The 56,280-nt window shown below is 62.6% G+C and carries 53 protein-coding genes and 1 pseudogene (2 of these 54 running past the window's edge); 14 read left to right on the forward strand and 40 right to left on the reverse strand.

Annotated elements, in window-relative coordinates; translation table 11 throughout:
• Nucleotides 1-59: the final stretch of a zinc metallochaperone GTPase ZigA gene (gene zigA / locus ASD52_RS29910; protein ID WP_025427322.1), read on the forward strand. Its footprint begins 1,144 nt before the window's first position; only the last 59 of its 1,203 coding nucleotides appear in the window; its start codon lies beyond the left edge, outside the window; its stop codon occupies nt 57-59.
• 525 nt (nt 60-584) lie between these two features.
• Here zigA and ASD52_RS29915 read toward each other — a convergent pair.
• Nucleotides 585-965 carry an RcnB family protein gene (locus ASD52_RS29915; protein WP_025427323.1) on the reverse strand — a complete coding sequence of 127 codons (381 nt, stop codon included), beginning with the start codon at nt 963-965 and terminating at the stop codon, nt 585-587.
• 127 nt (nt 966-1,092) lie between these two features.
• A complete protein-coding gene (locus ASD52_RS29920) occupies nt 1,093-2,709 on the reverse strand; it encodes a glycoside hydrolase family 43 protein (protein ID WP_025427324.1) in 1,617 nt (538 codons plus the stop codon).
• Between the two features lie 345 nt (nt 2,710-3,054).
• On the opposite strand from ASD52_RS29920, the gene ASD52_RS29925 reads away from it, so the two are divergent.
• Nucleotides 3,055-3,630 carry a TRAP transporter small permease subunit gene (locus ASD52_RS29925; RefSeq protein ID WP_025427325.1) on the forward strand — a complete coding sequence of 192 codons (576 nt, stop codon included), beginning with the start codon at nt 3,055-3,057 and terminating at the stop codon, nt 3,628-3,630.
• On the forward strand, nt 3,627-5,420 hold the full coding sequence (locus tag ASD52_RS29930) for a TRAP transporter large permease subunit (protein ID WP_025427326.1): 1,794 nt from the start codon (nt 3,627-3,629) through the stop codon (nt 5,418-5,420). Before ASD52_RS29925 ends, ASD52_RS29930 begins: the two co-directional genes overlap by 4 nt.
• Nucleotides 5,421-5,774: 354 nt before the next feature.
• Here ASD52_RS29930 and ASD52_RS29935 read toward each other — a convergent pair whose 3' ends face one another.
• The 11 genes from ASD52_RS29935 to ASD52_RS29985 all read right to left on the reverse strand — a co-directional run bounded on the left by ASD52_RS29935 (nt 5,775) and on the right by ASD52_RS29985 (nt 18,771).
• Nucleotides 5,775-6,188: a cupin domain-containing protein gene (locus ASD52_RS29935; protein ID WP_057214282.1), complete on the reverse strand. Its 414-nt coding sequence runs from the start codon at nt 6,186-6,188 to the stop codon at nt 5,775-5,777.
• A gap of 173 nt (nt 6,189-6,361) precedes the next feature.
• On the reverse strand, nt 6,362-7,468 hold the full coding sequence (locus ASD52_RS29940) for a TRAP transporter substrate-binding protein (protein ID WP_025427328.1): 1,107 nt from the start codon (nt 7,466-7,468) through the stop codon (nt 6,362-6,364).
• A gap of 455 nt (nt 7,469-7,923) precedes the next feature.
• On the reverse strand, nt 7,924-8,952 hold the full coding sequence (mgrA, locus tag ASD52_RS29945) for an L-glyceraldehyde 3-phosphate reductase (protein ID WP_025427329.1): 1,029 nt from the start codon (nt 8,950-8,952) through the stop codon (nt 7,924-7,926).
• A gap of 119 nt (nt 8,953-9,071) precedes the next feature.
• On the reverse strand, nt 9,072-10,250 hold the full coding sequence (locus ASD52_RS29950; protein ID WP_025427330.1) for a Gfo/Idh/MocA family oxidoreductase: 1,179 nt from the start codon (nt 10,248-10,250) through the stop codon (nt 9,072-9,074).
• A gap of 15 nt (nt 10,251-10,265) precedes the next feature.
• The gene (locus ASD52_RS29955; RefSeq protein ID WP_025427331.1) at nt 10,266-11,027 is read right to left on the reverse strand and encodes a sugar phosphate isomerase/epimerase; all 762 of its coding nucleotides are present in this window, start codon (nt 11,025-11,027) and stop codon (nt 10,266-10,268) included.
• 76 nt (nt 11,028-11,103) lie between these two features.
• On the reverse strand, nt 11,104-11,799 hold the full coding sequence (locus ASD52_RS29960) for a D-lyxose/D-mannose family sugar isomerase (protein WP_057226410.1): 696 nt from the start codon (nt 11,797-11,799) through the stop codon (nt 11,104-11,106).
• Nucleotides 11,800-11,805: 6 nt separating this feature from the next.
• The gene (locus ASD52_RS29965) at nt 11,806-14,280 is read right to left on the reverse strand and encodes a glycoside hydrolase family 2 protein (RefSeq protein ID WP_025427333.1); all 2,475 of its coding nucleotides are present in this window, start codon (nt 14,278-14,280) and stop codon (nt 11,806-11,808) included.
• Nucleotides 14,281-14,371: 91 nt separating this feature from the next.
• A complete protein-coding gene (locus tag ASD52_RS29970) occupies nt 14,372-15,463 on the reverse strand; it encodes an ABC transporter ATP-binding protein (protein WP_057208724.1) in 1,092 nt (363 codons plus the stop codon).
• Nucleotides 15,464-15,467: 4 nt separating this feature from the next.
• Entirely contained in the window at nt 15,468-16,295 is an 828-nt protein-coding gene (locus ASD52_RS29975) for a carbohydrate ABC transporter permease (RefSeq protein WP_225906378.1), read from the reverse strand.
• A 118-nt stretch (nt 16,296-16,413) separates the two neighbouring features.
• Nucleotides 16,414-17,319 (reverse strand): sugar ABC transporter permease, encoded by a 906-nt coding sequence (locus tag ASD52_RS29980; RefSeq protein WP_025427336.1) that lies wholly within the window; start codon nt 17,317-17,319, stop codon nt 16,414-16,416.
• Nucleotides 17,320-17,535: 216 nt separating this feature from the next.
• Nucleotides 17,536-18,771 (reverse strand): ABC transporter substrate-binding protein, encoded by a 1,236-nt coding sequence (locus ASD52_RS29985; RefSeq protein ID WP_025427337.1) that lies wholly within the window; start codon nt 18,769-18,771, stop codon nt 17,536-17,538.
• A gap of 471 nt (nt 18,772-19,242) precedes the next feature.
• Between ASD52_RS29985 and ASD52_RS29990 the strand changes: the two genes are divergently transcribed.
• Entirely contained in the window at nt 19,243-20,301 is a 1,059-nt protein-coding gene (locus ASD52_RS29990) for a LacI family transcriptional regulator (protein WP_025427338.1), read from the forward strand.
• On the opposite strand, the gene ASD52_RS29995 is transcribed toward ASD52_RS29990, so the two are convergent.
• From ASD52_RS29995 to ccoG, 6 genes are all read right to left on the reverse strand, one after another.
• Nucleotides 20,291-20,692: a lysozyme inhibitor LprI family protein gene (locus tag ASD52_RS29995; protein WP_057208726.1), complete on the reverse strand. Its 402-nt coding sequence runs from the start codon at nt 20,690-20,692 to the stop codon at nt 20,291-20,293. The genes ASD52_RS29990 and ASD52_RS29995 overlap by 11 nt on opposite strands.
• Nucleotides 20,693-21,107: 415 nt before the next feature.
• Entirely contained in the window at nt 21,108-22,538 is a 1,431-nt protein-coding gene (gndA, locus tag ASD52_RS30000) for an NADP-dependent phosphogluconate dehydrogenase (RefSeq protein ID WP_025427339.1), read from the reverse strand.
• A gap of 180 nt (nt 22,539-22,718) precedes the next feature.
• Nucleotides 22,719-22,877, reverse strand: coding sequence for a cbb3-type cytochrome oxidase assembly protein CcoS (gene ccoS, locus ASD52_RS30005; RefSeq protein WP_025427340.1), 159 nt, complete (start codon nt 22,875-22,877; stop codon nt 22,719-22,721).
• Nucleotides 22,874-25,162 (reverse strand): cation-translocating P-type ATPase, encoded by a 2,289-nt coding sequence (locus tag ASD52_RS30010; protein ID WP_025427341.1) that lies wholly within the window; start codon nt 25,160-25,162, stop codon nt 22,874-22,876. The genes ccoS and ASD52_RS30010 overlap by 4 nt, the downstream gene beginning before the upstream one ends.
• Complete coding sequence (locus tag ASD52_RS30015) at nt 25,159-25,656, reverse strand: FixH family protein (RefSeq protein ID WP_025427342.1); 498 nt, start codon at nt 25,654-25,656, stop codon at nt 25,159-25,161. Before ASD52_RS30015 ends, ASD52_RS30010 begins: the two co-directional genes overlap by 4 nt.
• Nucleotides 25,653-27,227, reverse strand: a complete 1,575-nt coding sequence (ccoG, locus tag ASD52_RS30020) for a cytochrome c oxidase accessory protein CcoG (protein WP_025427343.1) — start codon at nt 27,225-27,227, stop codon at nt 25,653-25,655. Before ccoG ends, ASD52_RS30015 begins: the two co-directional genes overlap by 4 nt.
• Before the next feature lie 187 nt (nt 27,228-27,414).
• Between ccoG and ASD52_RS30025 the strand changes: the two genes are divergently transcribed.
• The 5 genes from ASD52_RS30025 (at nt 27,415) to ASD52_RS30045 (ending at nt 31,633) form a co-directional block, all read left to right on the forward strand.
• A complete protein-coding gene (locus ASD52_RS30025) occupies nt 27,415-28,833 on the forward strand; it encodes a sodium:alanine symporter family protein (protein ID WP_057208728.1) in 1,419 nt (472 codons plus the stop codon).
• A gap of 49 nt (nt 28,834-28,882) precedes the next feature.
• Nucleotides 28,883-29,668 carry a helix-turn-helix domain-containing protein gene (locus tag ASD52_RS30030; protein WP_057226412.1) on the forward strand — a complete coding sequence of 262 codons (786 nt, stop codon included), beginning with the start codon at nt 28,883-28,885 and terminating at the stop codon, nt 29,666-29,668.
• Between the two features lie 79 nt (nt 29,669-29,747).
• Entirely contained in the window at nt 29,748-30,170 is a 423-nt protein-coding gene (locus ASD52_RS30035; protein ID WP_025427346.1) for a polyketide cyclase, read from the forward strand.
• A complete protein-coding gene (locus ASD52_RS30040) occupies nt 30,163-30,516 on the forward strand; it encodes a VOC family protein (RefSeq protein ID WP_025427347.1) in 354 nt (117 codons plus the stop codon). Before ASD52_RS30035 ends, ASD52_RS30040 begins: the two co-directional genes overlap by 8 nt.
• Before the next feature lie 127 nt (nt 30,517-30,643).
• Nucleotides 30,644-31,633, forward strand: a complete 990-nt coding sequence (locus ASD52_RS30045) for a hypothetical protein (protein ID WP_057214279.1) — start codon at nt 30,644-30,646, stop codon at nt 31,631-31,633.
• A 139-nt stretch (nt 31,634-31,772) separates the two neighbouring features.
• On the opposite strand, the gene ccoP is transcribed toward ASD52_RS30045, so the two are convergent.
• From ccoP to ccoN, 4 genes and pseudogenes are all read right to left on the reverse strand, one after another.
• Entirely contained in the window at nt 31,773-32,636 is an 864-nt protein-coding gene (gene ccoP / locus ASD52_RS30050; protein ID WP_025427349.1) for a cytochrome-c oxidase, cbb3-type subunit III, read from the reverse strand.
• Nucleotides 32,637-32,723: 87 nt separating this feature from the next.
• Nucleotides 32,724-32,873, reverse strand: a pseudogene (locus ASD52_RS40460) (cbb3-type cytochrome c oxidase subunit 3); the annotation flags it as partial.
• Nucleotides 32,874-32,887: 14 nt separating this feature from the next.
• Nucleotides 32,888-33,619 (reverse strand): cytochrome-c oxidase, cbb3-type subunit II, encoded by a 732-nt coding sequence (gene ccoO / locus ASD52_RS30060; RefSeq protein ID WP_025427351.1) that lies wholly within the window; start codon nt 33,617-33,619, stop codon nt 32,888-32,890.
• Between the two features lie 13 nt (nt 33,620-33,632).
• A complete protein-coding gene (ccoN, locus tag ASD52_RS30065; RefSeq protein ID WP_025427352.1) occupies nt 33,633-35,255 on the reverse strand; it encodes a cytochrome-c oxidase, cbb3-type subunit I in 1,623 nt (540 codons plus the stop codon).
• A 215-nt stretch (nt 35,256-35,470) separates the two neighbouring features.
• Here ccoN and ASD52_RS30070 point away from each other — a divergent pair, with 215 nt between their 5' ends.
• Nucleotides 35,471-35,956: a hemerythrin domain-containing protein gene (locus tag ASD52_RS30070; RefSeq protein WP_025427353.1), complete on the forward strand. Its 486-nt coding sequence runs from the start codon at nt 35,471-35,473 to the stop codon at nt 35,954-35,956.
• Between the two features lie 155 nt (nt 35,957-36,111).
• Here ASD52_RS30070 and ASD52_RS30075 read toward each other — a convergent pair whose 3' ends face one another.
• From ASD52_RS30075 to hemN, 8 genes are all read right to left on the reverse strand, one after another.
• Entirely contained in the window at nt 36,112-36,822 is a 711-nt protein-coding gene (locus ASD52_RS30075; protein WP_025427354.1) for a PAS domain-containing protein, read from the reverse strand.
• Nucleotides 36,823-37,265: 443 nt separating this feature from the next.
• Nucleotides 37,266-38,189, reverse strand: a complete 924-nt coding sequence (locus tag ASD52_RS30080) for a lipid A biosynthesis lauroyl acyltransferase (protein WP_057226425.1) — start codon at nt 38,187-38,189, stop codon at nt 37,266-37,268.
• An 11-nt stretch (nt 38,190-38,200) separates the two neighbouring features.
• Nucleotides 38,201-39,229, reverse strand: coding sequence for a zinc-binding dehydrogenase (locus ASD52_RS30085; protein WP_025427356.1), 1,029 nt, complete (start codon nt 39,227-39,229; stop codon nt 38,201-38,203).
• Nucleotides 39,230-39,384: 155 nt separating this feature from the next.
• Complete coding sequence (locus ASD52_RS30090) at nt 39,385-40,668, reverse strand: beta-ketoacyl-ACP synthase (RefSeq protein ID WP_025427357.1); 1,284 nt, start codon at nt 40,666-40,668, stop codon at nt 39,385-39,387.
• Nucleotides 40,669-40,680: 12 nt separating this feature from the next.
• The gene (locus tag ASD52_RS30095; protein WP_025427358.1) at nt 40,681-41,883 is read right to left on the reverse strand and encodes a beta-ketoacyl-ACP synthase; all 1,203 of its coding nucleotides are present in this window, start codon (nt 41,881-41,883) and stop codon (nt 40,681-40,683) included.
• 2 nt (nt 41,884-41,885) lie between these two features.
• On the reverse strand, nt 41,886-42,371 hold the full coding sequence (locus tag ASD52_RS30100) for a 3-hydroxyacyl-ACP dehydratase FabZ family protein (protein WP_057208732.1): 486 nt from the start codon (nt 42,369-42,371) through the stop codon (nt 41,886-41,888).
• Between the two features lie 116 nt (nt 42,372-42,487).
• The gene (locus ASD52_RS30105) at nt 42,488-42,772 is read right to left on the reverse strand and encodes an acyl carrier protein (protein WP_107027602.1); all 285 of its coding nucleotides are present in this window, start codon (nt 42,770-42,772) and stop codon (nt 42,488-42,490) included.
• 104 nt (nt 42,773-42,876) lie between these two features.
• On the reverse strand, nt 42,877-44,226 hold the full coding sequence (hemN, locus tag ASD52_RS30110) for an oxygen-independent coproporphyrinogen III oxidase (RefSeq protein ID WP_025427361.1): 1,350 nt from the start codon (nt 44,224-44,226) through the stop codon (nt 42,877-42,879).
• A 215-nt stretch (nt 44,227-44,441) separates the two neighbouring features.
• Between hemN and ASD52_RS30115 the strand changes: the two genes are divergently transcribed.
• Nucleotides 44,442-45,179, forward strand: coding sequence for a Crp/Fnr family transcriptional regulator (locus tag ASD52_RS30115; protein WP_051509171.1), 738 nt, complete (start codon nt 44,442-44,444; stop codon nt 45,177-45,179).
• Nucleotides 45,180-45,320: 141 nt separating this feature from the next.
• Here ASD52_RS30115 and ASD52_RS30120 read toward each other — a convergent pair whose 3' ends face one another.
• The 6 genes from ASD52_RS30120 to ASD52_RS30145 form a co-directional block, all read right to left on the reverse strand.
• A complete protein-coding gene (locus ASD52_RS30120; protein WP_025427363.1) occupies nt 45,321-45,749 on the reverse strand; it encodes a L,D-transpeptidase in 429 nt (142 codons plus the stop codon).
• 241 nt (nt 45,750-45,990) lie between these two features.
• A complete protein-coding gene (cbiB, locus tag ASD52_RS30125) occupies nt 45,991-46,965 on the reverse strand; it encodes an adenosylcobinamide-phosphate synthase CbiB (RefSeq protein ID WP_025427364.1) in 975 nt (324 codons plus the stop codon).
• The gene (gene cobD / locus ASD52_RS30130) at nt 46,966-48,003 is read right to left on the reverse strand and encodes a threonine-phosphate decarboxylase CobD (protein ID WP_025427365.1); all 1,038 of its coding nucleotides are present in this window, start codon (nt 48,001-48,003) and stop codon (nt 46,966-46,968) included. It abuts the gene before it with no gap.
• The gene (locus tag ASD52_RS30135; RefSeq protein ID WP_057226414.1) at nt 48,000-49,301 is read right to left on the reverse strand and encodes a cobyrinate a,c-diamide synthase; all 1,302 of its coding nucleotides are present in this window, start codon (nt 49,299-49,301) and stop codon (nt 48,000-48,002) included. Before ASD52_RS30135 ends, cobD begins: the two co-directional genes overlap by 4 nt.
• Entirely contained in the window at nt 49,298-50,140 is an 843-nt protein-coding gene (gene cobA, locus ASD52_RS30140) for a uroporphyrinogen-III C-methyltransferase (RefSeq protein WP_057226415.1), read from the reverse strand. The genes ASD52_RS30135 and cobA overlap by 4 nt, the downstream gene beginning before the upstream one ends.
• Before the next feature lie 136 nt (nt 50,141-50,276).
• Entirely contained in the window at nt 50,277-50,735 is a 459-nt protein-coding gene (locus tag ASD52_RS30145) for a cobalamin biosynthesis protein (protein ID WP_025427368.1), read from the reverse strand.
• A 456-nt stretch (nt 50,736-51,191) separates the two neighbouring features.
• Here ASD52_RS30145 and ASD52_RS30150 point away from each other — a divergent pair, with 456 nt between their 5' ends.
• From ASD52_RS30150 to ASD52_RS30160, 3 genes are all read left to right on the forward strand, one after another.
• Nucleotides 51,192-51,977, forward strand: a complete 786-nt coding sequence (locus ASD52_RS30150) for a TSUP family transporter (RefSeq protein ID WP_025427369.1) — start codon at nt 51,192-51,194, stop codon at nt 51,975-51,977.
• A 547-nt stretch (nt 51,978-52,524) separates the two neighbouring features.
• The gene (locus ASD52_RS30155) at nt 52,525-52,719 is read left to right on the forward strand and encodes a hypothetical protein (RefSeq protein WP_025427370.1); all 195 of its coding nucleotides are present in this window, start codon (nt 52,525-52,527) and stop codon (nt 52,717-52,719) included.
• A 286-nt stretch (nt 52,720-53,005) separates the two neighbouring features.
• Nucleotides 53,006-53,599 (forward strand): isoprenylcysteine carboxylmethyltransferase family protein, encoded by a 594-nt coding sequence (locus tag ASD52_RS30160; protein WP_025427371.1) that lies wholly within the window; start codon nt 53,006-53,008, stop codon nt 53,597-53,599.
• Between the two features lie 55 nt (nt 53,600-53,654).
• Here ASD52_RS30160 and ASD52_RS30165 read toward each other — a convergent pair whose 3' ends face one another.
• From ASD52_RS30165 to cobN, 3 genes are all read right to left on the reverse strand, one after another.
• The gene (locus ASD52_RS30165; RefSeq protein WP_025427372.1) at nt 53,655-54,080 is read right to left on the reverse strand and encodes an EamA family transporter; all 426 of its coding nucleotides are present in this window, start codon (nt 54,078-54,080) and stop codon (nt 53,655-53,657) included.
• Nucleotides 54,080-54,724, reverse strand: a complete 645-nt coding sequence (cobO, locus tag ASD52_RS30170) for a cob(I)yrinic acid a,c-diamide adenosyltransferase (protein WP_025427373.1) — start codon at nt 54,722-54,724, stop codon at nt 54,080-54,082. Before cobO ends, ASD52_RS30165 begins: the two co-directional genes overlap by 1 nt.
• Nucleotides 54,725-54,846: 122 nt before the next feature.
• Nucleotides 54,847-56,280, reverse strand: partial view of a cobaltochelatase subunit CobN gene (gene cobN, locus ASD52_RS30175; protein ID WP_057208739.1) — the 3' end only. Its footprint extends 2,343 nt past the window's final position; only the last 1,434 of its 3,777 coding nucleotides appear in the window; the start codon falls outside the window, past its right edge; its stop codon occupies nt 54,847-54,849.

The raw sequence follows: 56,280 nt of genomic DNA on the forward strand, positions 1-56,280 counted from the left end.
CGGACCGTTGGCGGGATCTGCCCGATCCCTTCGCGAACTGGTCGCAGCGGGCGGCCTGATGCAGGCGGCCGGTCCAAGACCACGTCGACCGCGCTCCACCTGCATGGGCGTCAATGCCGCCGGCAGGCCCGTGCCGATGTTCGATCCGTTCTTTGATGGACAGGATAATGGGGAGGAGGCACTCGCCCCGCCCGGCCCGCTGGAGCGACTGCTTTTCGGAGAGCGGGGTCGGACTGAAGCCGCGGACATTCCGTCGCTGCGTCGAACGACGGTGTAGGGAAAATCGAAGGGGTAGCCATAAAGCGCCCCCGGACTGCTGACAAAGTTGCCGCTGGTTATCTGCCGACCATTGGCAAGCTCAAGGCGATCGGAAACTTCCTTCATTCCTGTGCCTGTCACAGGAATCCAGTCAGCCCAAGTCCTTGGGCTAAAGGGTCTTTTGGCCCGACAGACGTCGGGCCACTGGATCCCCGCCACAAGGGCGAGGATGAGGAGAGCGGGTTTCGCCCTTCGTCAATAGATTCTTTCAGAGGCTGTAATAAGTTTGAAGGGGCAGCCCGAAAGGCTGCCCTCGATCAAATCGTTCAACGCGCAGACGTCAGGCCGACGATGACGCCGGTCGCAAGGCTGATCAGCAGGAAGTCGTTGTCGACACGCACCCACTGCTGGCCGCGCGGCGGCTGGCGCAGCTTGTAGCGGCGATAATCGCGCACCTGCGCCATGTGGCGGCGCTCGGCGGGGCTCAACCGATGGCCGCGCGACCAGCGTTCCTTCTTCTTGACGATGACACGCTTTTCGATTGTCACGTGCTTGTCGACATGCCGGTCCACGTGGCGGTCGACAGGTCGACGCTGATAGCGGTCGTAGTTCTGTGCGACCTCGAAGGAACCTGCCGGCTGGGCAAAGGCTGCTACCGGTGTGATCAGGAAGGAGCTGGCGACCAGAGCGGTCAGGAGACGTTTCATCGGGGTATCCTTTCGTTATTTGCACCCCGAAAATAGGTCCGGCTTCCTGAACCGAATATGAAACGCTACATTACAAATACGTAATGATATCGAGTACTTATAAGCGTTACCTTACAGACTGATATTCTCACTCTGAGAGGCTGACGTAACGGAACAGATCGAAATCCGCCGCCAGTCCCGCACCCGACGTGTCGAAGGCGAACATGCCGGCGAAAGCGCCGGTAAACGATCCATGTTCGCCGCGGCCGCCCTCGTCCGACACCACGCCAGCGTCGAGCACCGGGCCGAGGGCCTGCCAATCGACCGCCCCGTCTGCGCGCCAGAAGAACTGCAGGTCATTGTCGCGGATCTCCATGGCAAGCCCGATCGGCCCTCCGGGCACGGCGATGCCGCTTCCGACAGGAAACTGCAGCCGGCCAAGCGGGAAGTCGCCCGGGCAGGACAGGATCGTCAGCGTCCGCCCAAGAGTCTCGTGCCAGGTGAGGCCGAGCGCATGAAACTTGTGGCGGTTGTAGTAGTGCGTCAGCCCGGCGACCTGCTGATAGGTCTCCGGCGCGAAGTCGACCAAGGTTTCAGCGCGGAAAGAATGATGCTCCTGCCGGCGGGCGACCAAAGCCTGCTCGAACCAGCTGCCGATGCTTTCGCGGGCAAAGAGCCTCAAGTGCCCTGCCCGCCTTTCCAGCGAAAAGATCCGCTCCGGCAGCGGCGTGCGCAGCCACTGGAACTCGGCCGGAAGCGCGGCCCCATCGAAATCGGTTTCGACCACGCGCGGCTCCACCAAGGCCCCGACCGGGCCTGGAGCTGCGACCAGGACTTCGGGAACCGGCCCGCCGTTTTCGAGATAGAGCCAGCCGTCATCGCGCCAGACGCATTTCTGCAGTGCCGTCTCGCGGCCAAGCGTGCAGCGACGCTCCGGCGGCAGCGGCCGGCCGCAGAGATGGGTGTGATAGGCTTGCCCGTCCGGCGTCTCGACATATTGCCCGTGCCCTGCGCGCTGCAGCGGCGCATCAGGGTGATCCTTTGACGTGATTAGGTAGGTATCGGGATGGATTTCGTAGGGACCGTCGATCGTGCGCGACCGCGCCATGGTCACGGCATGGTCGTATCCCGTGCCGCCTTCCGCCGTCGTCAGATAGTACCAGCCATTGCGCTTGAAGAGATGCGGCCCTTCGACCAGACCGAGCGGCGAGCCGGCAAAGATGTTCTTCACCGGCCCGGCCAGCCTGCGCGCGCGCTCGTCCCATTCCTGCAAGAGGATACCGTCGAAGGCCGGATGTTTCGGCGAGCCGCCTCTGCGATGGTTCCACTGCATGTTGAGGAACCATTTTCGCCCATCGTCGTCATGGAACAGCGACGGGTCGAAGCCGGAGGAATTGACGTAGACAGGATCGGACCAGACGGCTTCGATCGCCTCTGCCGTGACGATGTAGTTGTGTGCGTCCTTGAAGTTGCCGTCGAAGCGCTTGACGTCGGTATAAACAAGGAAGAACAGGCCGTCGTTATAGGAAAGGCACGGCGCCCAGACGCCGCAGCTATCCGGGTTGCCACGCATGTCCAGCTGGCTTGCCCGCTCCAGCGGCCGGCGCACCAGACGCCAGTTCACCAGATCGCGCGAATGGTGGATCTGCACGCCCGGATACCACTCGAAGGTGGACGTGGCGATGTAATAGTCATCGCCCACCCGGCAGATGGACGGGTCCGGGTTGAAGCCGGGCAGGATCGGATTGCGAATCAGGGCAGTCATTCCTCGGGCATCCTCCAATTGTCGGCCGCATCCAGCCCCAAACCGCCGTGATTTTCAAGACTGCAACGTTACAGTTGGTGACGTAGCCCACGACGCGGCACGAGTGGTTCACGCAGTATTGCCATTTGCGCCCTTCACATCTGCAGTGAAACCCACTGGCGATACTGGTTGGCACCCTGTTGTGCACAATGATTGGGCAATCGCCTGACAGCTCCATTCGACTTTAGTCTGGGGTGGCGGAACTAACCGGGAAAATCGAGCCTCGGACTTGAACGCTGGCTTGAAATCGGCACTCTGGTTGTGCTTGGCACAAAAACCAAAACAGCCACTGCGGGGAGGAAATCGATGAAAGCGTTACTCGGCTTCAGCCGACTCATAGACACGACGACCGAGTTCATCGGCAAATCGGTGTCCTGGCTCATTCTGGTCGCTGTGCTCGTCAGCGCCGGCAATGCCATCATCCGGAAAATGTTCAACATGTCGTCGAACGCCTGGCTCGAGGCGCAGTGGTATCTCTTCGGGGCGGCCTTCATGTTCGCCGCCGCCTATACACTGAGCCAGAACGAACACATCCGCATCGACGTCGTCTACGGCCAGTTCTCGCGCCGCGTGCAGCACTGGATCGACCTGTTCGGTCACGTCTTCTTCCTGATGCCGTTCGTGCTGCTGATGCTCTATTACTTCGTGCCCTACGTGAAGATGTCCTACATCTCGGGCGAGGGCTCCTCCAGCGCCGGTGGCCTGATCATCTGGCCGGCCAAGGCCATCCTGCTCTTCGGCTTCCTGCTGCTCGCCTTCCAGGGCGTATCCGAAATCATCAAGAAGGTCGCGATCATGACCGGCAACATGGACGACCCGACACCCTATGTGCCGACCCATGCACCGCTTGACGACGTCGTCGCTCCGGAGGCCCGTCCATGATCGAATTCATTGCTGAAAACCTGGCACCGATCATGTTCGTCTCGCTGATCGTGTTCCTGCTGCTGGGCTATCCCGTCGCCTTCTCGCTCGCCGCCAACGGCCTCCTGTTCTTCATCATCGGCGTGGAGCTCGCTCCGCTGTCGGATTCGATCAACCTGTCCTGGCCATTGCTCAACGCGCTTCCCGACCGGTTCTGGGGGGTGATGTCGAACGACACATTGCTTGCCATCCCCTTCTTCACCTTCATGGGGATCGTGCTCGAGAAATCGGGCATGGCGGAAGACCTGCTCGACACAATCGGCCAGCTCTTCGGCCCGATCCGCGGTGGTCTCGCCTATGCGGTCATCTTCGTCGGCGCGCTGCTTGCAGCCACCACCGGCGTGGTTGCAGCCTCGGTCATCGCCATGGGCCTGATCTCGCTGCCGATCATGCTGCGCTACGGCTACGACCGCAGGGTCGCATCGGGCGTCATCGCTGCCTCCGGCACGCTCGCCCAGATCATCCCGCCATCGCTCGTTCTGATCGTTCTCGCCGACCAGCTCGGCCGCTCAGTCGGCGACATGTATGCCGGCGCGCTTATCCCGGGCCTGGTCCTGACCGGCCTCTACATGATCTATATCCTGATCATGACCTTCGTCCGGCGTGACTCGATGCCGGCCCTGCCGCTGGCCGCCCGCACACTCGGCTCCGGCGTCACCTCACTGATCGTCGCGCTCATCGTCGCCGGCGCCTTTGCCTACGCGGCGCATATCTATCTCTATCCGACCCATGGCGAGAACGCCGACATCCTCGGCGCCACCGTTGGCGTCGGCTTCATCTACGTCGTCGCTCTTCTGGATCGCGGCTTGAAGATCAATGCGATGTCGCGGCTTGCCCAGCAGGTCATCATCGTGCTGATCCCACCGCTGGCGCTGATCTTCCTCGTGCTCGGCACCATCTTCCTCGGTATCGCCACGCCGACAGAAGGCGGCGCCATGGGTGCGGTCGGTGCACTGATCATGGCGGCGGCCAAGGGCCGCCTGAGCATGGACGTCGTTCGCTCGGCCCTGGCGGCAACCACCCGGCTTTCCGCTTTCGTGCTGTTCATCCTCATCGGCGCCCGCGTGTTTTCGCTGACCTTCTACGGCGTCAACGGCCACATCTGGGTCGAACACCTGCTGACGGCGATGCCGGGCGGCGAGACCGGCTTCCTGATCACGGTCAACCTGCTCGTCTTCTTCCTGGCGTTCTTCCTCGACTTCTTCGAGCTTGCCTTCATCATCGTGCCGCTCTTGGCTCCGGCCGCCGACAAGCTCGGCATCGACCTGATCTGGTTCGGCGTGCTGCTCGGCATCAACATGCAGACCAGCTTCATGCATCCGCCGTTCGGCTTCGCGCTCTTCTATCTGCGCTCGGTCGCGGCCAAGGTGCCCTATCTCGACAGGGTCACCGGAAAGATGACACAACCGGTGACGACAGGGCAGATTTACTGGGGGGCTGTGCCCTTCGTCGGCATCCAGATCATCATGGTGGCGCTGACGATCATGTTCCCGCAGATGGTCATGCACTACAAGGGAAGCGGCGAAGTCATCGATCCGAACACCATCAAGATCGAGGTGCCCGGATTCGGGACCGGTGGCGGCGGGCTTACGCTCCCCGACAACGGCGGCGGCCTCGGCCTTCCCGGCGGTCTCCAGCTTCCGGGCGGCAGCCCGCTCGACCAGAAGCCGGCGGACCAGAACGGCGGGGCTGGCGCACAACCGCAGACGGCGCCGTCAAACGACCTGAGCCAGCCGCCTTCGTTCAAGTAACGTTCGGCTTATGCAGACAGAGGGCGGCCCCGTAAAGGGCCGCCCTCTCAGCTTGCTGCCCCCCGAAGATCGCTTTCTGGCAAACGGGCATCCCATTTTCCCTCATCCTCGCCGTTGTGGCGGGGATCCAGCGACCTGACGTCCGTCGGGCCAAAAGACTCTTTTCAGCCCAAGGACGTGGGCTGACTGGATTCCTGTGACAAGCACAGGAATGATGGAGGTTTTGGATGGCGTTCGGGCTTTCCCCCGCAAACTTGCGATGATCGAACATGCCCTTGTCGGCAGTCAGGGCTGGCCCCACAAGGGCCGCCCTCTTCATGTGGCAACAAGCCTGCTCCAGCCACCGATGTCCGCTCAATCCAGCCGCTTGGCCGGATTGTCGCGATACCAGTCGACGATCATCGGCATCATCTCCTCGAACGGGCCGCCGACGAAAACATTGAGCAGGCCCATGCGCGACGTGCTCTCGTTGCGGAAGTCGTGCATCGTTCCGCGCGGGATGACACAGATCGATCCCTTCTCCATTTGGTGCCAGGTGTCGCCGACCAGGATGCTGGCGGTCCCCTCGATCACGTAGAAGATTTCGTCATTGTCGTCGTGCGTATGCGCCCCCGGCCCTTCGTGCCGCGCCTCCACCCACCATTCGGAAATCGAGAACCGACCTTGGGTCTCCGGGCCGTCGGCTTTGAACACGGCCTGTATCGCGCCCATGTCGTAGCGCCGGCCGCCGTCCGGCCCGTGCACGATCGATTGGCTTTCGCTCGGCATGGCATCCTCCTCATCGAGCGTTAAGACAGCAACCTTACCACGAAATCTGGAGACCGCGTCCACCCGCAAGCCGGAACGAAAAAGCCGCCCGCAACCGAAGTTGCAAGCGGCTTTCATTCCGGTTCGATGCCGCTTCCCATCAGCGATGGAAAGCGCTGTAGCCAGTCGCAGGCTTAGAGCTTGCCGCCCCGCTGCAGGATCATCATGAAGGTGTCGTAGTTGTATTCGGCGATCTGGGCGTTGAGGTAGTACTCGCCGCGGAATGCCTTGATCGAGTCCCAGATCTTCTTGAAGGTCGGGTTCGAAGCTTCCATTTCGGCATAGACTTCGTTCGCCTTTTCGAAGCACGCCGACAGGATTTCCGGGCTGAACGGGCTGAGCTTGGCGCCCGAAGCCACCAGGCGCTTGATCGCCGACGGGTTCAGGTAGTCGTACTTCTGCAGCATGTTTGCGTCGGTTGCGTGGCAGGCGGTGCGCAGCAGCGACTGGTAGTTCTTCGGCAGGCCGTCGAACGCCGCTTTGTTGAACATGGCGTGGACCGTCGGGCCACCTTCCCACCAGCCGGGATAGTAGTAGTAGGGCGCGACCTTGTAGAAGCCGAGTTTCTCGTCGTCATAGGGGCCGACCCATTCGGCAGCGTCGATGGTGCCCTTTTCGAGCGCCGGGTAGATGTCGCCGCCGGCGATCTGCTGCGGCACGACGCCGAGCTTTTCGACCACCTTGCCGGCGAAGCCGCCGATGCGCATCTTCAGGCCCTGCATGTCGGCAACGGTCTTGATTTCCTTGCGGAACCAGCCGCCCATCTGCACGCCGGTGTTGCCGCCGGGGTAGCCGACGAGACCCTGGGTCGCCAGGAACTCGTTGAATAGTTCGATGCCGCCGCCATGGTAGTGCCAGGCGTTCATGCCGCGCGCGTTGAGCGCGAAAGGAACGGCAGCGCCAAGCGCCCAGGTCGGGTCCTTGCCCCAGTAATAGTAGGCGACCGTGTGGCAGGCCTCGACCGTACCGGCAGCGGCAGCATCCGCAGCCTGCAGGCCGGGCACGATTTCACCGGCTGCAAAGACCTGGATCTGGAAATTGCCGTCGGTTGCTTCAGAGACATATTTCGAAAGGACTTCGCCGCCGCCATAGATCGTGTCCAGCGACTTGGGGAACGACGAGGCAAGGCGCCAGTTGATCTTGGGATTTGCCTGCGCGATCGCAGGCGATGCGAGCGCCGATGCGCCAGCCGCAGCCAGGCCACCGAGGCTTGCGTTTTTAATGAATGAACGGCGATCCATGGTTCCTCCCTATTTCCGCCGAGGCAGAATCCGGCGCAACCGTGGTCGCGCCTCCGCCCAATGGAACCTCACCGCCTTTGCGGCACGTGCGAGGCCCCGCTCCTCCTCCCAAAGCGTCGCGATCTCCAGGATTCGCTCGCTGCGCTTTAAGCTCTACTGCAGTTTCCTTAAATCCTATTCGATTTAAGAATAAAAACATGCAGCAATTCAAAGTGCTACAGCGACCTTTGCGTGTCTCATAAGACGCGCGGCGCTGTAGTTTCTGCAAAGCCGCTGCGCACGGCATGCTTTGGAGCCATCCGTGTCGCAGCGCGAACCGGTGGCATCGACGCACCTTACACGCTCACTTATGCATGTCCAGCGGACGCTTTCCGGCGCATATTCGACTTTTGTCTAATGCGCCGGAAAGTAATCGGAATTGCTCAAAATCGAGGCAAATCAATGTATTCGCAGGATCAGAGCTCGGCCGAAGAGGCCCAGAGATTGACGTCGGCTTCGCGCGCGTAAAGGTCGATCTCGGCCAGCTCTTCCGCCGTGAACGTGTCGTTTTCAAGCGCCTTGACGCAATCGACGATCTGCTCGGAACGGCTGGCACCGATCAGCGCCGAGGTGATGCGCCCGCCGCGCAGCACCCAGGCGAGCGCCATCTGCGCCAACGTCTGGCCGCGCTTTTCGGCAATGCCGTTGAGCTTGCGGATGTTGTCGATGATCGCCGGACGGATGAAGTCCTTCTTGAGGAAGTGGTTCTGTGCGGCGCGGCTGTCCTGCGGAATGCCGCCGAGATACTTCGTCGTCAGCATGCCCTGGGCGAGCGGCGAGAAGACGATCGAGCCGATGCCGAGATCTTCGAGCGTGTGCACGAGGCCGTCGTCCTCGATCCAGCGGTTGAGCATGGAATAGCTCGGCTGATGGATCACGCAGGGTGTGCCGAGTTCCTTCAGGATCGCGGCCGCCTCGCGGGTGCGCTGCGAGTTGTAGGAGGAAATCCCGACATAAAGCGCCCGGCCCGACCGCACGATATGGTCGAGGGCGCCGCAGGTCTCTTCCAGCGGCGTGTCCGGATCGAAGCGGTGCGAATAGAAGATATCGACATAGTCGAGCCCCATGCGCTTCAGGCTCTGGTCGCAGGACGCGATCAGATACTTGCGGCTGCCCCACTCGCCATAGGGACCCGGCCACATGTCGTAGCCGGCCTTGGATGAGATGATCAACTCGTCGCGCAGATGCGCGAAGTCCGTGCGCATGATCTCGCCAAAAGCGGTTTCGGCCGATCCCGGAGGCGGACCGTAATTGTTGGCGAGATCGAAATGGGTGATGCCCAGATCGAAGGCAGTACGGCACATGTCGACCTTGCGGTCGTGCGGGGTGTCGCCGCCGAAATTGTGCCAAAGCCCCAGCGAGATCGCCGGCAGCTTCAGGCCGGACCGTCCGACGCGGTTGTACTTCATGGTGTCGTAGCGGTTTTCCGCCGGTAGCCAGGTCATCGCAATTCCTCCGCGATCGGGTTTTGATGGCGAATAAGAGACCGCCATCCTGCAAATGAGAAAGGTTTCCGCGGCTGCGGAAACCTCTGTTCAGAAACGTCTAAACTGGTCCGATGCAGCTATGAAGCGGCAGCGGCACGATTTCCCGATATTTCTTCTTGAGGTTCGATGAGCAGCGCCCGCGCCTCCTCGATCCCGAGGGCTGCCGGCTGGGTGCAGGTGGTACTGAGTTCGATGAACCGCCCTTCCTCGCCCGACTTCAGGATCGATACCATCACGTCGACGCCGTGCAGCGCGCGGTCAAGCGAGCAGCGGGCATCGCGACCCTCGAGAATGGCGATCGCCATGTCGGCAAGGCCAGCCGTGCGGTAGTTCGCCATCGGGCCCTGCGGGTGCTCCTGGTTTTCGACGGCAAAGGGATGATCCCACATTTCCAGCGGCTGGATGTTCTTGTCCCGGCCGCTCGCTTCGACCTTGCCGCCGAAGAAGTTGGGATCAGGGACGAAAATCGAGCCCTCCGTGCCGTAGAGCTCCATATTGGCGTGGCGATGCGACCAGACATCCCAGCTCGCCGACAAGGTGATCGTTGCGCCGTTTGCGAACTCCAGCAGCGCATGGATGTTGGTCGGCGTCTTCACCGGGATGACCTCGCCGTTGCGCGGCTCGCTGGTAATGGTGCGTGTCGGATTGGCCATCGAAGACAGCGCTGCCACGCGCTTCACCGGACCGATGAGGTTGATCAGGTTGGCGATGTAGTAGGGCCCGAGATCGAGGATCGGACCGCCGCCGGGAAGAAAGAAGAAGTCCGGGTTCGGATGCCACATCTCCATGCCGGGGCTGAGCACGTGGCAGGTGCCCGACGTCACGCGGCCGATCTTGCCGGCGTCGATATAGCTGCGGGCAAGCTGGTGGGCGCCACCGAGGAAGGTGTCGGGGGCGCAACCGACCGTCAGGCCCTTGGCCTTGGCAAGGGCGCGGAGTTCCTCACCCTGCTCCAGCGAGAGCACCAGCGGCTTTTCCGAGTAGACGTGTTTTCCCGCTTCGAGAATACTCTTGGATACCGGGAAATGCGCATCAGGGATCGTCAGGTTGACGACGATATCGACATCCGGGTTGGCGAGAAGCGCTTCGATGCTCTGCGCTTTGACGCCATACTCAGTCGCCCGTGCTTCGGCTGCCGCCGGATTGATATCCGCGCAGGCGACGACTTTGATGCCCCTGAAAAGCGGGGCAAGCTTGAAATAGGTGGTGGAGATGTTGCCGCATCCGATGATGCCGACGCCAAGTTCCTTGGTCATGGATCTACCTGTTTTTCAGTAGGATTGGATGGAGGCGAGCGAGCGCTTGGCGAAGCGCTGGAAGTCACTCGGATTGTCGTGCTCGGCAATGAAATAGCGCGCCTTGGTGCCGGAGAGCGCCTGGAACAGGCCCTTCCAGTCGACCGTACCCTCGCCGACATCGGCCCAGCCGTCTTCGTCCTTTTTCTCGCCCGTCGGCGCGATGTCCTTCACATGCACGGCAGTGATCCGGTTGGCATATTTCTTGATCCAGGCGATCGGGTCGGCGCCGCCGCGGATGATCCAGGCGATGTCGGCCTCCCAGGAAAGATCCGGCCCACCCTCGAAGATCAGGTCCTGCGGAATGCTGCCATCCGGCAGGGCGAAGAATTCGAAGTCGTGGTTGTGCCAGCCGAAGATGAGGCCGGCATCGCGGTAGGGCTTGCCCGCCGCCTGCAGGCGCTCGCCGAAGGCGCGCCAGCCGGCCGCGTTCGTCGGGCGATGCTCGGGCAGGAGATAAGGGCAATAGATCGCCCGGATGCCGAGCGCCTTGGCGATTTCAAGCACCCGTGCCGGATCGCTTTCGAGCATATCCAGGCCGAAATGCGCCGTCGGCATGGCGAGGCCGTTCTCGTCGAGACCGTGCTTGAAGCTTGCGATCTCCGCATCGCTGAGCGCCGCATAGAGCGCGCCGTAACCTTCGACCTGGCTATATCCTGCCTCGCCGATCGCCTTCAGCACATCGGCGAAGGGCGGGAAGTTGCGGGCGCTATAGAGCTGAAAACTGACGTCTTTCATCGAAAATCCTCCTCGGGAAATCATCGTGATCGGTCTGATCGGCCAGGGGCGGGACGAGACCCGGCCGGGTTTTTCGTCATCCGGCCCTGAGCCAGGCGTCGTAATCCGACACCAGCAGATGGACGGGGGCTGTGTCCTCCTCGATCGCCGAGAAGCGACCAACGGGTTCGCGGAAGTAATTGTCGGTAAGGTCGTCGTTGACGGTCGAAACCTCGCCCATCAACACGTCTCCGTCTTCCGCCCAGAAGGCGTGCCAGTTGCCGGGCAAAAGCGTCACGCTTTCGCCGGGCATGAGTTTCAGGAGGTCGCCGGCCTTCAGCCGACGCAGGCGCGCATCGGTCGCTACCTCGACGTCGCTTTCGTCGTCGACAGAGCCGTCGGAGTGCGAATTGTACATCTGCAGCACCAGCGTGCCACCGCCACGGTTGATGATGTCCTCGGTCTTGGCGGCGTGGCGATGCAGCGGGTTGACCTGACCGTTGCGGGTGATCATCAGTTTCTCGGCATAGACCAAGCCCTGCCCCGTCGTCAGGTTCGAGGCATCGCCATTGCGCAGCGTGAAGAGCACGAGACCGACCTCATCGAAGCGGCCCTTGCCGTAATCGGTGATGTCCCATCCGAGCCGGGCATCGAAGATCGTCGGGCAATCCGAAGCGACGCGCGACTTCATTTCTTCCGGCGACCAATAGGCAAAGGGCGGAAGCACGAAGCCGAAGCTGCGCATGAAGGCATCGCTGCTGGCGATGATGTCATTGACGTGGCTGCGTTTCACGGTGGGTCACCCCTTTCCCTGGCAGGATTCAAGATCGAAGGCGGCAAAGCGCGGCACCGTGCCTTCGGCAAGTGATGTCTTCGGCGTGAAGCGGATGACCTTCGTTTCACCTGATGTGAGATCGAAGGCATTGTCGGCGTAGCGCCCGGCGACGTCGGCCTCGATCATCACATGCAGCGCCAGGCCACTCGCCTTGATCGAGACGTCGTAGGCGCCGTCGCCGATTGGCAAGACCTCAAGCGACAGCTTGGAGGGCTGAAGATCGAGAGCCTTATAGGTGCCCGGCACGTGATGGCCTTCGCCACGCATGCCGTTCGACGCCTCGAACGACCAGAACAACAGTGCGTTTTCGGGAATGTCGCGCGCCGCGATGCTCACCAAGGTCGCCGCGCGGTCCGGCGAGCAGGTGCCTGCTGCCGCCATCAGCGGCGTGCGCGCACCGTCAAGCGTAACGACGAAGGCCTGCAGTTCCACAGTCACCGGCGCGGCGGTGTCGTTGACCATCGAAAAGGTGATTTCCTTGCCGTCGGCGGACGGAATGGCGGCAACGGCCACCGGCTGGAAGAAGCGGCGCACCATGTAATGCATGGCCTTCCAGCTGCCGCCGTAGTCGAGGCTCGACCAGGAAGCGACCGGCCAGGTGTCGTTGAGCTGCCAGTAGAGCGTGCCCATGCAATGGGGCTTGAGCGAGCGCCAGTAATCGACGGCCGTGCGGATCGCCAGGCCCTGCTGGATCTGGCTGAGATAGACGAAGCTTGGGAAGTCCTTGGGGAAGCGGAAATAGCGGAACATCGTGCCGGCAATGCGCTCGTTGCCGCCGACGTTCTTCTGGTGGCTCTCGATCACCGGCGACGCGATGTTGAGGTCCTTCTCGGCAGCAAACTGCCGGATGACGGGCATGGAGGTATAGGACTGGAAACCGAACTCCGAGCAGAAGCGCGGGCGCACGGACCGGTAATTGTCGAAGGATTTGTTCTCGTGCCAGACCGACCAATAGTGCATGTCGCCGGAACCGTCGGAATGCCAGGCGTCGCCGAAATCGAGATAGCCGGAGGCCGGGCTTGAGGGCCACCACAGTGCGTCCGGCAGCGCCGCCTTCAGCGCAACTTCGACCGTACGGTTCAGGCGGTCATAGGAGACGAGATAACGGTCGCGATCCTTGCGCGGCTCGTCGAACCAGGTGAGCGCGCCCACCAGCTCGTTGTCGCCGCACCAGAGCGCGATCGACGGATGGGACGACAGGCGCTTGACCTGGTAGTCGACCTCGGCCGCGACGTTGTCGAGGAAATCGGGCGTCGAGGGATAGAGGTTGCAGGCGAACATGAAGTCCTGCCAGACCATCAGGCCCAGCCGGTCGCAGAGATCGTAGAACCAGTCCGGCTCGTAGAAGCCGCCGCCCCAGACGCGGATCATGTTCATGTTGGCGTCAAACGCTGAGCGCAGCAGGTCCTCGACACCATCAGGCGTCACCCGTGACATCAGCGCGTCGGCCGGGATCCAGTTGGCGCCCCGACAGAAGATCTCGCGGCCATTGACGCGAAAGGCAAAGCGGCTTCCCGCCTCGTCCTTGTCGGTCAGAAGCTCGATCGTGCGAAAGCCGATCTGACGCGTCACCTGCTCCTGTGGCACTTCCACGGTCAGCATCGAAAGGTTCTGCTCGCCGCTGCCGGCCGGCCACCAGCGTTTCGGCTCACTGACGGTAAAGACGTGGGTGATGCGGGTCTCGCCGGTGCCGACGGCGCAATCGAGCCGCTCCCTTTGGCCGTCGAGAGAGAAATGAACCGGGACGATGCCCGGACCATCGGCAAAGAGCGTGACCGTTACCTGCAGATCGACCGAGCCGTCGCCGAGCCAGATCTGCTTTGTCGTCACATGCTCGATGCGGGCGATCTCCAGCCGGCGCAGCGCCAGCGTACCGTAGACACCGAGCGGCGCAATCGCGATGTTCCAGTCCCAGCCGAAATGGCACTGGGGCTTCCTCAGCATGTTGCCGTTGGCGATCGGCGAATTTCCGGGGTGGTAGGGCACGTAGAAGGGCTGCGCCCTCTGCCGGCGTGCACCCTCTGATATCGAGGACGGCAGCACGATGCGGATACGGTTTTCACCGGCGACCAGCGTACGGGAGACATCGGGCCGATGACGGCGGAAGCAATTGTCGGCCTCGAGCACGAGCCGGTCGTTGACGAAGACCGAGGCGACCGTGTCGATGCATTCGAGGTCGAGATACCAGTAGCCGCCGAGATCATCCGCATCGATCGACACTGTGCGCTCGATCACCCAATCCTCGTGCGCCACCCATTGCACGTCATCCTCGTTGCGACCCACATAAGGGTCGTCGATGATGCCGGCCCTTTGCAAAGCCGTGTGCACGTCGCCCGGCAGCGCCATGGTCGTCGCGTGGCTTTTATCGCTGGAAGCGAGCTGCCATTCTCCCGCGAGGTCGAGATAGCAAGCGGTTCGATTCGGGTCCTGGGAGAGCATTTCCATATTCCGTTGATTGCCGGCGAAACTGCCGGCATGCCAGTGTGTCGAAACGCGCCGGATGATGAAAGCCGGCGCGTTTCCCCGTTGTTCAGAGACGATTTTCGCTGACCGCGTCGAAGATCGAGGCGACCGCCATGTCGAAGGAAAGCGTCACCGCCGTTCCCGGCTTGTAGCGGCGCTGGCCGCCGATGCGCACCGACATCGACTGGCCGGCAAGTTTCAGCCAGAGCAGGTTGTCGGCGCCCATCGGCTCCTCGATATCGACGACCGCCTGGTGCGACGGCTGGCCGTTCGGTGCCTCGTCGACACGCACATGCTCCGGCCTCAGGCCAAGGACGACCTTTTGGCCAGATTTGAACGGCCCGCGCGACGGATAGGCCGACACGTCGAAATCGACGCCATTGGCGCGCACGAAGGCCCGCCCATCCTTCAATTGCAGCTCGCCGCGGAAGAAGTTCATCGACGGCGAGCCGATGAAGCCGGCGACGAACAGGTTTTCCGGCGCGTTGTAGATCGTCATCGGATCGGCAAGCTGCTGGATGACACCGCTCTTCATCACCGCGATGCGGTCGGCTAGCGTCAGCGCCTCGATCTGGTCGTGGGTGACGTAGATCATCGTGTTCTTCAGGGACTGATGCAGCCGCTTGATCTCGACGCGCAGTTCCGAACGCAGCTTGGCGTCGAGGTTCGACAGTGGCTCGTCGAACAGGAACACGTCGACATCGCGCACCAGTGCCCGGCCGATCGCCACGCGCTGGCGCTGGCCGCCGGAAAGCTCGGCGGGCTTGCGCTTCAACAGCGGCTGGATCTGCAGGATCTCGGCGGCGCGGCTGACGCGCTTGTCGATCTCGGCCTTTTCGACCTTGGCCACCTTGAGCCCGAAGGAGAGGTTCTTCTCCACCGACATCTGCGGATAGAGCGCGTAGGACTGGAACACCATGCCGATACCACGGTCCTTCGGCTCCTCCCAGGTGACGTTCTTGTTCTTGATGAAGATCTGGCCGTCGCTGACGTCCAGGAGCCCGGCGATGCAGTTGAGCAAGGTCGACTTGCCGCAGCCGGATGAGCCGAGCAGCACCAGGAATTCGCCATCCTTGATGTCGAGGTTGAGCGTGTCGAGCACAGTGACGGCACCGAAGCTCAACGACAGATCCTTGACCGATACGCTGACGTTTTCCATGCCCTTACCCTTTCACTGCGCCGGCGGCGATGCCGCGGACAAAAAGCCGCCCGGAGACGAAGTAGACGAAAAGCGGCACGGCACCGGTGAGGATGGTTGCCGCCATGTTGACGTTGTATTCCTTCACGCCCTGTACCGAATTGACGATGTTGTTGAGCTGGACGGTCATCGGGTAATATTCCGGCCGGGTGAACACCACGCCGAACAGGAAGTCGTTCCAGATGCCGGTCACCTGCAGGATCATCGCCACCACGAAGATCGGCATCGACATCGGCAGCATGATGCGGAAATAGATGGTCCAGAACCCAGCGCCGTCGACGCGCGCCGCCTTGAACAATTCTTCCGGCAGCCCGGCGAAATAGTTGCGGAACAGAAGCGTCAGGATCGGCATGCCGAAGATGGTGTGAACGATGATCAGGCCGGTCAGCGAGCCATAGACGCCGAGCTCGCGCAGCACGATGACGATCGGATAGATCATCACCTGATAGGGGATGAAGGCGCCGACGATCAGGATAGTGAAGAACAGGTCGGCGCCCTTGAAGCGCCAGTTGGCCAGCGCATAGCCGTTGATCGAGGCAATCGCGATCGAGACGATGGTCGAGGGAACGGTGATGCGCACCGAGTTCCAGAAGCCGCGCGAAAGGCCATCGCAGTTGAGGCCGGTGCAGGCGCTCGACCAGGCCTTCACCCAGGGCTCGAAGGTGATTTCGAGCGGCGGCGCGAAGATGTTGCCGAGTCGGATTTCCGGCATGCCCTTCAGCGAGGTCATGACCATGACGTAGAGTGGCAGCAGGTAGTAGAGTGCCACGACAATCAGGGTGCCGTAGACCATGATGTTGCGGCCCGAAAGCGCCCGGCGCGGCTTGCGGCCCCGCGGGCCTGAAAGGGCAACGGAGGTCTTTTCCGCCTCGGGGTCGATACCGGCGGCGATGGCGTTGAAAGCGACGATCTCAGGCACGCTTGCGCCCTCCCCCAAATTCGAGATAGGCCCAGGGCACGATGATGATGGCGACGGTGATGAGCATCATGGTCGAGGCGGCAAATCCCTGGCCGAGATTCTGCGCCTGGAACATGTAGTCGTAGACGTATTTGGCCGGCACTTCCGAGGCGATGCCCGGGCCGCCGCTCGTCTGCGCCACCACGAGATCGTAAACCTTGACGATGCCGCTTGCGATGATCACCAGCGTGGTGATGAAGACGCCGCGCATCATCGGGATGATGACGAAGACATAGGTCTTCCACATCGGAATGCCGTCAACGCGCGACGCCTTCCAGATATCCTCGTCGATCCCACGCAAGCCGGCGAGCATCAGGCACATGACGAGCCCGGTCCCTTGCCACAGCGCCGCGATCAGGATGCCGTAAATGACGATATTGGAATTGTAGAGCGGGTCGAAGGCAAAACTCGTCCAGCCGAGAGAGCGCACCACCGACTGGATGCCGTATTCCGGGTTGAGCAGCCATTGCCACACGAGGCCCGTCACGATGAAGGACAGGGCGAAGGGATAGAGCATGATCGTGCGGAACGTGTTCTCGAAGCGGATCTTCTGGTCCATCAGCGCCGCCAGCAGGAAGCCGATGACCAGGCTGAAAATCAGCGAAAACAAGCCGTAGATCGCCAGGTTCTGCACCGACATCAGCCAGCGCGGCGCGGCCCACAGCCGCTCATACTGGTCGAGGCCAACGAAGGAAAGCCGCGGCAAGAGCTTGGAATTGGTGAAGGAATAGACCACGGTCCAGACCGTGCCGCCGAGGAAAATGACCACGGCCGTCAGGATCATCGGGATCGAGGCCAGCTTCGCATTCAGATTCCGCAGCCACTGGTTCGGCCGACCCGAACCGCGTGTGTGACCCATGTTTCGTTCCTCCGGAACTGCATTGGATTGCCGATGGCAGGCGGCGTCGATGACGAACGGATGTGCCGTCGCTCGAAAACCGCCTCGCCACGTTGAAGCCGTTCTCCCAATACGCCTGCCAGGCAAAGGCACGCTGGTCCGCCTGAACGTGTCGTGCCGAATGGGAGCCTTGGCCGACCCCGCCGAGGGCGGGGCCGACGGATCAAGGAAGCTCCATCAGTCCGCCGAAGCGATGATGTCGGCAAAGCGCTTCTGCGCTTCCTCCGGCGTCATGGAGGGGTTGGCGAAGAACTCGGAGAAGAGATCTTCCTTCTGTTTCTGGCTGTCAGCCGACAGAAGCTGGTCGGTCCACTGGATGACGTTGCCCTTGGCGAGGATGTCCAGGCCCTTCTTCATGCAGTCGTTGGCGGCAGCCAGATCGACATCGCCGCGCACCGGCAGCGAACCCTTCTTCAGGTTGAACGCCACCTGCGTCGCCGGGTTCAGGAGCGTCGATGCCAGCACTTCCTGGGCCTTGGATTTCTCCTCATCCTTCAGCACCGGGAAATAGAAAGCGTCGCCGCCCGTCGCGATGACTTCGTTGACGCCGAGGCCCGGCAGGCAGGTGTAATCGGTTCCGGCCTTCTGGCCGGCGAGCTGGAATTCGCCTTGCGCCCAGTCGCCCATGATCTGGCCGCCGGCCTTGCCGGTGATGACCATGTTGGTCGCCTGGTTCCAGTCCTGGACATTGGTGCCCTTGGACATGCGACGCGCGTCATCCGCAGCCTTGAACACCTTGGCAATTTCAGGACCGGCGGCCACTTCCTCGTCCTTGTCGCCAAAGACCTTGAGGAACGTGTCCTTGCCGGCAAGAGCGACGATGAGAACGTCGAAGGCACCGGCCGACTGCCACGGCTGTCCGCCGACGGCGAGCGGCACGATGCCGGCTTTTTCAAGTGCCGGTGCCGCTGCGACAAACTCGTCCCAGTTCTTCGGCACATCGACGCCGGCCTTCTTGAAGGCAGCGTTCGACAGCCAGAGCCACTGCCAGGAATGAATGTTGACCGGCGCGCAATAGACCTTGCCGTCGATGGTGCAGGAATCGAGCAGGCTCGCCGGCCTGATGATCTCTTTCCAGTTCTCCTTGGAGGCGACATCGGTCAGGTCGCGCATCAGCCCAGCCTCGACCAGTTCCTCTGCCTGGCGTCCATGGTTGAATTGCGTGGCACCCATCGGATCGCCACCGGTCAGGCGGCTGACCATGATCGGCCGCGCCGTGCTGCCGGCGCCGGCAATGGCACCGTCAACCCAGTGATTTCCGGTGGCATCGAACGCTTTTGCAAGCTCGGCGACCGCAGCAGCCTCCCCGCCCGACGTCCACCAATGCGTCACCTCGAGATCGGTTGCGTTTGCTGCACCAAATGGCAGCGCCACCGTCACCGCCAAAGCGGCCGCGAAAGAACGTAAATTCATGAGTCTCCTCCCTCACTGTAACGTTACCGTAAAAAACTTAGAGGAAACGATCCCGGTCCGCAACTCCCACCCCAATGAATTTAAACAGAAACATTTTCTGCAATCTACAGGCGTACTTTCGGACATCAAAGAGACGTGAACTGATCACGGGCAAGACCATGAAGATCCGGCATAGCGGGTTGATAACGCGCTGATTTTGATATTTTTTGTGCAGAAATGCTGGTATTTTGCTGCATATGCTCTCTCGCAGACGCAAAAAGCCCGCTGCAACACAGCACACTCAACCAGAGTGTTTCATTCACCGCAGCGCAGCAACGAAAATGCTCGACAGCGCTACTGTATCGTTACAGATTTGCCTCGGTGCCGTACGCCCATAGCAGGATAGCTCCCCGTCACATTTCGTATATAAGGCGGGAAGTGACGCTAAATGGGGCGGCGGGCGGCAACGGCAAGGGCGAGCGGGTGACAGCGATGGACAGCAAGACGAAAAACAGACCGCTGACGCCGCCGCCGGATGGCGGCAGGCCCACGCTGAAGACGATCGCCTTCATGACCGGGCTCGGCATCACCACCGTCTCGCGCGCCTTGAAGGATGCGCCCGATATCGGCGCCGAAACCAAGGAGCGCGTGCGCCTCGTCGCCAAGCAGATCGGCTACCAGCCGAACCGCGCCGGGGTGCGCCTGAGAACCGGCAAGACCAATGTCATCAGCCTGGTACTGACATTGGAAGAAGAAATCATGGGCATCACCAGCCCCATGGTCGTCGGCATCACCGAGGTTCTCGCCGGCACCCCCTATCATCTGGTGGTCACGCCCTATAGCGCTACCAAGGATGCGCTGGCGCCGATCCGCTATATCCTCGACACCGGCGCGGCCGACGGCGTGATCATTTCGCGCACCGAGCCGCACGACCCGCGCGTGGCGCTTCTGACGGAGCGCGGCCTGCCCTTCGTCACCCACGGCCGCACCGAGATGGGCGTCGTCCACCCCTATCACGACTTCGACAACGAGCGTTTTGCCTATGAGGCCGTGCGCGAGCTGGTGGAGCGCGGCCGCAAGCGCCTGGTGCTGCTGGAGCCGCCGCCGCACCTGACCTTCTATTCGCACATGCGCGCCGGCTTCGAGCGCGGCCTTCGCGATTTCCAGGCGGATGCGGTCAGCTTCCACCACATCAATATCGATCACACGCTGGTCGAGATCCGCGACGCCTTCGAGACGCTGATGCGCTCGGACAATCCGCCTGACGGCATCGTGTCGGGCAGCGGCTCCGGCGCGATCGCACTGATCGCCGGCCTTGAGGCCGCCAACAGGACACTCGGCAAGGATGCCGACATGGTGTCCAAGGTGCCGAGCGATTTCCTGCGCTGGCTTCGCCCCGAAGTGGTGACCATGTACGAGGACATCCGGGTTGCCGGGCGCGAACTCGCCAAGGCGGTGATCGGCCATATCGACGGCCAGCCGTCCGAAACGCTGCAGAGCCTCAGTCAGCCGGAGCTTCAGTCCGCCGTGCCGGTATCGATCAAACGGTAGGAACAGGGCAGTCCAGGTCACCGTCGGTGCATTTCAGGTAAACCTTGAGGTTTTCGATACGGACTTTGGTCATGCCATCACGGCACGAGTTGAAAATGAACGAATACAAGCTGCCCGTGACCACGGAACTCGAAAAGTTGCACTCGGCATCGCGGAACGCCACCCACGCCCTCTGCGCTGTTAGCAGCAGCCTTGTGGTGTCTGCGTCGTCCTTTAGTCGTGCCTCGATCTGCTTGTAGAGAGTGTTCAGTTCGGTGTCGGATTTGTCATAGGCCTTCCCGGCGCATATGTTCATGTCCGCTTGGTTCGTCAGGTCGCCGCAGCTTTGCTCCGCATATGCCGACGTGGACGTTGCCAAGACCAGGGCGGCAGTCAACAATGAAGCCTTCATGGAACTCAGTCTCCGTTTTTGAAACGACTCTGTTTCGCGCTTGGAACGAATAAATCCCTTACTGCAATTGGCCGTCTTATCAGCAACGGCGCACCGGGCGCGCTGCCGCCGCCGTTATCCGCAGCTCTCATGACAGTCTGATCATGGGCGCTCTCTTCGGTTTCATCGGCGATTCAATCACCGGTCGCACCAAGGACGGCCGTCTACTGCATACTGGTCTTCCTGCTCGATACAACCGTGTGAATAGATGGGGATCGATGACCAAACGAAACGGGGCGACCTACCGCATGTTGCCTTAAATCGCATTCGATTTAAGGATAAAAACATGCAGCAATTCAAAGTGCTACAGCGCCGCGCGTCTAATAAGACGCGCGGCGCTGTAGGCCGCCCCGTTCGAAATTCCGATTTTGCCCGCTCAGGCGTTGAGGCCGCTGCCCCACGGGCCGTGGTGGGCATCGGCGCCATCGACGCGGTCGAAGCCGTGGGCGCCGAAGAAGTCGCGCTGGGCCTGGATCACGTTGGCAGTGCCGCGGCCGCGGCGGTAGCTGTCGAAGTAGCCGAGTGCCGAGGCCAGCGCCGGCGCCGGCAGGCCACCGAGCATGGCCGCCGAAACGACACGGCGCAGTGCCCCGTCGGTTTCCTTGACCATGGCGGCAAAGGCCGGGGTGACGATCAGGTTGGCGGCATCGGGCGCCTTGGTGAAGGCGGTGGTGATTTCATCCAGGAACTGCGAGCGGATGATGCAGCCGGCGCGCCAGATCTTGGCAATCGTTGGCATCGGCAGCGACCAGTTGAATTCCTTCGAGGCGGCGGACATGACGGCAAAGCCTTGAGCATAGGCGCCGATCTTGGCGGCCAGCAGCGCGTTTTCCAGGTCCTTGATGAAGGCAGCCTTATCAGTGACCTTTAACTCGCCGACATCAGGCAGGCCGAGGATCTTCTCGGCGGCTTCGCGCTCATCCTTGGCGGACGAGATGCTGCGCGCGGCAACGGCCGCTTCGATCGCGGTTGCCGGAACGCCCATGTTCTGCGCTTCGATCACCGACCACTTGCCGGTGCCCTTCTGGCCGGCCTTGTCGAGGATCAGGTCGACGATCGGCTTGCCGGTCAGCGGATCCGCTGCCTTCAAGACCTTTTCGGTGATCTCGATCAGGTAGGAATTCAGGCGACCCTTGTTCCAGGCGCCAAAGACTTCGCCGATTTCGCCGGCCGTCATCTTCAAGCCGTCGCGCAGGATACCGTAGATTTCGGCGATCATCTGCATATCGGCATATTCGATGCCGTTGTGGATGGTCTTGACGAAGTGGCCGGCGCCGTTTTCGCCGAGCCAGGCAACGCACGGATCATTGTCGTATTTCGCGGCGATCGAGGTCAGCACCGTCTCGACGCGCTTGTAGGAATCTTCCGTGCCGCCGACCATGATCGACGGGCCATGGCGCGCGCCCTCTTCACCGCCGGAAACACCCATGCCGATGAAGGTCAGACCTGAGTCCTTCAGCGCATCGAAGCGGCGCATCGTGTCGCGGAAGTTGGCGTTGCCGGCATCGATCATGATGTCGCCCTTGGCGAGGTACGGCTTGAGGATTTCCATCTGCTGATCGACCGGCTCGCCGGCCTTGATCATGATGATGATCGGACGTGGCGGGCGGATGGCGGCGACGAACTCTTCGATGGTGTCGCAGGGCACGATCTGGCCCTGGAGTTCGCCGGCTTCCGCGTAGAATTTGTGCGTCGCTTCGACGGTGCGGTTGAAGACCGCTATCTTGTTGCCTTTTTCAGCGATGTTGAGCGCCAGGTTCGAGCCCATGACGCCGAGACCGATAAGGCCGATTTCCGCCTGTGACACGTGATTGCCTCCATTGGACAGGAGAGCCGGACGCGATCAGGATAAACGCGTGGGAGCCGGCCCCTCGAATTAAACTTCGCGCGCTCGCATTGCCCCTCGGGAAAGGGGCGGACGCGAGATGCGACGGCGGAGGCTGTTTTGGCATTCAAATCGATTAACGACAAGCGATTCTTGAGAAAATCACTCCTTTTCGGGCTTGCCGTCGCCATCGTCGAGCACGCGCCAGGAGGCGCCGTCGAGGTCTTCGTACTGGCCGCTCTTCAGCGCCCAGAGGAAGGCGACGAGACCGAGTCCCCCTAAGAACAATGCGATCGGAATGAGATAGATCAGCGTGTTCATGAGGCGCTTCCGATCGCGCCCAGCGTCGTCGGCGCCTGTCGCTCGATCGCTGCGGCAGACTTCGCCACCTTCGCGCGCAGCCGCAAAGCGTTGGCAACGACGATGATCGACGATGTCGACATGGCGATGGCTGCAATCAACGGCGTCGCGTAGCCCATGATGGCGATCGGGACGGCGATGACGTTGTAGCCGATCGCCAGCGCGAAGTTCTGGCGGATCAGCCGGCCTGCCCGGCGCGAGGTGTCGATCGCCATCGGCACGGCGTCGAGGCCCTGGTGCAGGAAGACGAAATCGGCAGCCTGCCGGCCGACGTCGGCAGCCGTTGCCGGCGCCATCGAGACGTGGGCTGCACGCAGCGCCGGCGCATCATTGATACCGTCGCCGACCATCAGCACGCGATGACCGCCTTCGGCCGCAGCCGCGCATTCGTCGACCTTGCCGCGCGGCGACAGTTCGGAACGCCAGCGGATGATGCCGAGCCTGCGGGCAAGCGCTGCCACGACCGGCTCGCGGTCGCCCGAGAGAATGCCGGTTGCAAAGCCCATGCGTGTCAGCTTGTCGACGCTTTCGCGCGCCTGTGGCCGCAGCCGGTCTTCAAAGCGGAAGCAGGCAAGCTCGCGTCCGTCGAGCGAGAGGATGACCTCCGACTGGCCGCTCGCCTCACCGGCGTCGCCACAGGCAAAGGCGCGGCTGCCGAGACGATAGATGCCGTCGGTCGTCTGTGCCTCGATGCCCGCGCCCGGGATTTCACGGATATCGCCGGAGAGAACCGGCGCGATCGCAGCCGCATCGTGGATGGCCATGGCCAGCGGGTGGCGCGAATGCACGGCAAGGCCGGCAGCGGTCGCCAGCACCGCCGGCTTGATCTCGGCCCCGTTGGTCAGGCGCGGTTCCCCGGCGGTCAGCGTGCCGGTCTTGTCGAACAGCACCGTGTCGATCTCGGCCAGCCGCTCCATGGCCGATCCGTCCTTTACCATGACGCCGTTCTGGAAGAGCCGGCCTGCGGCAATGACCTGCACCACCGGCACCGCCAGGCCAAGGGCGCATGGGCAGGTGATGATCAGCACAGCAACGGCCACCAGCATGGCGTGATGGAAATCGCCGTCGACGAACATCCAGCCGATAAAGCTCAGGAAGGCCAACAGGTGAACCGCTGGCGAATAATATTGCGCTGCCCGATCGGCGATGCGGCGATAACGCGCCCTGCCCCCTTCGGCCGCCTCCATCAGGCCCATGATTTCCGCGAGCAGCGAGTCGCGGGCAGCAGCCGTCGCCTCGATCGTCAGCGGTCCCGTCAGGTTGAGCGTGCCGGCCTCGACCGTGTCGCCAATATGCACCGGCGCGGGTGCGCTTTCGCCGTTGACGATCGAGCGGTCCAGGTCGCTCGAGCCGACGAGAATCCGGCCATCGACAGGAATACGCTCGCCGGCCGCAATCGCCAGCCGTTCGCCCGGCTTGATCTCGTCCACCGGACGGTATTCGCGGCTGCCGTCGGCATCGATGACCATCGCCCCGCGCGGCGACAGGCGCGCCAGGCTGCTGATCGCCGAGCGGGCGCGGCCGCGCATCATGTGGTCGAGCGTGCGGCCGATAAGCAGGAAGAACAGAAGCATCACCGTGCCGTCGAACCAGGCATGGGTGCCGTGAGTGATCGTCTCATAAAGCGAGATGCCGTAGGAGAGCGTGATCGCCAGGGCGATCGGCACGTCCATGTTCGTGCGGCCGTGCTTCAGCGCATTCCAGGCGGAGGCATAGAAGAACCGGCCGGCATAGATCAGCGTCGGCGCGGCGATCAGCGCCGAAATCCAATGGAAGAGATCGCGCGTTGCCGCCTCGGCGCCCGACCAGACCGAGACCGAGAGCAGCATGATGTTGGTCGAGGCAAAGCCGGCGACGGCAACGGCGCGGACCAGCTGCTTCAACAGCGTGTCGCCCTCTTCCTCGCCGGGTGCAAACAGATGCGTTTCGTAGCCGCGCTCGCGGATCGCGCGCGCCAGTTCGCGCGGATCGCTGCGCTGCCCCGCGACCTCTTCCTTCCAGACGACTGAGACCCGGCGCGAGGACAGGTTGACGCGGGCGCGCTCCACCTCCGGCCGGCTCTTCAGGGCAGCCTCGATCGTCGTGATGCAGGCGCCGCAGTGGATGCCGGGCACGCTGAGGTCGGTCTGGCGAAGGCCACTGCCGAGCGTGCGGCTGGTCAGCCACAGCTCTTCCGAACTCGGCAGGCCTTGCGCACTCCTGTCGATCTCCAGCGCGGTTTCGGCGCCGGCAGCGCAGCAACTCATGGACGCTCTCCCGGCGCGATGAAGCGAATGGCCTGGCGATAGACGACCTTGTCGCCCGACGTCGCGGTGATATCGGCAATCCATTGTCCGCGCTTAAGGTCGGTTGCGGCAACGAAGACGCCGTTGCCCTGATGCGCCATCTCGATCTGCACGTCCTCATGCTCCTCGACCGGACGCTTGAACACGGCAACGACCTTGTCGGCCGACGTTTCAGCCTTGCCTTGTCGCGTCAGCGTGTAGCGCACCGCGCCCGGCTCCAGGCTGAGCTTGCCGTCGAGGCCGCTCGCTGCAAAGGCGCGCGCCTCCTTCACCTTGCCGTTGAACTGCTGGCTGGCGACATAGGTGTTCTGGACGACGAGCCCGCTCCAGCTGTGGCTGGCGTTCCAGGCCATGATCAGGTTGACGGTGATGATGGTGCCGAAGAACAGCACCATCACGCCGAGCATGTGCCATCCGGTGAAGACACGGGGTTGCCTGCCTTGGTCAGCGGTCATTTCGCGGCTCCCGGTTGGTTGAAGTTGGCCTGGTATTCGTCGCGCTCATGGCTCGACGGGTCTTCTGCAATCAGGCTGAAGCCGTCTTCCGCTTCGCCGAGTTTATCCTTCGGCAGCGTCACGAACACTTTCAGCGCCGTCACCTTGTCCGGATCGACGCCGACGGCAAAGCTGCGGCCGTCGCCCGGTGCCTGGCCGGCAATGCGCATCATCGCTGACGGCATGCCGTCGATGGTGAGTGTGATCGTGCGCTGTTCGGGGATCATGTTCAAGAGCTTGACCATGTAGCCGTTGCGCACCGATCCATCCGATTCGAGCACGAATTGCGGGTTGCGATCGTGCAGCACGTTGAGCTCCAGCCGATCGCGCGCCAGGAGCGCATAGAGCAGGCCGATACCAACCAGCGTCCAGACGCCGAGATACACAAGCACGCGCGGCCGGAAGACGATCTTCCAGTTGAAATGCCTGACCTTGTCGACGAAGGTGCCGTCGGCGTCACGCACCCGGCCCGGGTCGATCGCCGTCGTGCCGCCGTCGGTGGCAAGCGCCATGTTGGAGGCATAATCGCTCAGCGTCGCATAGGCGATCAGCCCGCGCTCGCGCCCAAGCTTGTCCATGACGTTATCGCAGGCGTCGATGCAGAGCGCGCAGGTGATGCATTCGAGCTGCTGGCCGTCGCGGATGTCGATGCCCATCGGACAGACGACGACGCAGGCATTGCAATCGACGCAGTCGCCGACGCTCTCGCCCGCGGCTGCCGCCTTCTTCTGGTGGCGCGAGCGCGGTTCGCCACGCCAGTCGTTATAGGTGACGACCAGCGAGTTTTCGTCGAGCATCGCCGCCTGGATGCGCGGCCACGGGCACATATAGGTGCAGACCTGCTCCCGCATCAGCCCGCCGAACACATAGGTCGTGGCGGTGAGAATCGCGACGGTCATATAGGCGATCGTCGGCGCCTCGAGCGAGACGAAGCTCTTCAGCAAGGCCGGCGCGTCGGCAAAATAGAAGATCCAGGCGCCGCCGGTGGCAATGCCGATCAGAATCCAGATCGAATGTTTCGTCACCCGCTTGACGATCTTGGCCGCTGTCCATGGTCCGGCATCGAGCTTCATGCGCGCGTTGCGGTCGCCTTCAATGTAGCGCTCGACGACAAGGAACAGGTCGACCCAGACGGTCTGAGGACAGGTGTAGCCGCACCAGGCGCGCCCGACGGCTGACGTGACCAGGAAGAGGCCGAAACCCGCCATCACGAGAAGCCCGGCCACGAAGAAGAATTCCTGCGGCCAGATCTCGATGAAGAAGAAATAGAAGCGACGGGCGGCGATATCGACAAGCACCGCCTGGTCGGGCGCATGCTCGCCGCGGTCCCAGCGGATCCACGGCGTCAGATAGTAGATGCCGAGCGTGACCAGCATCACCAGCCACTTGAACTGGCGGAATCGTCCCTCGGCGCGCTTCGGGAAGATCTTCTTGCGCTTTTCGTAAAGCGGCTTGCGCACATGCGCCGCGTTGACCGCCTCGGCCTCGTGGCGTTCGACGATGGGGGCGTTTGTGGCGGATTGAGGCTGCATCTGTGGGATATCCCCGAATATATCGCGTATTGAACGCTGTTTTGCCCGATCTGGCGGCCGGAAACGTTGATCTGTGTCAAGTTTGCGGGCTAAAGCGGCCGCATGCGTCGAAACGTCCGGGCTTCATGCCGCGCGACTTGATGGCAATTGCCACACCACGACATCCCGCCAAACCTACGAGGACCGCATGGACACGATCATCGGCTTTTTGAACACGATCTTCTGGGGCTATGTGCTCATTTATGGCCTGCTCGCCGTCGGCATCTTCTTCACCATCCGGCTTGGCTTTCCTCAGATCGTGCATTTCGGCGAGATGTTTCGTGTGTTGAGCAGCGGCGGGTCGAAGGATGCGGCGGGCATCAGTCCGTTCCAGGCGCTGACCGTGAGCCTTGCCTCGCGCGTCGGCACCGGCAATCTCGCCGGCGTTGCCGTTGCGCTCTATCTCGGCGGACCGGGCGCCACCTTCTGGATGTGGATGGTCGCGCTCGTCGGCATGGCGACGGCCTATGCGGAAAGCGCGCTGGCCCAGCTCTACAAGGTCAAGAACGAAAACGGCCAGTATCGCGGCGGTCCGGCCTTCTACATCGCCCGTGGCCTCAATGCGCCGTGGGCGGCAACGATCTTCTCCGTCTGCCTCATCCTTTCCTTCGGTCTCGTCTTCAATGCGGTTCAGGCCAATTCGATCGCCGATGCCGTACAGGGCGCCTTCGGCATTCCGAAGATCGTGGTCGGCATCGCCGTTGCAGCGCTCTCGGGCATCGTCATCTTCGGCGGTATCCGCCAGATTGCGCGCGTTGCCGAAATCGTCGTGCCGTTCATGGCCGTCGCCTATCTGCTGATGGCGATCTATGTGCTGATCGCCAACGCCTCGCTGGTGCCAACGGTGCTCTGGACCATCATTTCCAGCGCCTTCGGCCTGCAGGAAGCGGCAGGCGGCATCACCGGCGGGGTCGCTGCCGCCATGCTCAACGGCGTCAAGCGCGGCCTGTTCTCCAACGAAGCCGGCATGGGCTCCGCCCCGAATATCGCAGCCGTCGCCACCCCGGTTCCGCATCACCCGGCCTCGCAAGGGTTCGTACAATCGCTCGGCGTCTTCATCGACACGATCCTGATCTGCACCGCGACATCGGTGATGATCCTCTTGTCCGGCACGCTGGAGCCCGGCTCCGGCATCACCGGCACGCAACTGACCCAGGCCGCCATGAACGTCCATATCGGCTGGGCGGGCAGCTATTTCATCGCCATTGCGATCTTCTTCTTCGCCTTCACCTCGATCATCGGCAACTATTCCTACGCGGAGAACGCGCTGACCTATCTCGGCGGCGCCAACCGTCTCGGCATCACCCTCATGCGATGCGCCGTTCTCGCCATGGTCGTCTGGGGCGCCTATGAGAGCATCGCCACCGTGTTCGACGCCGCCGACGCCTCGATGGGCCTGATGGCGACGATCAACCTGATTGCCATCCTGCTCCTGTCGGGTACCATTGCCAAGCTGACGAAGGACTATTTCGCCCAGCGCAAGCAGGGTGTCGAGCCGGTCTTCCACGCCGCCGACTACCCGGAACTGCAAGGGCAGATCGACGGCAAGATCTGGTCGCGCGATTAGGGCGGCAAGAGACAGGTAACCGGAAGCGGGAGACCTCGGAGGGCAAGGCATGCATGGTACCTGGCGGCCACTGACGCTTGCCAAGCGCTGCGGCATCTACCGCGAGCGCTCGGCGCCTGCCTCGCTTGCGGGCCATGTGGAGTGCCTTTGGAGCCATACCATGCCCGAGGGCCCGCCCTCGCCCATGGCTGTCGTTCCCGATGGCTGCGTCGATATCATCTGGTCGAGCCGGGGTCTGGCTGTTGCCGGCCCAGACAGGGTCGCAGCCTTTCCGGTCATCGGCCCCGGCGAGACCGTGGTCGGCCTGCGCTTTCGGGCCGGTATTGCCGCCTCCTGGCTGCGCACGCCGCTTTGCGAGCTGACCGGTACGGTCGTGCCGCTCGATGCCTTCTGGGGTGCCGCCGCCGATGAACTCCATGCGCGGATGACTGAGGCCGGTAGCGCAGCAGCGCGTGCCGCGATGCTTGCTCACGCGGTTGAGAAAAGGCTGGCGGCGGTCGCAGCCCCGCCTGCCGACATCGCCGCTTGCCTGGCTGAGTTGCGCCAGAGGCAACCGATGTCTGACAACCCGATCCGGCTGCTGGCGCAGACGACAGGAACCAGCGAGCGCACGCTGCGCCGCCGCTGCCACGAACATTTCGGCTATGGCGCCAAGACGCTCGACCGCATCCTCCGCCTGCAGCGTTTTCTCGCCACCTGCCGAAGCGACGTTGAGGCGAGCCTGAGCGCGCTTGCGCTTGATACCGGCTACGCCGACCAAGCCCACCTGACGCGCGAGACCAGGGAGCTGACCTCGCTCTCGCCGCGCGAAATCCGGCGCCAGCTCGCGAACTGACTGGCCGTTTCATTCAAGACGGCGACGCCCTGTGGTGCTACCCCTTGATTGCAACGGCAATGGCAAGGCGACGAAACGCATGACGACACTGGCAGCGAAAATCATCCACATCTCGATCGAGCGCGACTGGCACGAGGTCTATGTTTTCATGGCCAAGCCTGAAAACATGCCGCTCTGGGCATCGGGCCTTTCGTCCGGCCTGACGCGCGACGGGGAAGAATGGGTCGCTCCGGGACCGCTCGGCAACGCGCGCGTGCGTTTTGCCCCCGACAATGCCTTCGGCGTCGTCGATCATCTGGTGACGCTGGAAAACGGCGTGAAGGTGCACAACGCCCTGCGCGTCGTGTCGAACGACGATGGCGCCGAGGTGATGTTCACGCTGCTGCGGCAGGCCGACATGAGCGACGAGCAATTCGCCGGCGATGCCGAATGGGTGGCGAAGGATCTCGCCGCCCTTAAGTCAATCTTGGAATCAGAAAGCGACAGGACACATCATGGGTAACAAGGGCAACGATCGCCGCATCGACTATGTCGAGTTCAACGTCTCCGACATCGCCGCCAGTAAGGCGTTCTATGGCGGCGCCTTCGGCTGGACCTTCACGGATTACGGCCCCGAATATTGCGAGTTCCAGGACGGAAGATTGACCGGCGGCTTCACCACGACAGGGCCAGTCCGGGCCGGAGGGCCGCTGATCATCATCTATGCCGACAATCTGGAAGAGAGCTTGACGAAGGTCGAGGCGGCCGGCGGAAAAATCCTGCAACCGATCTTCCCCTTCCCCGGCGGCCGGCGCTTCCACTTCGCCGATCCTGACGGCTACGAGCTGGCGGTTTGGTCGGCGCAATAACCATCCCTCGCGCCGGTTTCCGCCACCTGTGGACAACCGGCGTCTGCGCCTGCAGATTTTACCCAGACTTAATCTTTGCATCCCAAGATTGCGCGCGAAAACAAGAAGCGGCAAAGGGCGCTGGGCAATGTCAGACGATCACGAGTTTCTGCGGAATTCCGTCATCATCGGCGCCCACCCCGACGACGAACTGCTGTGGTTCACCTCGATCCTGAAAAAGGTCGACGAGGTCATCATCCTTTATCGCGATATCTGGTCGGAGCCGCAGATGGGCGACGCCCGCGTTGCCGCCATCAAGGCCTATCCCCGCGGCAACGTCCGGTTCCTCGAGATGGAGGAGACCGGCTCCTTCGACTGCGCCGATTGGACGAGCCCGAAGCCTGGCCCCTACGGCATGGAGTTCGGAACCGAAGGCACGCGTCGCGAGGCCAAGCGCGTGGTGAAGAAATCGCTGTCGCAACTGATGCCCGGCAGCTTCCGCCACTCGACGCGGCCGATCGCCCAGGCCTACCGTGAAAACTACGAAACGCTCTATCGCACGCTGCAGCCGCGGTTGAAGCCCGACATGAACGTCTTCACCCACAATCCCTGGGGCGAGTACGGTCACGAGGATCATGTGCAGGTGTTTCGCGTGCTCGACCGGCTTCGCGACGAAATCGGCTTCAAGCTCTGGATGTCGAACTATTGCACCGAACGCTCGATGCCGCTGGCGATGCAGTATTTTAGCCGCAAGCCGGTCAACTACATCAGGCTGCCGGCCGATAAGGCCTTCGCCGAGGAGGTTGCCGCCGTCTATCGCGACAAGGGCTGCTGGACCTGGCGCAATGACTGGATCTGGTTCGACGACGAATGTCCCACGCAGCAAACCCGAGGGCGGCGGCTTTCACCTGTTGCCGATGAACCTGTTCAATTTCGGCACCGTCGTGCGCCGACCGGTCAACGCGCCGCTGCTTTTGGGCGCCGCCCTTTCAAGCGTCATGGTCGGCGCCACCATCGCCGCTGCGCTGGAATGAAGATAGGCCGCGTCTTTCGACGCGGCCATTTTCTTAACTTGACGATTGGTACCGCCCCTCATCCGCCTGCCAGCACCTTCTCCCCGCCAGCGGGGCGAAGGTAGCAAGCCGGGCCGGCACCGCACCCATCAACGCCGATGTTCGGCGAAAGCGTCGCTCCCAACGGCTCTCTCCCCGCTGGCGGGGAGAGATGTCCGGCAGGACAGTGAGGGGCAAACCTTAGCTCGGGGCGCGAGCGTTCCCCTACTCGCCGCCGCCGAGCGAATGCACGAACACGGCAAGCTGCTTGACTGTGGTGTCGCCGAGGCGTGGCAGCCAGGCCGGCATGACGCCGTGCTTGGGCGCCTTCATCTGCGCGACGATTGCCTGCTCGCTTGAGCCATTGAGCCAGAGCGCATCGGCAAGATCCGGCGCGCCGAACTCGCGATTGCCCTTGGCGTCGGCGCCGTGGCACGAGGCGCAATTGGCCTCGAACAGCGCCTTGCCCGGTTCGACCAGCGCCGCATCCGAAGGCGTGCCGGTGAGGCTGACGACATAGGCGGCGGTCTGCTTGATCTCTTCCGGCTTGAGGATCTCGGCAAAGGACGGCATTTCGGAGACGCGCGTCTCGTCGTCGCCGGTATAGCGGATGCCGTGCGCCACCGTCTGGTAGATCTCCTCAGGTTTGCCGCCCCACAGCCAGTCGTCGTCGTTGAGGTTGGGGAAGCCGGCCGAACCGGCGGCACCCGAACCGTGGCACTGGGCGCAGTTGACCTTGAAGGCCGAGGCGCCGGCCGCAACTGCGAACTGGTGAAGCTGCGGATCGGCGATGATCTGGTCGAGTGAGCTCGCGGCGATCTTTTCCAGATTGCCGGCCTGCGCCGCCTTGGCATCGGCAAGCTCGACGCTGAGTTCCGCACGGCTGGAGTAGCCGAGCACGCCCTTGGTCGCATCGGTTAGCAGCGGCACGGCCGGATAGACGATCATGTAACCGATCGCCCAGACGATGGTGGCGTAGAAGGTATAGACCCACCAGCGCGGCATCGGGTTGTTGAGCTCGCGGATCCCGTCCCATTCGTGGCCGGTTGTCTCGACGCCGCTGATCTCGTCGACATGTTTGTCCGACATGGATCAATCCTCCTTACGAGCGGAATGAGGAAAAGTGTTTTGCGGTTTTCCGCCCGCATTCCGCTCTGATTTCTGAGTCTCGATCACATCGTGATCGAAGGGGATGGCTGCGGCCCGATCGGCGGCCTTCTTGGCGCCGGGCCTAAAGATGAAGGCGACGACGCCGAGGAAGAAGAGCGTCATGGCAAGCAGCGCCCAGCTGTCGGCGAACTGGCGCATGGCCGTGTAGGTTTCCATGTCCGTGCCCTCCCTTAGCGATAGCCCGTGGTGTCGTCGTAGGTGGAGAAGTCGACCAGCGTGCCGAGCATCTGGAGATAGGCGACGAGCGCGTCCATCTCCGTCAGCTTCTGCGGATCGCCGTCGAAATCGCCGAGCTTGGCCTTGGGATAGCGCGCCTCGACACCCGACGTGTCCGCATTCGGGTCGGCCTGCGCCTTGATGTCGGCGGCGGCGTTCTCGATCATCTCGTCCGAATAGGGCACGCCGACGGCCCTGTTGGCCTTCAGCTGTCCGGCGACGTTCCTCACGTCGAGCGGCGTCGACTTCAGGAACGCATAGCTCGGCATCACCGATTCCGGCACCACCGAGCGCGGCTCGGTCATATGCTGCACGTGCCACTCGTTCGAATAGCGGTCGCCGACGCGGGCGAGATCCGGCCCGGTGCGCTTCGATCCCCACTGGAACGGATGGTCGTACATGGATTCTGCCGCCAGCGAGTAGTGCCCGTAGCGCTCCACCTCGTCGCGGAACGGCCGGATCATCTGGCTGTGACAGACGTAGCAGCCTTCGCGAACGTAGATGTCGCGGCCCGCGAGTTCCAGCGGCGAATAGGGCCGCATGCCTTCGACCTTCTCGATGGTGTTTTCGAGATAGAACAGCGGCGCGATTTCAACGATGCCGCCGATCGAGACGACGAGAAGCGAGCCGACGAGCAGCAGCGTTGCGTTGCGTTCCAGGGTGGCGTGTTTGTCGAGAATGGACATGGGTACTGCCCTCCTATTCCGCAGCCTTGAGCACGGGCGTCGAACCGAAGATCGGGGCTTCGTCACGCACGCGGCCGAGGATGGTCATTGTTACGTTGAAGGCCATGAGCAGAGCGCCGGCGAGGAACAGGGCACCGCCCAGCGCACGCAGCACGTAGTAGGGCAGCATGGCCGCGACCGATTCCGCGAAGGAATAGACGAGGAAACCCTGGTCGTCGTATTCGCGCCACATCAGGCCCTGCTGGATACCGGCAACCCACATGACAGCGGCGTAGACGACGATGCCGAGCGTGGCGAGCCAGAAGTGCCAGTTGACCATGCGCACGCTATAGAGCCGCTCGCGGTTCCACAGCTTCGGCGTGAGGTAGTAGATGGCGCCGAAGGTGATCAGTCCGTTCCAGCCGAGCGCACCCGAATGCACGTGGCCGATCGTCCAGTCGGTATAGTGACTGAGCGAGTTGACCGTCTTGATCGACATCATCGGACCCTCGAAGGTCGCCATGCCGTAGAAGGCGACGGCCATGACCATCATGCGGATGATCGGGTCGGTGCGGATCTTGTCCCAGGCGCCCGAGAGCGTCATCAGGCCGTTGATCATGCCGCCCCAGGACGGCATCCACAGCATGATGGAGAAGACCATGCCGAGCGTCTGCGCCCAGTCCGGCAGAGCCGTATAGTGCAGGTGGTGCGGACCGGCCCAGATGTACATGAAGATCAGCGACCAGAAGTGAATGATCGACAGGCGGTAGGAATAGACGGGGCGGTTGGCCTGTTTCGGAATGAAGTAATACATCATGCCGAGGAAGCCGGCCGTCAGGAAGAAGCCGACGGCGTTGTGGCCGTACCACCATTGCGTCAGCGCGTCCTGCACGCCGGCAAAGGCCGAATAGCTCTTGGAGCCCAGGAACGACACCGGAACCGCCAGGTTGTTGACGATGTGCAGCATCGCGATGGTGACGATGAAGGCGAGATAGAACCAGTTCGCCACATAGATATGCGGCTCCTTGCGCACCAGCAGCGTGCCGAGGAACACGGCGAGATAGGCGACCCAGACGATCGTCAGCCACAGGTCGACATACCATTCCGGCTCCGCATATTCCTTCGACTGGGTGATCCCCAGCAGATAGCCGGTGGCGGCCAGGACGATGAAGAGCTGGTAGCCCCAGAACACGAACCAGGCGAGATTGCCGCCGAACAGGCGCGCACGGCTGGTGCGCTGGACGATGTAGAACGAGGTCGCGATCAGCGCGTTGCCGCCGAAGGCGAAGATCACCGCCGAGGTGTGCAGCGGCCGCATGCGACCGAAGTTGAACCACGGCTCGATGTTGAGATCCGGAAAGCCCAGTTGGAGCGCAACCACGACGCCCACGAGGAAGCCGACGACACCCCAGAAGACGGTGGCGATGACGCCATACTTCACGACTTCGTCGAAATATTCCGACTGCGGTGCGGCCGCCTTGCCTGCTGACGCCGTGCTGAAGTCGAGGCGCCGCATCATAACGATCGTGCCGCCGAGCAGCACGAAGAACAGCACCCACATATGGGCTTCGAACTGCCGGTCCTGTGCGAATCCGGCGCCTAGAAGCGCCAGGAAAGCACCGACCCCGAGCAGGATCGTCTCGAAAGTGTATTTCATGGTTGGGTCCCCAACTTTATCCAGATGCAGACGCGTGCACACGCCTAAAGGCGGCATGCCCAGCGCAGCTTGCCGGAAAGTGTCAGAATCGGGGCACCCTCACCTTGATTCAGATCAAGGCCGGGGGCCTCCACTTGCTTCACCCTCAGGAAACAATGAGGGAGCGCCATAGGAGCTGGCGTCAGAACAGCATGAAGAGAACGAATGATAGTGGAATGATCCGGGTGTGGACGGGTTTGCGAGCGCGCCCTGCCCCGATGGGCGAACCGCGGGCCTGGCTGGCACGTGCGCATCAGGAACAGCTTGCGCTCTGCAACAGCCTGGAGGAAATCGCCGACAGCCTGCCGGCTGAAATCGACCGGCAGAAATGCGCCTATGCCGCCAAGATGCTGGAGCCGCTCATACGCGAACTGCATTCGGGCGAAGAGAGCGCGGTGTTTCGCTGGGTCGAGCAGAATTTCGGCGACGACCCGTCGATCGCGGCAACGCTCGCGCGGCTCAAATACGAACATTGCGAAGATGAGTGCTTTGCCGAAGAGCTCACGGAGATGCTGGTGAAGCTCGGCGCTGCCGACGAGAGCGTCAATGCGGAGACAGCCGGCTACATGCTGCGCGGCTTCTTCACCAATCTGCGAAGGCACATCGGCTTCGAGCAGGAATGTCTTCGCACGCTGCTTCCAGTCGACCCGGACATCAATTGAACGAACGGCGGCTCGAAAGGGCCGCCGTTTCTGTATCCGGCTCAACTGCATGTTTTCTTAAATCCTATTCGATTTAAGGAAACATGCAGCAATTCAAAGTGCTACAGCGACCTTTGTGCGTCCAATAAGACGCGCGGCGCTCTAGGCGACAGGGATCAGGCGGCGATGGCGCGGCGTCGGTCCGCATGCTCCTGGATCACCAGGATCGCACCGATGAGCTTGCCGTTGCTCGACATGCACGGCGTCAGCCGGCAGCGCACCACGACGGTTCGCGCGTCGACGGTCTTGGCGAAGGTATAGTCGACCACCTCGCCCGCAAAACAGCGATCGAGATAGCTCTTCACGCGCAGCTCGAAGCGCTGGATGCCAATGAATTCGACGATATGCCGACCGATGAGATCCATCGGGCGGCTTTCGAGATGGTTGGCGTTGAGCGGATTGGTATAGAGATACCGATAATCCGGCGTGATCACGGCGATGCGGTCAGGGAAGCTGTCGAGAATCGCCTCGTTGAGAAGCCCCTCGTCCGCCCGCCCCTTGTGTGGTGCAGCCGGCGTGCGCTCCAGTCGCAAGTCGGCAGCGTTGACCGCGCCCGTGGCTGCGAAATAGCGATTGATCAGCGACTGCAAAAGCTGCGAATGGCGCAGCACGCAGGAAATATCGTCGGCCTCGACGCGCAGAATATCGATCAGAAACTGGAACTGAAGGCGGGCATCTTCGACGCTCACGGCCTTCTCATCATAGACCGACTTCAAGATGGGATCGAGCTCGCGATCCAGAAGTCCGATCAGATGTTCGTCTGCTGTACGTACTGCATACTGCAGTTGTGAATACTTGAACCAGAACAGCTCAATCAGTGCGTTCAATTCGAAACCCCAATCCCCCACGGCCGAGGCCGCGCCGATGCACTTATATGACAGGCTTTGATGATGTAGATGCTGATCTACAGCGCCGCGCGTCTTATTAGACGCGCAAAGGTCGCTGTAGCACTTCGAATTACTGCATGTTTTTATTCCTAAATCGAATAGGATTTAAGGAAACATGCAGGCGTTGACGTTTCCCCCACATCCTCAGCGAAAACCACAAAGACTTGGCCACCCAAAGCGCTTGCAGTCTGCCCCTCGCAATACAACGGTGAGTTTACACTCATTACCGCCCCGTTCAACATCAGAAAGGGAAGCTTGCGGTTTCGAAACGACTTCAACGGCGCAAAGACGGCGATTTTCTCCAGCAAATGCCTTAGGCATAGACAAAAAGGGCGTTAATGCCTGCGGCGGCAACGCCTTTTGCGGTTCGAAGAGAATCAGTCTTACAGGTAGCGCTTGATGTTCCAGCGGTCGTGGTACCACAACCATTGCCCGGGATACTCCCTCACCCAGCTCTCCACCTTGTCGTTGAGAACCTGTGCCGTGGCGTTGACGTCGACAGCGCCATCGGGCTTGCGCGGAATGTCGATCGCCGGCTCCAGCTCCAGCCGAAAACGGTTGCCGGGCAGCCGGATGCAGCGGGCGGGATAGACCTCGCAATTGAACTGCCGCACGAGCTTGGCGAGCAGCGGGTTGGTCTGCACGTCCTGGCCGAAGAATTTGGTCTTCAGGCCCTTGCGGAATTTCTGGTCGACCAGAACGCCGACGCCGTTGCCGCGCTCTAGCTGGCGGGCGAGTGCGAAGGACGAACCCGCATGCGACGGCACGAGATTGCCCATGCGCTCCTTGCGGAACTCGAAGACCTTCTCGGCGACGTAAGGGTTGTTCGGCGGACGGAAGAGCACCGTCACCTCCAGCCCGAAGGCGGAGCCAGCGACCGGCAGCATCTCGAAATTGCCGCTGTGGGCGGTAAAGACGATAAAGGGTCGCGGGTTGTCGCGCAGCTCGAGAAAGAGCGGAACGCCGGAGACTTCGACGCGGCCGGGCTTGGTCGCCTCGGGATCGAAATCGAACAGCCGGTCGAGGAAGACATATTCCGCCGCCATGCGGCCCATATTGCCCCAGCTCTCCATGGCGATCGCTTCGATCTCGGCCTCCCGCTTCTCGGGAAAGGCGTTGCGCAGATTGGTCAGCGTCAGCTTGTGCCGGCTGGTCTTCGGGCCGATGAAGCGTGCGGCGCGATCCATGAAGCGGATCGCGCCGTCAGCCGGAAACAGCTTCAGGATCGTCAGAAGCAGAAAGACGAGTTGCGCAATCAGCCACTGCCGGAAATGATCCGCCGTCAGAACCAGCCGTGTGATCAGCATGCGCACGTGGATCAATCCATCTTCAGGATGATCTTGCCGAAGATCTGGCGCGATTCCATCCGCTCCAGTGCCCGGTCGATCTCGTCGAAACCGACCTGCGTATCGATGACCGGATGCACCAGGCCGCGCGCCATCTTCTGCATGGCGTTGGCCATGTTTTCCATGCGGCAGCCGAAGGAGCCGAGCAGCTTCAGCTGCTGCTGGAACAGCATCATCAGGTTCATGTCGGTCGACACACCGGAGGTCGAGCCGCAGGTGACCAGGCGGCCTCCCCGCTTCATGCAGAGCATTGAGCCGGCCCAGGTGTCCTTGCCGACGTGTTCGAACACGACGTCGACGCCCTTCTTCTTGGTGAGCTTGCGCACGACACCTTCGAAGCGGTCGGTGCGGTAGTTGATGACGTGATCGGCGCCGAGCGCCTTGGCCTTCTCGATCTTGTCGTCGGATCCGACGGTAGTGATAACCGTGCAGCCGATCTTCTTGGCAAGCTGGATTGCCGCCGAGCCGATGCCGGAGCCGCCGGCATGGACGAGAATGGTTTCGCCTGGCTCAAGCTTGGCGTTGTCGAACAGCATGTGCTCGACCGTGCCGAAGGTGACCGGTGCAAGCGCTGCGGCCACGGCATCGATGCCCGGAGGTGCCGGCACCAGCAGGCGTGCGGGAAGATTGATCTTCTCCTGCGCGAAGCCGTCGAGGTGGAAGCCATGCACGCCGCCCACATGTTCGCAGAGATTGTCGCGACCTTCGCGGCACGGGCGGCAGAGGCCGCAGGTGCGCGCGCCATAGATCGAAACGAGCTGCCCCGGAAGCACGCTTGAAACGCCCGGGCCGATGCTTTCGACCACACCGGCCGCCTCGGCGCCGATGACGAGCGGCATCTTGCGCTTGGCAAAGGCCATGCCGCGCCAGCCCCACACGTCGATGTGGTTGAGTGCGACGGCCTTGACCCGGAGCGTCACTTCGCCCGGGCCTGGCGCTTCCGGCTCGGGAACGTCGGTGATTTCGAGCTTGCGGTCATCGAGCAGTTGCAGGGCGCGCATGATCTTTCCTCTGCCTTGAGCGGCATCATTTCGTCTGAAGTTTCTGCGGCGTGCTTCCTTAGATCGGATCCGGTTCAAGGAAGCGTGCAGCAGGCTTAAAGCGTTACAGCGTCGCTTGCGCGTCATGTTCGACGCGCGGCGCTGTGACCGCCGACTTAGGCCGGCTCGGCGGTCATGACAAGGCTGGCGTTCTGTCCGCCGAAGCCGAAGGAGTTCGACAGCACGGCAGAGACCTGCTGGCTGCGCTTCACGTTCGGCACGACGTCGAGCACGATGGCCGGGTCGGGATTCTGGTAGTTGATCGTCGGCGGCAAGGTGCCGGTCAGCATCGTCTGGATCGAGAACACTGCCTCGACTGCGCCTGCAGCCGTCAGCGTGTGGCCGATCATCGACTTGTTCGACGAAACCGGGATCGACGGCAGATGTTCGCCGAAGACGGCCGACATCGACAGATATTCCATCTTGTCGTTTTCCGGCGTCGAAGTGCCATGGGCGTTGATGTAGCCGATGCCACCTTCGTCGATGCCGGCGTCGGCAAGGGCCGCGCGGATCGTCGCGATCGCCGGGCCGCCATCGGGCGACGAGCGCGTGCGGTGGAAGAGATCGGCCTTCTCGCCGCACCCCTTCAGGATGCCGTAGACACGGGCGCCACGAGCGACCGCTGCTTCCAGCGATTCCAGCACCAGGGTTGCCGCGCCTTCGGCGATGACGAAGCCGTCACGGTCCTTGGTGAAGGGCTTGGAGGCCTTTTCCGGCGGGTCGTTCTGGGTCGACAGCGCCGAGAGCAGCGCAAAGCGGATCAGCGCCTCGGCACTGACCGAACCGTCGGTCGCGACTGTCAGCGCGCGATCGGTGCGGCCCTGGCGAATGGCCTCGACGCCGAGCTGGATTGCAGTTGCGCCCGAGGCGCAGGCCGTCGACAGCGTCACCGGCAGGCCGCGGGTGCCGAAGCGATCGGCAAGGCGTTCGGAGATCGCGCCGAAAAGCACGGCCTCGTGAAACACCGGATCGGCCTTCTCGCGCATCGCGGCAAGGAAGCGATTGTAGGCGTCGCCCGGCTGGGTCGACGGTGGCGAGCGGTCGGCCAGTTCAAAGCGCGCGCTCCATTCCGGCTCGATCGGCGGAGCGGCGAGAAACAGCGGGCCGTTGAAATCGCCGGAAAGACCGGCCTGCGCCAACGCCTCAAGCGTCGTTTCGCGCGCCATGGCGTAGGAGCGCTCGACCGAATTGGCCGCCGGGACCTCGATGAAATCGACCATGCCCGAAATGCGCGTGTTCAGGCCTTCCGTCGGGAAACGGGTGATCTTGCGGATGCCGGAGACGCCGCCGGTCAGCGCCGCCCAGTTGTCTTCGAGACCCTGGCCGAGCGAGGTGATGACGCCCATGCCGGTGACGGCGACGATCGGACGACCGAGATGATCCTTGTAAGCGTTGCTCATCAATCGTTCCTCTTATTCGGCCGAAAGGACCGCGACGCCTTCGCCGCGTGAATGACCAATGGTCGTCACGACCGCCGTTCTGGCGCCCGCCGTCATCGGTTTTTCGAAGCTTGCGTCGAAAGCCGGAACCTTGGCGCCGTGGCCGAGCGCCAGTGCGGCAAGCGCGAGGCCCGCCGGAAACTGCGCTTCGATGCTGTGGCCGACAAGCCCGCCATAGGCGCGCACCGGCGCGCCGGCGAGCTTTGCTTCCAGAAAGGTCTTTTCGTGGGCAACGAGATCATGCAGGCCCGAGGTGCCGGAGAAGACCACTGTCTGCGCCGGATCGAGCGTTTCGGCCGGTTTTGCCAGATCGGCAAGGCGCGCCTCCAGCTTGCCGTCGCTGCGGCTGCCACGGTCGCTGCCGATCGCGTCGATCGTGGCATAGATGCGGGCGCCTCGGGCTTCGGCATATTCGCGCGATTCCAGCATCAGGAAGGCGCCGACGGAACCGAGGATCATTCCGCCGCCATCCTGGCGCTTGCGCGACCAGATCGGCTGCCAGTCGCCGACCGTCTGCGCCTGGATGGCCTCCGTCATCAGCATGATGTCGAGACGTTCGGCCGAAAATGCGCCGCCCGCCAGCGTATGTGTCGACTGTCCCGCCTTGATGCGGAAGAACGCCGTTTCGATCGCCGAAATGCCGGCCGCCTCTTCGCCCATGAAGGTGCGCGACGATCCCGTCACCTTGTGCACGATCGAGATGTTACCGGCGAGAAGGTTGGAGAGCTGGGCGAGGAACAGCGTCGGGCGCAGTTCGGTCGTCAGCTTCTCGTTCAGCAGCTGCTCGCGGTCGTTGCGCTTCAGCGCCTCGTCGACGATCAGCGAATCGACATTGATGTCGCGCTCGCCGCCGCCGGCGGCCACGATCATGTCCATGCTGCCGCAGGCGTCGAGATTGTCCTTGAGGCCGGCGTCGTCGAGCGCCAGGCCTGCTGCAAACACGCCGAGGCGCTGCCAGTTTTCCATCTGGCGCTGGTCGCCACGCTTGGCGATCTGCTGCGACCAGTCGATCTGCGGCAGCGGATGCACCGGATAGGGCTTGAACTTTTCGGCCTCGACGCGTGGCTCCGGCGCCTCGGCCGCGTTCAGAAACGCCACATGCGGCTCGACGCCGACACCCTGGCTTGTGACGATACCGACGCCGGTGATCACCACGTCGTTTGCGGATTTGCTCATCTTCACTTCTCCGAAGCGGCATCCGCCGCAAGTGCCGTCATCAGGCCCACCTCGTCGGCGCGCCTGCGCACGATATCGCCGAGCGGCACCTGATCGAACGGCATCGTTCTGAGTTTCAATTGTGCGTCACAGACCTTCTTGCCCGCAGACGTGATCTTCGCCTTGGTGACGGCGAAACCGGAGCCATCGTGCTCGAGGAAGGCTTCGATATCGAGTTCTGCCGACGGCTCGACGAAGGCCCGCATCTTGGCGCCATCGACCGACATCAGAAACGGCATTGCCGCGAAATTGGTCGCGGCCAGCACCAGAAATCCCGAAGCCTGCGCCATCGTCTCGATCAGAAGCACACCCGGCACCAGCGGATAGCCTGGAAAGTGGCCCTCGAATACCGGGCTCTTTTCGGGAACGACGGATCGCGCCGTCAGCCGGCCAGCCGACAGATCGACCGTTTCGACACGATCGATCATCTGGAAGTATTCAAGGAGCATGGAGGCTCACCCCGTTTGGTTTCGGGCTCAAGTAAAAACGCCAATGCCGCCTGTCAAGCGCGAGGCGCGACCGGCGGCATTGGAAATCGAGTGGAAAGGCTTGAACCTTGGCCCGATCAGGCCTTGGCAGCCCGCAGCTCGTCGATCTTGGCGCAGAGGTTCTTGAGCACGAAGTATTCTTCGGTCGAAACCTTGCCTTCGTTGACTTCCTGCGTCCACTGTTCCAGCGGAATCTTGATACCGAAATCCTTGTCGATCGCAAAGACGATGTCCAGGAAGTCCAGGCTGTCGATGCCGAGATCGTCGATCGTGTGGCTTTCCGGCGTAATCGTCTCGCGATCGATCTCGCTCGTTTCAGCGATGATGTCGGCAACCTTGTCGAATGTAGCAGTCACGCGCATACCTCTTTATTATTTTATTCCGAGTCTCGGCGATCCTATAGGTAAATGCGCCGCAAAAGCCAATGGCCTTGATGGCAACCTCTGCGATTTGAAATGCGGTGTTGCTAAACGGCGACCGAATGGCGCCCCCGTCCTGACTGAAGATGAGTGTCGAAAATGGCCGCCACCGACCGGGCAAACGGCCGGCCGCGTTCGGTAAGGCTGAAGACGCCGTCCTCGATCGTCGTCAGCCCGTCCACATCCCTTGCGCGCCAGAGCTTTGCCTCCTCGACGACCGCTCCGGCGAGTTCAGGAAACTCCGCCTTGATTCGCGAGAACGAGAAGGCGAAATCGCACATGATGGATGCGATCACCCGCGCCCGCAGGCGATCATCAGGCGTCAGCATGTAGCCGCGCACCGCGGCCAGGCCTGCGTTCTCCACCTGGCGCAGATATTCGCCGGTTGCCGGCATATTCTGCACATAACCTTGACGGAACTGGCCGATCGCCGAGGCGCCAAGACCGATCAGGGTTTCGGCGCTGTCACATGTATAGCCCTGGAAATTCCGGCGCAGGCGCCCTTCCCGGTTGGCAACGGCCAGACTGTCGCCGGGCCTGGCGAAATGGTCGATGCCGATCGCCTCGTAGCCGGCGGCAACAAGCATGTCGGCCGCCCGGCTCATCTGGGCAAAACGTTCGACGATACCTGGCAGGCTCTCGTCTGATATCATCGACTGGTGCTTCTTCATCCACGGCACATGGGCATAGCCGAAGAGCGCGACGCGATCCGGCGCCAGCGACACGACGGCGTCGATCGTTGCCTCCAACGACGACAGGCTCTGGTAGGGCAAGCCGTAAAGCACGTCGCAATTGACCGAACCCACGCCGCGGGCTCGCGAAGCCTCGATCGCATCACGCGTCTGCTCATAGGTCTGGATGCGGTTGATCGCCTTCTGTACCACGGGGTCGAAATCCTGGACGCCGAAGCTCGCCCGCGTCATGCCGATCGCTGCCAGCGCGTCGTGGCGCGCCGCGTCGAGGTCGTTCGGGTCCATCTCGATGCTGATTTCGCAATCGCTGGAAAATTCGAAGTGACTGCTGAAGGCGCGCTTGAGCGCGATCAGATCGTCCGGCCTGACCAGTGTCGGCGATCCGCCGCCCAGATGCAGCGCCGTGACCTTCGCTTGGCGGTTCACCCGCCCGCCGATCGTGGCGATTTCGCGGTGCAGTCCGTTCAGGTAGCTCGCCACCGGCTCGTAGCGTAACGTCTGCTTGGTGTGACAGGCACAGAACCAGCACAGCCGGTCGCAATAGGGCACATGGGCGTAAAGCGACAGCGCCTCACCCGGCCCGATGGCCTCTAGCCAGGACTGGTACTCAGCCTGACCGACCGCCTCCGAAAAATGCGGCGCGGTGGGGTAACTGGTATAGCGCGGCACGGGGCTCGCATATTTCAGGATCAGAGCGTCGTCCATCGGTCTCTCCGTCAAGATGGCAAACGCATAGGACGGATGGGAAAGCACGCCGTTGATTTTGATCAAGCCGTCGAATTAACACGTTAAAATTGACAATGCTCAATTCAACATGAGACATTGTTTCGCGCTTCCGGAATTAGCACCTGTCAACTCTTGATTTAACCGCCCGCATCCTCTTTGGTCCCTCGAACAAACCCGATGCAGGGAAGAAAGATTTGCAGATCGTGACCGAACATCGCCGCAAGGATATCCACAATTCGGACATTCCAGCCGTCTGTGCTGCCTGCGAGGCGCGCCACGGCGGCGTCTGCGGCACGCTGACTGCTGACCAGCTTCTCGACCTCAGCCGGCATTCGACCCGCAGGCGTGTCGAACCCGGTCGCGAGGTCGTCGGCCAGGGCGAAATGACTGACAGCTACGCCAACATCATCAGCGGCGTCGTCAAGCTGAGCAAGGTTCTCTCCGACGGACGCCAGCAGATCGTCGGCCTGCAGTTCGCTCCCGATTTCATGGGCCGGCCGTTCACGCGTGAAAGCGCGCTGACCGCCGAAGCGGCGATCGACACCGACATCTGTTCGTTCCCGCGCAATGTCATCGAGCGGCTCGTTGCCGATGCGCCGGGCCTTGAACACCGCCTGCACGAACAGGCGCTGAAGGAACTGGACGAAGCGCGCGACTGGATGCTGACGCTCGGCCGCAAGACCGCGCAGGAAAAGGTGGCGAGCTTTCTCTATATCATCGCCACTCACATCGATCCGGAAAACGGCACGGCAACAGCATTCGATCTGCCACTGTCGCGCGCCGATATCGCCGACTATCTCGGCCTGACGATCGAGACCGTCAGCCGGCAGGTGACCAAGCTGCGCAAGGACAATGTCATCCACATCGAAAACAGCCGTCACGTCACCGTGCCAAGCATGGACCGGTTGATGCAGGTGGCCGGCATCGACTGAGTCCGCCGTCCAAGGTTCAGCGCGTTTCCGCTTTAAAGAAGTCGCGGAAAACCGCTGCGCACTTCTCCGGGAAATGCTCTATCTCTCTGTTTTATGCATTCTCCGACGGAAAACCGCTCCGCACTTTTCCTGGAAATGCTTTTAACGCGTGATGACGATGCGCGTGTTTTTCAGCCCGTGTTCACGGGCAAGCGCGAAGAACTCCGCGGCATTGTTGGGATGCAACCGCACGCATCCGTGTGAGGCAGGGCGGCCCAGGCGCTTGACATCATAGGTCGCGTGAACAGCATAGCCACCGTTGAAGAACACGGCGTAAGGCATTGGCGCATCATCATATTTTTTCGAGCGATGATTGCGCGAAAGCCACTTGGCCTTCCAGCTCCCCTTCGGCGTGACATAGCCCTTGCGCGCGGTGGAAACCTTCCAGCGATACATCACGACGCCGTTCTGCTTTACCACCATCGTCTGGGAGGAGAGGCTGATCTTGGCAACGAGATTGGCGGCGTTCAGCGGCTGAACGGAAAACTGCATCAGAACGGCAATCACCACAATCAGGGATGTGTGTCGCATGCTTCACTCCCCGCGTGTGAAACCTCGACTGCATGCCTCCGATCAGCGGAGAAAATCCCGCAGCAGGCTTCAGGCGCGTTGCAGCATCCTTTGCGCGTCATATTTGACCCGCAAGGCCGCAATCAGTGGAACCAAACGTCCGCAGAGAATAACCGGCCCGTAATGTTGCAAGTTTAATACATATGGAAAGAAAAGTCTTAATGCCAAGATCAACTTGCCGTGGATACGCGGTAGAAACCGATCAAATCATGGCGATCAGAAGAACAGCCAAGGTCATTGCCGAACAAGCACCATAGAATACAGCGATACCGGCGTCGATGTCTTCGCTTTCGGCAACGGCGCGGCCAGGCCCATTGATCATCGGTTCGCTGACCATGACCCCGCCATAGACGCGCGGACCCGCTAGCTGCAGGTCCAGCGCGCCGGCCATCGCCGCTTCCGGCCAACCTGAGTTGGGGGAGCGGTGCAGGCCGTGATCGCGAAACGCCACTCCGATCGCATCGGCCGCCGCGGGGCGCCCACGATGCAGCCAGGCGCCGGCAGCGATCAACAGGACGGATAGTCTCGCTGCCGGCAGGTTGGCGACATCGTCGAGCCGGGCGGAGGCCCAGCCGAAATTGAGGTATTTCGGCGATTTGTGGCCGATCATCGAATCGGCGGTGTTCAGCATCTTGTAGGCGAGCAGCCCGGGAAGACCGGCAACCGCATACCAGAAGGCAGGCGCCACCACCCCATCGGAAAAGTTCTCGGCAAGGCTTTCGATCGCGGCGCGGCAGACGGCGGGCGCATCGAGCGTCTTCGGGTCGCGCCCGACGATCATCGACACGGCGTTTCGGCCGCCTTCCAGCCCCCCCAACCGCAAGCCTTCGGCAACGCGCCGGACATGATCGCCAAGGCTCTTCTGCGCCAGGAACACCGCAACGACGACAGCCTCGAGCAGGTAGCCGATGGGGGCCATCACCGAGAACAAGCGGTGCAGGATGCTGCCGGCAAGCACGCTGGCGAGCAGCAGCACGCCGATCGTCAGGATACCGCGTATTTTCAGGGCGCCGGCACCGAGGCTCTCATGCCTGTTCAGCGCCCCATCAAAAACCGCGATCGCCTTGCCGAAAAACACCACGGGATGCGGCAGGCGTGACCAGAGCCAGTCCGGATCACCGACGACACGATCAAGCAGCAGGGCAGCCACAAGGATGAGAAGAATCTCGCTCGACACTCAGCACTCCCCTGGGCGCAACGCGTCCCCAGGGCGCAACGCGTCCCCACGGCGCAGGGCGTCCGCCAGTCGCCGGTCACCTTCCGCATCGGGCGCAAGCCCGATCCTGAGCCAGCGAGAATCGTAGTCGAATTTGCGCGTCAGGATCTGCGCCTCGCAGAGATGACGGTGCAAGGCATGGGCATCGGCATGTTCCACCAGCACGAACAGCCCGGTTCCACCGATGCGCTTGAGACCGGCCTCATCAAGAACCGCATCGAGCCCGGCGCGACGCTCAAGAATGCCCGCGGCGATCGCTTGCGTATCGCCGGACATCAATGCCTTGGAGATAACCAGCGCCGGCCCGGACACTGCCCAGGGGCCGAGCCACTCACGAAATGCATCGAGCACGGTATCGGCTGCCACGACGAAGCCCAGGCGCAGGCCAGCCAGACCGAAGAATTTCCCGAAGGAGCGGAAGACGATGAGATTGTCGTGGGCGCCGACTTGGCCGGCGACACTGAAGTCCGGCTCCAGATCGCCGAAGGCCTCGTCGACGACCAGCACGCCGCCATTCGCCGCCATCGTCGCCGCCATCGCCAGGATTCCTGCCGGCTGGAAGGCGCGGCCGGTCGGGTTGTTGGGGTTGACCACAACTGCAAGGCCGTGGTCGACGCCAAGATCCTCGGCACGCTCCACCCGATCGACGGCAAAGCCTGCCGCGGCCAGCACGCGTGCGTATTCGCCATAGGTCGGGCCGAAGACCGCGACGCGGCGACCGGTAGGAACCAGCCGCGGCAACAGCTGGATCACCGACTGGGTGCCGGGAACCGGCAAGGGCTGGATACCATCGGTTCGGTAGTAGCTGGCGGCGGCAGCGCGCGCGCCATCGATCGTCAGTTTGTCGGGCAGCCGGTGCCAGGCCTGCTGCGGCACCGGCGGCAATTCGACCGGGCGCGGATTGATGCCGGTCGACAGGTCAAGCCAGTCCTCGAAGCGGCCGCCGAAACGGGCAGCGGCTTCGGTGACGCCGCCGCCATGCACGATCGGCGCGCTCATGGCCTGCCCGCAATATCGATGAGATGCATGAACGAGCCGGCGACATTATCGCGCTTCAAACCCGCCTGCCCCAGATCTACGCTGGCGGCATCGCTGACGGAAAACAGCCGATCGGCTGCCCCTTCCGAGACGATGGTCGCATAGTGGAATTCGTGCGCCGTCATGGGTCCATCGAAGAATGTGTTGTCGAGGGGCACGACGCGGCGGTAGCCGAGGTGCCGCCTGCGCTCGGCAAAACTTGTGGTGAGCGGCAGCAGGCCGAGCATTTCGTAGCGCGCACCGTCGGCCGCGACAAGCCCCTCGCCCAGCACCATGTAGCCGCCGCACTCGCCGAAGATCCGCGCGCCACGCCTGGCCGCCGTCCCGATACCGGATCGGAAGGCTGCCGCCGCCTGCAGGCGTCCAGCATGAAGCTCGGGATAGCCGCCCGGCAGATAGACCGCATCGGCCGCCACGTCCGGGCCTTCGTCGGCAAGTGGCGAAAAGAAGGAGATTTCCGCCCCGGCGCGGCGCCAGCCGAAGAGCAGGTGTTCGTAGCAGAAGGCGAAGGCCACATCCCGTGCCACGGCGATATGCTGGCCGAGCGGTTTGAACCGGGTGACCTCGGCCATCACCCGCTCTTCCGGTGAAAGTGCTGACGCAGCGCGGATCGCGTCGAGATCGCAGGTCGCCTCGACCCGGTCCGCCGCATAGTCGATGAAAGTTTCAAGCGTGCCGTGTTCTCCTGCCTGCACCAGGCCGAGGTGCCGCTCGGGCAGCTTCAGGGCACCATCCTGCCGCAGCACGCCGAAGACAGGCATGGCCACGCGCGTCAGCGCATCGCGCAGCATCATCTCATGCCGATCGCTGCCGACCTTGTTGAGAATGACGCCGGCAACGCGGATATCTTTGCGGTGATCGGCATAACCGCGCACCAGTGCCGCCACCGAATGCGACATGCGGGCACAATCGACCACCAGGATGACGGCGAGATCGAGTGCCGCGGCAAGATCGGCCGGCGCACCGCTGCCGTCGGCGGCACCGTCATGCAGGCCCATCATCGCCTCGACGACGAGCGTGCGCCCATCGGCGGCGTAGGCCGCATTTGTCGCGAGAAGCGCGGGGCGCATGGCCCAAGGGTCATAGTTGAGGCAGGGCTCGCCGCTCGCCGCGGTATGAAATGCCGGGTCGATATAATCAGGACCTGCCTTTCCCGGCGCGATCGCCATGCCGCGCCATCGCATGGCGCGCATCAGCCCGAGTGTCACCGTGGTCTTGCCGGAGCCCGAACAGGGCGCGGCGATCAGCAATCCGCTCATGCGGGATCCCTGAGCCCGCGGCTTGCAAGAGGATCGGCCACAAGCTGCCGCCCATCAAGCGCCCCGATCCAGTCGAGCGACGCCCGCAGGCGCACGACCTCGCCGACGACGACGATCGCCGGCGGCTCCAGACCGGAAGCGATAACATCGGCTTCGGCGCGCGCCAGCGTCGTTTCGAGCACCGTCTGCTCCGGCGTTGCCGCATTGCAGACGAAGGCCACCGGCTCTTCCGGCGAGCGCCCGGCACCAATGAGATTGGCGGCGATGGCGCCGATATGTTTCATCGCCATGTACATCACGATCACGGGCGAGCCCGAGGCAATGCCTTGCCAATTGACGCGGTCCGGCACTAGGCCGGAGGAGTCGTGACCGGTCAGGAACGTGACGGCGTGGTTGACCTCGCGGTGGGTGACGGGAATGCCGGCATAGGCAAGCCCACCAATCCCGGCAGTAATGCCCGGCACGATGCGAAACGGGATGCGGTTTTCGACCAGCGTCAGCGCCTCCTCGCCACCCCGCCCGAAGACGAAGGGATCGCCGCCCTTGAGACGCAGGACGCGCTGGCCGGCGCGCGCCAGCTCGACGAGCCGGAGAGAAATATCGCGCTGTTTCGGCGAAGGCTTGCCACCGCGCTTGCCGGCAAACTCCAGCACGGCGCCCGGCCGGGCGAGCTTCAGGCAGTCCTCGTTGACCAGCGCGTCGTGAACGATGACATCCGCCTGCCGCAGCGCATTGGCGGCATGAAGCGTCAGCAGGCCGGGGTCGCCCGGGCCAGCGCCGACGAGCCAGACGGTACCGGGCTCAAGCGCAGGCAGGCCGGAAAAAATCGTGTCGTTCATGCCGTTTCTCCCGCCACGCGCTTAAAGCCTACCGCTGAACTGCCTTGGCACCGAGCGGATTCAGATTCACAGGAATTCCGCATAGTTATTTGAAATATCTTGCATATCTTTACCAAAACGCGATCCGAGAAATAGCTCATGATGCGGCCGCCAGGGTTGCCGGCATGATTGCCAGACGGTGATCGGCAGGCCCGGCAATCGCTGCCGTTGCATGTGAAGACGTGAGCTTGGCAACCAGCAACACGCTTGCCGAGCCGGCGCCGACAAGAGCGGCGCCCTCGGCAACACCGTGGCAGCCGGTATGGGCAAAGACAATCGCCGAGGGATTTTGCAGCCGGGGCGCTTCGGCTTCAAGCGTCGCCGCATCGAAGAAGCGTGCGGCCACGGCAAAGTGCTCGGCGGCAGCGTGGATCGCCGGCTCGCCGCGCCTCGCGTCGAGCGAGGCGACGAAGCCGATATCGGCTTTGTCAGCGCCGGCCTGCGCCAACGCCTTTTCGGCAAGCGCAATCACTTCATCAATCGGCGTGCCGCGCTCGCAGCCAAGACCGAGGACGAGTGGTCCCGGCGGTCGCCGCGCTATGCTGGATGATTTCATGGTCGACCTCGGCCCCCTTCGCGGCAATCCACACGAAGCGCCGCCCGGCTCAAATCCCGGGTCGGTCTGGACAGCACCGATTCCAGCCCCCTGCCTGGGTCGGCCGCATCGGACGCTCTTTCAGTCCGCCAGAAGCGGACGCCGTCGCACATCCGTCATTTTTACCGGAGGCAACCGCACGGGTCAAACCGGATTGCGCCATCGCCATGTCGCGTTTGACGAAACCCACCACTCGCCTTCGGCGCGCGCATACCGCCAGAACCGGCAATCGACGGAAGACAGCAAACGCCCATCCGAGTACCCATAGTCTCAGAATAAGGCACTGATTTCTTGAGAGAATTCTCATCTTGCGACGAGCATCGCAGATGCACCACGACAGAAGGCTTTGCATTTCGCCGCGGCCTCTGACACAAGGCGAGAAAGGCCTGCATACTCCTCCCTCCTCGAGTCTCTCCCGTGCAAGATCTCGCTTTCCACCTGCTCGTGTTCCTGTTCGTTGCCGCCTTCATTGCCGGCTTCATCGATTCGATCGCCGGCGGTGGCGGCATGATTACCATTCCCGCCATGCTGATTGCCGGCATCCCGCCGCTCCAGACGCTGGGCACCAACAAGCTCCAGGGGCTGTTCGGCTCGGGCTCGGCAACCCTTTCCTATGCCCGGCGCGGTCACGTGAACCTGAAAGAGCAATTGCCGATGGCGCTGATGTCGGCGGCGGGCTCCGTGTTGGGCGCGCTGCTCGCGACCGTCGTTCCCGGCGACGTTCTGAAGGCGATCCTACCCTTCCTGCTGATTGCCATCGCGCTCTATTTCGGCCTCAAGCCGAACATGGGCGACGTCGACCAGCACCGCCGCATCACGCCGTTCGTGTTCACGCTGACGCTCGTGCCGCTGATCGGCTTCTACGACGGCGTCTTCGGTCCCGGCACCGGCTCGTTCTTCATGCTCGGCTTCGTCACGCTTGCCGGATTCGGCGTCTTGAAGGCGACGGCACATACGAAATTCCTGAACTTCGGCTCGAATGTCGGCGCCTTCGCCGTCTTCCTGTTCTTCGGCGCCATCCTGTGGAAGATCGGCCTGATGATGGGCGTCGCCCAGTTCCTCGGCGCCCAGGTCGGCTCGCGCTATGCCATGGCCAAAGGCGCCAAGATCATCAAGCCGCTGCTCGTCGTCGTCTCGATCGCGCTGGCCGCCCGGTTGCTGGCCGACCCGACACATCCGCTGCGCATCTGGCTGGGGCTCTGAGGCGGGACCCACCTACGCGCTGTTTGCCTGTGCTGCCGAGCGCAGGCGGCCAACGTCATCCTCACGCGACCGGTCAAAGGCTCGGATCTGAAGAGCTGGGCGTTGGCGGTCGCCTGACGTGCGGGTCCCAGAAAGGCGCGTGTCGCACTGGCCCGCAAGCTGGCGGTGGTGTTGCACCACATGCTCATGGACAGAACCAACTTCATTCCCCACAAGGTGACGCCAGCCATGGCCGCTTGAGCCGGAAGGAGACAACAACACAGGTTTCGGGTGGGCACTGCCATCAGCCCCCCCGAGCGAGGTCCCTTCGCCGGGACGATGGATGGGTTAGGCCGCAGACTTGGGCGCAGCACTCAGGTGACTGCGCGCCCCTAGATTGGCCAGCCGGTCCTCAGCAGACCCCATAGAGCAGCGGCCCAGCGTCGACTGCGAACAGAAGCAAGCACTCGGCGAGGGATTAAGCTCACAAGGGATTGACTCAAGGCCCGTTACAGAAGGCCAAGTCTCCCGCACTCCTTGGCGGGAGGTTCGAACTTAGGAGATTACAATGAAAATTATTATCGCCGCAGTGGCATCACTCGCGTTTGCGACTTCCGCTATTGCTGCTGTGCCGTCGACGCCAACCGAGAAGAAGCCCACTGTCAAAACTGCAGGCCAAGTTGAACTGGCATGGGGCAAAAACCGCTCGGGCCAAACCACGACATCGTCCGACAAGTACTCGAACGGCAGGACCTTTCGCTGATCCAGCCTAATGCAAAAAGGGCGGCTGCGGCCGCCCTGAATTTTGGCAATATGCGGCTATGGCGGGAAGCGGTGACGTCCTCCCCAAGGCCCCCGCGGGTGTCACCTCTCACCGTCGGCTCGCCGGTGAAATTCCCGTAACCAAGACGAAAGTCGAGCAAGGCCGCACCTTGAGCCTCTAGTCGCTAGAGATTTCAGAGTGCCACTCATGCTTCGCCAGTCAGGGGCCGCATGGGGCCGCCTGCCCGCGAAGCGTCGTGCTGTCCTTCGCTCGCCTTGAGGTTCCAATGTTTACCACCCTGCCCGCCATCCTGATGCTTGTCGTCGGCCTGTTCACCCTGGCGCTGGCGATCCTGCGCCGCGTGCAGTCTGGCCGCTCGCCCGTTGTGCTGACCTATGGCAACGACGCGGAAGGTTTTGCCGGCAAGCTCTTTCGGATGATCGTGGCGGCGCTGGTGGTTCATCTCCTGGCGATCGCCGCCTTTCCCGATGCGGTCGGCGCCACGCTCGGCCGGATCCCGATGCTCGACAAGCCGCTCCTTCACGCCGTTGGCCTCGTGCTCATGACGCTCGGCGGCGGGTTGACGATGCTGTCGCAATGGGCGATGCGCCACTCGTGGAAGATCGGCATACCGGAGGAGCAGGACGCGCCGCTGGTCACCTCCGGCCTCTACGCGTTTTCCCGCAACCCGATTTATGTCGGCATGGTCACGGCGCTGACCGGCACCGTGCTGGCCGTGCCGAACGTCGCCTCGGTGGCGCTCACTCTCTCAGCCTGGATATCGATCTCCTATCAGATCCGCATGGAGGAAACGTACCTCTCCCGCGCTTTTGGCGAGGCGTATGGCGCCTATTGCAAGCGCGTCCGGCGGTGGATCTGAAATCACGCGGATTGCGCGCCAATGGAACCTGCGGCGGCTGGACCCGCACCCGACCTCAAAACACCGCCAGCAGCAGCGCGCCGGCGGCAATGAAAACGACACCGAGCCAGTTCATCAGGTTGAGCTTTTCGCCGAGGAACAGCACGCCGAAGATGGCGACCATGACGATCGACAGCTTGTCGATCGGCGCCACCCGCGCCGCATCGCCGAGCTTCAGGGCGCGGAAATAGGCAAGCCAGGAGGCGCCGGTGGCAAGGCCGGAAAGTGCCAGAAACAGCCATGTCCGCCCCGGGATTTCCGAAGGCTTCTGCCATTGCCCCGTTGCCGCGACGATGCCGGCCAACACGAGGAGGATGACGACGGTGCGGATCAGCGTGGCGAAGTCGGAGTTGATCTGGGCAACCCCGACCTTGGCAAACACTGCCGTGAGCGCCGCAAAGGCAGCCGAAAGCAGAGCCCAGAACTGCCAGCTCTGGCTCATCAGAACTCGACGCCCTTCTGCGCCTTGATGCCGGAGCGGAACGGATGCTTGATCAATTCCATCTCGGTCACCAGATCGGCGGCTTCGATCAGGTCTTCCTTGGCGTTGCGGCCGGTCAGGACCACATGGGTCATGTGCGGCTTTTCTTCCTTCAGGAAGCGCACGACTTCGGCCACGTCGATATAGTCGTAGCGCAGCGCGATGTTGATTTCGTCGAGCAGCACCATCGAGTTGCGCTCGTCGCGGATCAGTTCCTTGGCCTTCTCCCAGGCCTTTTCCGCCATCGCCACGTCGCGGGCGCGGTCCTGCGTTTCCCAGGTAAAACCCTCGCCGAGCGTATAGAACTGGCAGACATCGCCGAAATGCTTCTCGATCAGGTCGCGCTCTCCGGTTTCCCAGGCGCCCTTGATGAACTGCACGACTGCGCAGGGCATGCCATGGGCGATATGGCGGAAGATCATGCCGAAGCCGGCGGTCGACTTGCCCTTGCCCTTGCCGGTGTTGACAATGATCAGACCCTTCTCGTCGGTCTTCGTCGCCATGATCTTTTCGCGTGCGGTCTTCTTCTTCGCCATCTTCATCGCATGGCGGGCATCGTCCTTTTCGGCGACACCTTCACCCGTGCTCACCACTTCTTCGCTCATGACGTTCTCCTCAATCATATGAATCTATCGTGGGATGCGGACGTAGTACCGCCCGCGATCTCACTCTTTGCAATTGCGCAACTCCGGACGGAAAACCGTTTCAAGCTTTCCCCGGAGCTGCTCTATTCGTTTCCGGCGCGAAGCCGCACCGCAGCCGTTGTGCGGCCGCTCAGTTCAAAGCGTGCCGAGTTGGAGCGCGGGATCCAGAGATTACGGTCGATCGCCTCCAGCAACCGCTCCGAGAGCTCGGCGAGTGCCGCCGGGTTCTTGTCGCGCAGGAAGCCTGACACCCGCTCGTCGACGATGAAAGCCTGGTAGGCAGCCTCGAAATGATGGTCGCGCACGGCACCCGTGGTTGCGGCAAAGGCAAACATGTAGTCGACCGTCGCGGCGATCTCGAAGGCGCCCTTGTAGCCGTGGCGCATGACGCCATCGATCCACTTGGGGTTGACGACGCGCGCGCGCACCACACGGCCGATCTCTTCCTCCAGCGAGCGGATGACCGGCTTTTCCGGCCGGGAGTGGTCATTGTGGTAAATCGCCGGCCGGGCGCCGCTCAGGTGCTCGGCGGCAAGGCTCATGCCGCCTTCGAACTGGTAGTAGTCGTCGCTGTCGAGCAGGTCGTGTTCGCGGTTGTCCTGGTTCTGGACCACCGCTTCGATCGTGCGCAGCCGCTCCTCGAAGAGCTCCCGTCCCGCCTTGCCCTCCTCGCCGGCGCCATAGGCATAGGCGCCCCAGGTGAGATAGGCATCGGCGAGATCGGCTTTGCTGTCCCAGCCCTTCTCGTCGATCAGCGCCTGCAGGCCGGCGCCGTAGGCTCCGGGCTTGGCACCGAAGACGCGGTAGGAGGCGCGGCGCGCGGCTTCCGCCGGCTCGACGCCCGACGCCTCCAGCCGCTGCGTCTCGGCGCGCATGCGCGCGGCGATCATATTGTCGGCATCGTCTTCCTCAAGCGCCCCGACGGCACGGATCGCCTTGTCGAACAGCGCGATCTGGTCCGGGAAGGCATCGCGGAAGAAGCCTGATATCCGCAGCGTCACGTCGACGCGCGGGCGGCCAAGCATCGCCAGAGGCACGATTTCATAGCCCATCACCCGGCGCGAGACCATGTCCCAGGTGGGCTTGGTGCCGATCAGCGCCAGGGCCTGGGCGATGTCGTCACCGCCGGTGCGCATGTTCGCCGTGCCCCAGGCCGTCAGGCCGAATGAGGACGGCCATTCGCCGTGATCCTGCAGATAGCGGCGGATCAGCAGTTCGGCGGATTTCTTGCCAAGTTCAAAGGCCGCCGGCGTCGGCACCGAGCGGCTGTCGACGGAGTAGAAATTGCGGCCGGTCGGCAGCACGTCGGGACGGCCGCGGGTCGGCGCGCCGGAAGGCCCCGGCGCCACGAAGCGGCCATCAAGGCCGGTGAGAAAGCCGGCCATCTCGGCAGCGCCGGAGTTGATGATCGATGGCTTCAGTCGCGCCTCGATCTCGCCAAGCACGGTGCGGGTGGCAGGCCAGTCCTCGGGCGCGAGCGTCTCGCCAGAAACGAACGCCGCCGCCAGCAGCTCGAT

Origin of the sequence: Ensifer sp. Root142, assembly GCF_001426785.1 — a bacterium.
Lineage (GTDB): Bacteria > Pseudomonadota > Alphaproteobacteria > Rhizobiales > Rhizobiaceae > Ensifer > Ensifer canadensis.

What these genes read in the sequence shown, in the direction of transcription:
- ASD52_RS29940 (WP_025427328.1), bottom strand. Translation starts at nt 7,468, where the DNA reads ATGGATCGCCGTTCATTCATTAAAAACGCAAGCCTCGGTGGCCTGGCT.
- ASD52_RS29995 (WP_057208726.1), bottom strand. Translation starts at nt 20,692, where the DNA reads ATGAAGGCTTCATTGTTGACTGCCGCCCTGGTCTTGGCAACGTCCACG.
- ASD52_RS30100 (WP_057208732.1), bottom strand. Translation starts at nt 42,371, where the DNA reads ATGCTCCTTGAATACTTCCAGATGATCGATCGTGTCGAAACGGTCGAT.
- ASD52_RS30165 (WP_025427372.1), bottom strand. Translation starts at nt 54,080, where the DNA reads ATGAGCCAGAGCTGGCAGTTCTGGGCTCTGCTTTCGGCTGCCTTTGCG.
- ASD52_RS30010 (WP_025427341.1), bottom strand. Translation starts at nt 25,162, where the DNA reads ATGAGTTGCTGCGCTGCCGGCGCCGAAACCGCGCTGGAGATCGACAGG.
- ASD52_RS29985 (WP_025427337.1), bottom strand. Translation starts at nt 18,771, where the DNA reads ATGAATTTACGTTCTTTCGCGGCCGCTTTGGCGGTGACGGTGGCGCTG.
- ASD52_RS29950 (WP_025427330.1), bottom strand. Translation starts at nt 10,250, where the DNA reads ATGACCAAGGAACTTGGCGTCGGCATCATCGGATGCGGCAACATCTCC.
- ASD52_RS29980 (WP_025427336.1), bottom strand. Translation starts at nt 17,319, where the DNA reads ATGGGTCACACACGCGGTTCGGGTCGGCCGAACCAGTGGCTGCGGAAT.
- ASD52_RS29925 (WP_025427325.1), top strand. Translation starts at nt 3,055, where the DNA reads ATGAAAGCGTTACTCGGCTTCAGCCGACTCATAGACACGACGACCGAG.
- ASD52_RS30155 (WP_025427370.1), top strand. Translation starts at nt 52,525, where the DNA reads ATGAAAATTATTATCGCCGCAGTGGCATCACTCGCGTTTGCGACTTCC.
- mgrA (WP_025427329.1), bottom strand. Translation starts at nt 8,952, where the DNA reads ATGACCTGGCTACCGGCGGAAAACCGCTACGACACCATGAAGTACAAC.
- ASD52_RS30040 (WP_025427347.1), top strand. Translation starts at nt 30,163, where the DNA reads ATGGGTAACAAGGGCAACGATCGCCGCATCGACTATGTCGAGTTCAAC.
- ccoG (WP_025427343.1), bottom strand. Translation starts at nt 27,227, where the DNA reads ATGCAGCCTCAATCCGCCACAAACGCCCCCATCGTCGAACGCCACGAG.
- ASD52_RS30025 (WP_057208728.1), top strand. Translation starts at nt 27,415, where the DNA reads ATGGACACGATCATCGGCTTTTTGAACACGATCTTCTGGGGCTATGTG.
- ASD52_RS29920 (WP_025427324.1), bottom strand. Translation starts at nt 2,709, where the DNA reads ATGACTGCCCTGATTCGCAATCCGATCCTGCCCGGCTTCAACCCGGAC.
- cobO (WP_025427373.1), bottom strand. Translation starts at nt 54,724, where the DNA reads ATGAGCGAAGAAGTGGTGAGCACGGGTGAAGGTGTCGCCGAAAAGGAC.
- ASD52_RS30135 (WP_057226414.1), bottom strand. Translation starts at nt 49,301, where the DNA reads ATGAGCGGATTGCTGATCGCCGCGCCCTGTTCGGGCTCCGGCAAGACC.
- ccoS (WP_025427340.1), bottom strand. Translation starts at nt 22,877, where the DNA reads ATGAACACGCTGATCTATCTCATTCCGATCGCATTGTTCTTAGGGGGA.
- ASD52_RS30070 (WP_025427353.1), top strand. Translation starts at nt 35,471, where the DNA reads ATGATCCGGGTGTGGACGGGTTTGCGAGCGCGCCCTGCCCCGATGGGC.
- cobD (WP_025427365.1), bottom strand. Translation starts at nt 48,003, where the DNA reads ATGAGCGCGCCGATCGTGCATGGCGGCGGCGTCACCGAAGCCGCTGCC.
- ASD52_RS29930 (WP_025427326.1), top strand. Translation starts at nt 3,627, where the DNA reads ATGATCGAATTCATTGCTGAAAACCTGGCACCGATCATGTTCGTCTCG.
- ASD52_RS29990 (WP_025427338.1), top strand. Translation starts at nt 19,243, where the DNA reads ATGGACAGCAAGACGAAAAACAGACCGCTGACGCCGCCGCCGGATGGC.
- ASD52_RS30045 (WP_057214279.1), top strand. Translation starts at nt 30,644, where the DNA reads ATGTCAGACGATCACGAGTTTCTGCGGAATTCCGTCATCATCGGCGCC.
- ASD52_RS30085 (WP_025427356.1), bottom strand. Translation starts at nt 39,229, where the DNA reads ATGCGCGCCCTGCAACTGCTCGATGACCGCAAGCTCGAAATCACCGAC.
- cobA (WP_057226415.1), bottom strand. Translation starts at nt 50,140, where the DNA reads ATGAACGACACGATTTTTTCCGGCCTGCCTGCGCTTGAGCCCGGTACC.
- ASD52_RS30015 (WP_025427342.1), bottom strand. Translation starts at nt 25,656, where the DNA reads ATGACCGCTGACCAAGGCAGGCAACCCCGTGTCTTCACCGGATGGCAC.
- ASD52_RS29915 (WP_025427323.1), bottom strand. Translation starts at nt 965, where the DNA reads ATGAAACGTCTCCTGACCGCTCTGGTCGCCAGCTCCTTCCTGATCACA.
- ASD52_RS30095 (WP_025427358.1), bottom strand. Translation starts at nt 41,883, where the DNA reads ATGAGCAAATCCGCAAACGACGTGGTGATCACCGGCGTCGGTATCGTC.
- ASD52_RS29935 (WP_057214282.1), bottom strand. Translation starts at nt 6,188, where the DNA reads ATGCCGAGCGAAAGCCAATCGATCGTGCACGGGCCGGACGGCGGCCGG.
- ASD52_RS29970 (WP_057208724.1), bottom strand. Translation starts at nt 15,463, where the DNA reads ATGGAAAACGTCAGCGTATCGGTCAAGGATCTGTCGTTGAGCTTCGGT.
- ASD52_RS29955 (WP_025427331.1), bottom strand. Translation starts at nt 11,027, where the DNA reads ATGAAAGACGTCAGTTTTCAGCTCTATAGCGCCCGCAACTTCCCGCCC.
- ASD52_RS29965 (WP_025427333.1), bottom strand. Translation starts at nt 14,280, where the DNA reads ATGCTCTCCCAGGACCCGAATCGAACCGCTTGCTATCTCGACCTCGCG.
- ASD52_RS30160 (WP_025427371.1), top strand. Translation starts at nt 53,006, where the DNA reads ATGTTTACCACCCTGCCCGCCATCCTGATGCTTGTCGTCGGCCTGTTC.
- ASD52_RS30145 (WP_025427368.1), bottom strand. Translation starts at nt 50,735, where the DNA reads ATGAAATCATCCAGCATAGCGCGGCGACCGCCGGGACCACTCGTCCTC.
- ccoN (WP_025427352.1), bottom strand. Translation starts at nt 35,255, where the DNA reads ATGAAATACACTTTCGAGACGATCCTGCTCGGGGTCGGTGCTTTCCTG.
- hemN (WP_025427361.1), bottom strand. Translation starts at nt 44,226, where the DNA reads ATGGACGACGCTCTGATCCTGAAATATGCGAGCCCCGTGCCGCGCTAT.
- ccoO (WP_025427351.1), bottom strand. Translation starts at nt 33,619, where the DNA reads ATGTCCATTCTCGACAAACACGCCACCCTGGAACGCAACGCAACGCTG.
- ASD52_RS30090 (WP_025427357.1), bottom strand. Translation starts at nt 40,668, where the DNA reads ATGAGCAACGCTTACAAGGATCATCTCGGTCGTCCGATCGTCGCCGTC.
- ccoP (WP_025427349.1), bottom strand. Translation starts at nt 32,636, where the DNA reads ATGTCGGACAAACATGTCGACGAGATCAGCGGCGTCGAGACAACCGGC.
- ASD52_RS30080 (WP_057226425.1), bottom strand. Translation starts at nt 38,189, where the DNA reads ATGCTGATCACACGGCTGGTTCTGACGGCGGATCATTTCCGGCAGTGG.
- ASD52_RS30105 (WP_107027602.1), bottom strand. Translation starts at nt 42,772, where the DNA reads ATGCGCGTGACTGCTACATTCGACAAGGTTGCCGACATCATCGCTGAA.
- ASD52_RS29975 (WP_225906378.1), bottom strand. Translation starts at nt 16,295, where the DNA reads ATGGTCTACGGCACCCTGATTGTCGTGGCACTCTACTACCTGCTGCCA.
- ASD52_RS30120 (WP_025427363.1), bottom strand. Translation starts at nt 45,749, where the DNA reads ATGCGACACACATCCCTGATTGTGGTGATTGCCGTTCTGATGCAGTTT.
- ASD52_RS30035 (WP_025427346.1), top strand. Translation starts at nt 29,748, where the DNA reads ATGACGACACTGGCAGCGAAAATCATCCACATCTCGATCGAGCGCGAC.
- ASD52_RS30030 (WP_057226412.1), top strand. Translation starts at nt 28,883, where the DNA reads ATGCATGGTACCTGGCGGCCACTGACGCTTGCCAAGCGCTGCGGCATC.